This is a genomic window from Streptomyces sp. Y20 (assembly GCF_043195475.1).
Classification (GTDB): domain Bacteria; phylum Actinomycetota; class Actinomycetes; order Streptomycetales; family Streptomycetaceae; genus Streptomyces.
Genome location: NZ_JBIDDP010000001.1, coordinates 1 through 54,941, shown reverse-complemented (window position 1 = coordinate 54,941; position 54,941 = coordinate 1). Strand labels below are relative to the sequence as shown.

The 54,941-nt window shown below is 73.5% G+C and carries 52 protein-coding genes and 3 pseudogenes (1 of these 55 running past the window's edge); 27 read left to right on the top strand and 28 right to left on the bottom strand.

What is annotated here, in order from left to right:
• Positions 1–418, top strand: the end of a protein-coding gene (gene hypD, locus ACGFT1_RS00275) for a hydrogenase formation protein HypD (protein WP_373906764.1). The gene continues 725 nt to the left of window position 1, outside the view; only the last 418 of its 1,143 coding nucleotides appear in the window; its start codon lies off the left edge, out of view; it ends in the stop codon at positions 416–418.
• Between the two features lie 121 nt (positions 419–539).
• Positions 540–1,529 carry a hydrogenase expression/formation protein HypE gene (hypE, locus tag ACGFT1_RS00270; protein WP_373907623.1) on the top strand — a complete coding sequence of 330 codons (990 nt, stop codon included), beginning with the start codon at positions 540–542 and terminating at the stop codon, positions 1,527–1,529.
• A gap of 26 nt (positions 1,530–1,555) precedes the next feature.
• On the opposite strand, the gene hypA is transcribed toward hypE, so the two are convergent.
• The 11 genes from hypA to ACGFT1_RS00215 form a co-directional block, all read right to left on the bottom strand.
• Positions 1,556–1,912: a hydrogenase maturation nickel metallochaperone HypA gene (gene hypA, locus ACGFT1_RS00265; protein ID WP_373906763.1), complete on the bottom strand. Its 357-nt coding sequence runs from the start codon at positions 1,910–1,912 to the stop codon at positions 1,556–1,558.
• A 7-nt stretch (positions 1,913–1,919) separates the two neighbouring features.
• Complete coding sequence (locus ACGFT1_RS00260) at positions 1,920–2,108, bottom strand: hypothetical protein (RefSeq protein ID WP_373906762.1); 189 nt, start codon at positions 2,106–2,108, stop codon at positions 1,920–1,922.
• Between the two features lie 35 nt (positions 2,109–2,143).
• Positions 2,144–2,350, bottom strand: coding sequence for a hypothetical protein (locus ACGFT1_RS00255; RefSeq protein WP_373906761.1), 207 nt, complete (start codon positions 2,348–2,350; stop codon positions 2,144–2,146).
• A gap of 22 nt (positions 2,351–2,372) precedes the next feature.
• Positions 2,373–2,969, bottom strand: coding sequence for a DUF5947 family protein (locus tag ACGFT1_RS00250; protein ID WP_373906760.1), 597 nt, complete (start codon positions 2,967–2,969; stop codon positions 2,373–2,375).
• Positions 2,966–3,538, bottom strand: coding sequence for a NifU family protein (locus ACGFT1_RS00245; protein ID WP_373906759.1), 573 nt, complete (start codon positions 3,536–3,538; stop codon positions 2,966–2,968). The genes ACGFT1_RS00250 and ACGFT1_RS00245 overlap by 4 nt, the downstream gene beginning before the upstream one ends.
• The gene (locus tag ACGFT1_RS00240; RefSeq protein ID WP_373906758.1) at positions 3,531–5,324 is read right to left on the bottom strand and encodes a nickel-dependent hydrogenase large subunit; all 1,794 of its coding nucleotides are present in this window, start codon (positions 5,322–5,324) and stop codon (positions 3,531–3,533) included. The genes ACGFT1_RS00245 and ACGFT1_RS00240 overlap by 8 nt, the downstream gene beginning before the upstream one ends.
• Positions 5,325–5,400: 76 nt before the next feature.
• Entirely contained in the window at positions 5,401–6,489 is a 1,089-nt protein-coding gene (locus tag ACGFT1_RS00235) for a hydrogenase expression protein HypE (protein ID WP_373906757.1), read from the bottom strand.
• 120 nt (positions 6,490–6,609) lie between these two features.
• Positions 6,610–8,106, bottom strand: coding sequence for a hypothetical protein (locus tag ACGFT1_RS00230; protein WP_373906756.1), 1,497 nt, complete (start codon positions 8,104–8,106; stop codon positions 6,610–6,612).
• Positions 8,107–8,336: 230 nt separating this feature from the next.
• Positions 8,337–8,915, bottom strand: a complete 579-nt coding sequence (locus ACGFT1_RS00225) for a hypothetical protein (RefSeq protein ID WP_373906755.1) — start codon at positions 8,913–8,915, stop codon at positions 8,337–8,339.
• 213 nt (positions 8,916–9,128) lie between these two features.
• Positions 9,129–9,542: an SRPBCC family protein gene (locus ACGFT1_RS00220; RefSeq protein WP_373906754.1), complete on the bottom strand. Its 414-nt coding sequence runs from the start codon at positions 9,540–9,542 to the stop codon at positions 9,129–9,131.
• Positions 9,543–9,900: 358 nt separating this feature from the next.
• Positions 9,901–10,704, bottom strand: a complete 804-nt coding sequence (locus ACGFT1_RS00215; RefSeq protein WP_373906753.1) for a serine hydrolase — start codon at positions 10,702–10,704, stop codon at positions 9,901–9,903.
• Between the two features lie 653 nt (positions 10,705–11,357).
• Between ACGFT1_RS00215 and ACGFT1_RS00210 the strand changes: the two genes are divergently transcribed.
• From ACGFT1_RS00210 to ACGFT1_RS00200, 3 genes are all read left to right on the top strand, one after another.
• Positions 11,358–11,960, top strand: coding sequence for a hypothetical protein (locus ACGFT1_RS00210; protein WP_373906752.1), 603 nt, complete (start codon positions 11,358–11,360; stop codon positions 11,958–11,960).
• Positions 11,961–12,057: 97 nt separating this feature from the next.
• Positions 12,058–13,122, top strand: coding sequence for a YihY/virulence factor BrkB family protein (locus ACGFT1_RS00205; RefSeq protein WP_373906751.1), 1,065 nt, complete (start codon positions 12,058–12,060; stop codon positions 13,120–13,122).
• A 63-nt stretch (positions 13,123–13,185) separates the two neighbouring features.
• Positions 13,186–13,569 carry a VOC family protein gene (locus ACGFT1_RS00200; RefSeq protein ID WP_373906750.1) on the top strand — a complete coding sequence of 128 codons (384 nt, stop codon included), beginning with the start codon at positions 13,186–13,188 and terminating at the stop codon, positions 13,567–13,569.
• A gap of 31 nt (positions 13,570–13,600) precedes the next feature.
• On the opposite strand, the gene ACGFT1_RS00195 is transcribed toward ACGFT1_RS00200, so the two are convergent.
• Positions 13,601–14,572 carry an alpha/beta hydrolase gene (locus ACGFT1_RS00195; protein WP_373906749.1) on the bottom strand — a complete coding sequence of 324 codons (972 nt, stop codon included), beginning with the start codon at positions 14,570–14,572 and terminating at the stop codon, positions 13,601–13,603.
• A gap of 426 nt (positions 14,573–14,998) precedes the next feature.
• Between ACGFT1_RS00195 and ACGFT1_RS00190 the strand changes: the two genes are divergently transcribed.
• A complete protein-coding gene (locus tag ACGFT1_RS00190) occupies positions 14,999–15,895 on the top strand; it encodes an NAD(P)-dependent oxidoreductase (RefSeq protein WP_373906748.1) in 897 nt (298 codons plus the stop codon).
• 294 nt (positions 15,896–16,189) lie between these two features.
• On the opposite strand, the pseudogene ACGFT1_RS00185 reads toward ACGFT1_RS00190, so the two are convergent.
• Positions 16,190–16,972, bottom strand: a pseudogene (locus tag ACGFT1_RS00185) (DMT family transporter); the annotation flags it as partial.
• A 1-nt stretch (position 16,973) separates the two neighbouring features.
• Entirely contained in the window at positions 16,974–17,951 is a 978-nt protein-coding gene (locus ACGFT1_RS00180) for a zinc-binding alcohol dehydrogenase family protein (protein ID WP_373907622.1), read from the bottom strand.
• Between the two features lie 136 nt (positions 17,952–18,087).
• On the opposite strand from ACGFT1_RS00180, the gene ACGFT1_RS00175 reads away from it, so the two are divergent.
• On the top strand, positions 18,088–18,435 hold the full coding sequence (locus tag ACGFT1_RS00175; RefSeq protein WP_373906747.1) for an ArsR/SmtB family transcription factor: 348 nt from the start codon (positions 18,088–18,090) through the stop codon (positions 18,433–18,435).
• A gap of 39 nt (positions 18,436–18,474) precedes the next feature.
• Here ACGFT1_RS00175 and ACGFT1_RS00170 read toward each other — a convergent pair whose 3' ends face one another.
• Complete coding sequence (locus ACGFT1_RS00170) at positions 18,475–18,594, bottom strand: FMN-binding negative transcriptional regulator (protein ID WP_373906746.1); 120 nt, start codon at positions 18,592–18,594, stop codon at positions 18,475–18,477.
• Between the two features lie 386 nt (positions 18,595–18,980).
• Here ACGFT1_RS00170 and ACGFT1_RS00165 point away from each other — a divergent pair, with 386 nt between their 5' ends.
• The 4 genes and pseudogenes from ACGFT1_RS00165 to ACGFT1_RS00150 all read left to right on the top strand — a co-directional run bounded on the left by ACGFT1_RS00165 (position 18,981) and on the right by ACGFT1_RS00150 (position 22,739).
• The gene (locus ACGFT1_RS00165; protein WP_373906745.1) at positions 18,981–19,919 is read left to right on the top strand and encodes an AraC family transcriptional regulator; all 939 of its coding nucleotides are present in this window, start codon (positions 18,981–18,983) and stop codon (positions 19,917–19,919) included.
• Between the two features lie 39 nt (positions 19,920–19,958).
• Entirely contained in the window at positions 19,959–20,873 is a 915-nt protein-coding gene (locus ACGFT1_RS00160) for a carbohydrate-binding protein (protein ID WP_373906744.1), read from the top strand.
• Positions 20,874–21,193: 320 nt separating this feature from the next.
• Positions 21,194–21,415, top strand: a pseudogene (locus tag ACGFT1_RS00155) (DUF3291 domain-containing protein); the annotation flags it as partial.
• 547 nt (positions 21,416–21,962) lie between these two features.
• Complete coding sequence (locus ACGFT1_RS00150) at positions 21,963–22,739, top strand: polysaccharide lyase family 7 protein (RefSeq protein ID WP_373906743.1); 777 nt, start codon at positions 21,963–21,965, stop codon at positions 22,737–22,739.
• 90 nt (positions 22,740–22,829) lie between these two features.
• Here the strand turns inward: ACGFT1_RS00150 and ACGFT1_RS00145 are convergent, their stop codons facing one another.
• Both ACGFT1_RS00145 and ACGFT1_RS00140 read right to left on the bottom strand, forming a co-directional pair.
• Entirely contained in the window at positions 22,830–23,627 is a 798-nt protein-coding gene (locus tag ACGFT1_RS00145) for a beta-glucanase (RefSeq protein WP_373906742.1), read from the bottom strand.
• 167 nt (positions 23,628–23,794) lie between these two features.
• Positions 23,795–24,589, bottom strand: coding sequence for an SDR family NAD(P)-dependent oxidoreductase (locus tag ACGFT1_RS00140; protein ID WP_373906740.1), 795 nt, complete (start codon positions 24,587–24,589; stop codon positions 23,795–23,797).
• A 488-nt stretch (positions 24,590–25,077) separates the two neighbouring features.
• Between ACGFT1_RS00140 and ACGFT1_RS00135 the strand changes: the two genes are divergently transcribed.
• The 3 genes from ACGFT1_RS00135 to ACGFT1_RS00125 all read left to right on the top strand — a co-directional run bounded on the left by ACGFT1_RS00135 (position 25,078) and on the right by ACGFT1_RS00125 (position 26,514).
• A complete protein-coding gene (locus ACGFT1_RS00135) occupies positions 25,078–25,587 on the top strand; it encodes an SRPBCC family protein (RefSeq protein WP_373906739.1) in 510 nt (169 codons plus the stop codon).
• 82 nt (positions 25,588–25,669) lie between these two features.
• A complete protein-coding gene (locus ACGFT1_RS00130; protein WP_373906738.1) occupies positions 25,670–25,984 on the top strand; it encodes a phosphodiester glycosidase family protein in 315 nt (104 codons plus the stop codon).
• 146 nt (positions 25,985–26,130) lie between these two features.
• Complete coding sequence (locus ACGFT1_RS00125) at positions 26,131–26,514, top strand: ACT domain-containing protein (protein ID WP_373906737.1); 384 nt, start codon at positions 26,131–26,133, stop codon at positions 26,512–26,514.
• 189 nt (positions 26,515–26,703) lie between these two features.
• Here the strand turns inward: ACGFT1_RS00125 and ACGFT1_RS00120 are convergent, their stop codons facing one another.
• The gene (locus tag ACGFT1_RS00120) at positions 26,704–27,180 is read right to left on the bottom strand and encodes an SRPBCC family protein (RefSeq protein ID WP_373906736.1); all 477 of its coding nucleotides are present in this window, start codon (positions 27,178–27,180) and stop codon (positions 26,704–26,706) included.
• A 212-nt stretch (positions 27,181–27,392) separates the two neighbouring features.
• On the opposite strand from ACGFT1_RS00120, the gene htpG reads away from it, so the two are divergent.
• Positions 27,393–29,303 carry a molecular chaperone HtpG gene (htpG, locus tag ACGFT1_RS00115; protein ID WP_373906735.1) on the top strand — a complete coding sequence of 637 codons (1,911 nt, stop codon included), beginning with the start codon at positions 27,393–27,395 and terminating at the stop codon, positions 29,301–29,303.
• 156 nt (positions 29,304–29,459) lie between these two features.
• Here htpG and ACGFT1_RS00110 read toward each other — a convergent pair whose 3' ends face one another.
• Positions 29,460–30,977, bottom strand: a complete 1,518-nt coding sequence (locus tag ACGFT1_RS00110; protein WP_373906734.1) for an MFS transporter — start codon at positions 30,975–30,977, stop codon at positions 29,460–29,462.
• A gap of 146 nt (positions 30,978–31,123) precedes the next feature.
• Positions 31,124–32,245, bottom strand: a complete 1,122-nt coding sequence (locus tag ACGFT1_RS00105) for a PP2C family protein-serine/threonine phosphatase (RefSeq protein WP_373906733.1) — start codon at positions 32,243–32,245, stop codon at positions 31,124–31,126.
• A gap of 285 nt (positions 32,246–32,530) precedes the next feature.
• Between ACGFT1_RS00105 and ACGFT1_RS00100 the strand changes: the two genes are divergently transcribed.
• A complete protein-coding gene (locus ACGFT1_RS00100) occupies positions 32,531–35,320 on the top strand; it encodes a SpoIIE family protein phosphatase (RefSeq protein WP_373906732.1) in 2,790 nt (929 codons plus the stop codon).
• Positions 35,321–35,400: 80 nt separating this feature from the next.
• Here the strand turns inward: ACGFT1_RS00100 and ACGFT1_RS00095 are convergent, their stop codons facing one another.
• Positions 35,401–35,973 (bottom strand): hypothetical protein, encoded by a 573-nt coding sequence (locus ACGFT1_RS00095; RefSeq protein ID WP_373906731.1) that lies wholly within the window; start codon positions 35,971–35,973, stop codon positions 35,401–35,403.
• A 220-nt stretch (positions 35,974–36,193) separates the two neighbouring features.
• Here ACGFT1_RS00095 and ACGFT1_RS00090 point away from each other — a divergent pair, with 220 nt between their 5' ends.
• A complete protein-coding gene (locus ACGFT1_RS00090; RefSeq protein WP_373906730.1) occupies positions 36,194–36,811 on the top strand; it encodes a hypothetical protein in 618 nt (205 codons plus the stop codon).
• 71 nt (positions 36,812–36,882) lie between these two features.
• Here the strand turns inward: ACGFT1_RS00090 and ACGFT1_RS00085 are convergent, their stop codons facing one another.
• Positions 36,883–37,029 (bottom strand): hypothetical protein, encoded by a 147-nt coding sequence (locus tag ACGFT1_RS00085; protein ID WP_373906729.1) that lies wholly within the window; start codon positions 37,027–37,029, stop codon positions 36,883–36,885.
• Positions 37,030–37,684: 655 nt separating this feature from the next.
• Between ACGFT1_RS00085 and ACGFT1_RS00080 the strand changes: the two genes are divergently transcribed.
• Complete coding sequence (locus tag ACGFT1_RS00080; protein ID WP_373906728.1) at positions 37,685–38,113, top strand: hypothetical protein; 429 nt, start codon at positions 37,685–37,687, stop codon at positions 38,111–38,113.
• A gap of 241 nt (positions 38,114–38,354) precedes the next feature.
• On the opposite strand, the gene snpA is transcribed toward ACGFT1_RS00080, so the two are convergent.
• Positions 38,355–39,041 carry a snapalysin gene (snpA, locus tag ACGFT1_RS00075; RefSeq protein WP_373906727.1) on the bottom strand — a complete coding sequence of 229 codons (687 nt, stop codon included), beginning with the start codon at positions 39,039–39,041 and terminating at the stop codon, positions 38,355–38,357.
• A gap of 181 nt (positions 39,042–39,222) precedes the next feature.
• On the opposite strand from snpA, the gene ACGFT1_RS00070 reads away from it, so the two are divergent.
• Positions 39,223–40,236 carry a LysR family transcriptional regulator gene (locus tag ACGFT1_RS00070; RefSeq protein WP_373906726.1) on the top strand — a complete coding sequence of 338 codons (1,014 nt, stop codon included), beginning with the start codon at positions 39,223–39,225 and terminating at the stop codon, positions 40,234–40,236.
• Positions 40,237–40,329: 93 nt separating this feature from the next.
• Here ACGFT1_RS00070 and ACGFT1_RS00065 read toward each other — a convergent pair whose 3' ends face one another.
• Positions 40,330–41,145: a class I SAM-dependent methyltransferase gene (locus ACGFT1_RS00065; protein WP_373906725.1), complete on the bottom strand. Its 816-nt coding sequence runs from the start codon at positions 41,143–41,145 to the stop codon at positions 40,330–40,332.
• Positions 41,146–41,466: 321 nt separating this feature from the next.
• On the opposite strand from ACGFT1_RS00065, the gene ACGFT1_RS00060 reads away from it, so the two are divergent.
• On the top strand, positions 41,467–42,237 hold the full coding sequence (locus ACGFT1_RS00060) for a DUF4097 family beta strand repeat-containing protein (RefSeq protein WP_373906724.1): 771 nt from the start codon (positions 41,467–41,469) through the stop codon (positions 42,235–42,237).
• A gap of 151 nt (positions 42,238–42,388) precedes the next feature.
• Entirely contained in the window at positions 42,389–42,565 is a 177-nt protein-coding gene (locus tag ACGFT1_RS00055) for a hypothetical protein (protein ID WP_163010864.1), read from the top strand.
• Between the two features lie 38 nt (positions 42,566–42,603).
• On the opposite strand, the gene ACGFT1_RS00050 is transcribed toward ACGFT1_RS00055, so the two are convergent.
• Positions 42,604–42,879 (bottom strand): hypothetical protein, encoded by a 276-nt coding sequence (locus ACGFT1_RS00050; protein WP_373906723.1) that lies wholly within the window; start codon positions 42,877–42,879, stop codon positions 42,604–42,606.
• A 281-nt stretch (positions 42,880–43,160) separates the two neighbouring features.
• On the opposite strand from ACGFT1_RS00050, the gene ACGFT1_RS00045 reads away from it, so the two are divergent.
• Together ACGFT1_RS00045 and ACGFT1_RS00040 are read left to right on the top strand one after the other, a co-directional pair.
• Positions 43,161–43,655 carry a MarR family winged helix-turn-helix transcriptional regulator gene (locus tag ACGFT1_RS00045; RefSeq protein WP_373906722.1) on the top strand — a complete coding sequence of 165 codons (495 nt, stop codon included), beginning with the start codon at positions 43,161–43,163 and terminating at the stop codon, positions 43,653–43,655.
• Complete coding sequence (locus ACGFT1_RS00040; RefSeq protein ID WP_373906721.1) at positions 43,652–44,107, top strand: MarR family transcriptional regulator; 456 nt, start codon at positions 43,652–43,654, stop codon at positions 44,105–44,107. Before ACGFT1_RS00045 ends, ACGFT1_RS00040 begins: the two co-directional genes overlap by 4 nt.
• Before the next feature lie 293 nt (positions 44,108–44,400).
• Here ACGFT1_RS00040 and ACGFT1_RS00035 read toward each other — a convergent pair whose 3' ends face one another.
• Positions 44,401–44,652 carry a hypothetical protein gene (locus tag ACGFT1_RS00035; RefSeq protein ID WP_373906720.1) on the bottom strand — a complete coding sequence of 84 codons (252 nt, stop codon included), beginning with the start codon at positions 44,650–44,652 and terminating at the stop codon, positions 44,401–44,403.
• Between the two features lie 267 nt (positions 44,653–44,919).
• Here ACGFT1_RS00035 and ACGFT1_RS00030 point away from each other — a divergent pair, with 267 nt between their 5' ends.
• Positions 44,920–46,950: an NAD-binding lipoprotein gene (locus tag ACGFT1_RS00030; protein WP_373906719.1), complete on the top strand. Its 2,031-nt coding sequence runs from the start codon at positions 44,920–44,922 to the stop codon at positions 46,948–46,950.
• 214 nt (positions 46,951–47,164) lie between these two features.
• Positions 47,165–47,488 carry an STAS domain-containing protein gene (locus ACGFT1_RS00025; protein ID WP_373906718.1) on the top strand — a complete coding sequence of 108 codons (324 nt, stop codon included), beginning with the start codon at positions 47,165–47,167 and terminating at the stop codon, positions 47,486–47,488.
• 63 nt (positions 47,489–47,551) lie between these two features.
• Here the strand turns inward: ACGFT1_RS00025 and ACGFT1_RS00020 are convergent, their stop codons facing one another.
• Both ACGFT1_RS00020 and ACGFT1_RS00015 read right to left on the bottom strand, forming a co-directional pair.
• Positions 47,552–47,869, bottom strand: coding sequence for an STAS domain-containing protein (locus tag ACGFT1_RS00020; RefSeq protein ID WP_373906717.1), 318 nt, complete (start codon positions 47,867–47,869; stop codon positions 47,552–47,554).
• The gene (locus tag ACGFT1_RS00015; protein WP_373906716.1) at positions 47,869–52,020 is read right to left on the bottom strand and encodes a SpoIIE family protein phosphatase; all 4,152 of its coding nucleotides are present in this window, start codon (positions 52,018–52,020) and stop codon (positions 47,869–47,871) included. Before ACGFT1_RS00015 ends, ACGFT1_RS00020 begins: the two co-directional genes overlap by 1 nt.
• A 475-nt stretch (positions 52,021–52,495) precedes the next feature.
• On the opposite strand from ACGFT1_RS00015, the gene ACGFT1_RS00010 reads away from it, so the two are divergent.
• A complete protein-coding gene (locus ACGFT1_RS00010) occupies positions 52,496–54,712 on the top strand; it encodes a SpoIIE family protein phosphatase (RefSeq protein ID WP_373906715.1) in 2,217 nt (738 codons plus the stop codon).
• A 124-nt stretch (positions 54,713–54,836) separates the two neighbouring features.
• Positions 54,837–54,941, top strand: a pseudogene (locus ACGFT1_RS00005) (hydrophobic protein); the annotation flags it as partial.

The window sequence follows — 54,941 nt, the reverse complement described above, 5'->3', positions numbered from 1 at the left end:
GGTGGACAACGCCTACGCGCGCGCCGTGCGCGACCAGGGCAACCCGGCGGCCATGCGCATGATCGAGGAGGTCTTCGAGGTCACCGACCGCAACTGGCGCGGTATCGGACCCATCCCGGCCAGCGGCTGGCGGCTGACCGACGCCTTCCGCGCCTACGACGCCGAGCACCGCTTCGATGTCACCGGCATCCGCACGGAGGAACCCGCCGTGTGCCGGGCCGGTGAGGTCCTGCAGGGCCTGATCAAGCCGACCCAGTGCGAGGCGTTCGGCACGGCCTGCACCCCGCGCACCCCGCTCGGCGCCACGATGGTCTCCAGCGAGGGCGCCTGCGCCGCCTACTACCTGTACCGCCGGATGAACGCCCCGGCACGGCAGGGATCCCGTATCCCGCAGGAGGAGATGAACTCCGTTGGCTGACCTCGCCACCGAAGCCACCGAAGCCGCCGAAGCCGCCGTAACCGCCGCGGCGGGCGCGTCGGCCGTCGATCCCGCGCACTGGACCTGCCCGGCGCCGCTGCGCGACCAGCCGGTCGTCGTCATGGGCCACGGCGGGGGCGGCACCCTGTCCGCCGAACTGATCGAGCAGATCTTCAGCCCCGCCTACGGCAACCCCGTCCTGGCCGCCCTCACCGACTCGGCGGTCCTCGACCTGGGGGGCGCCCGGCTGGCCTTCTCCACCGACTCCTACGTCGTACGCCCCCTGTTCTTCCCCGGCGGCAGCCTCGGCGACCTGGCCGTCAACGGCACCGTCAACGACCTCGCCATGAGCGGCGCCCGGCCCGCCTACCTGTCCACCGCCTTCATCCTCGAGGAGGGCGTGGAACTGACCGTGGTGCAGCGCGTCGCGAATGCCGTCGGCGCGGCGGCCCGGACGGCGGGCGTGACCGTCGCCACCGGTGACACCAAGGTCGTGGAGTCCGGGCACGGCGACGGCGTCTACGTCACCACCGCCGGCGTCGGTCTGGTGCCCGACGGCGTCGACATCCGCCCGCAGCGTGCCCGGCCGGGTGACGCCGTCATCGTCAGCGGGCCCATCGGCCTGCACGGCGTGGCCATCATGAGCGTGCGCGAAGGCCTGGAGTTCGGGGTCGAGATCGCCTCCGACACCGCGCCGCTGGCCGACCTCGTGGCAGCCATGCTGGCGGTCACTCCGGACATCCACGTCCTGCGCGACCCCACCCGGGGCGGCCTCGGCGCGTCCCTCAACGAGATCGCCCGCGCCTCCGGCACCGGCGTCCGGCTGCGCGAACGGGCCGTCCCGGTCCCCGACGAGGTCGCGAACGCCTGCGGCTTCCTCGGCCTGGACCCCCTGTACGTCGCCAACGAGGGCCGGCTCGTGGCCTTCGTGCCCCCCGAGCACGCCGAAGGGGTGCTGGCGGCCATGCGCGCCCACCCGCAGGGCACCGGCGCGGCGCTCATCGGCGAGTGCGTGGCCGACCACCCGGGCATGGTGGTCGTCGCCACCGGCCTCGGCGGCACCCGCGTGGTGGACCTGCCGCTGGGAGAGCAGCTGCCCCGCATCTGCTGAGCGGCCGGGCGGTGCCGGCCCCGCCGTCAGGGCGGGACCGGCACCGCTTCGACCCCCGTGATCTCCAGCTCGCGCCCGCTGCGCAGCTCCCGCGACGGCCGGTCGCAGCGCGGGCACCAGAAGAACGGCGGCATGCCGACCGCGAACTCCTCGGCGCACTGCCCGCACCAGGCCTGCGCGGGCACCCGCTCGACGACGAGCCGGGCCGCCGCGAGGGCCGTCCCGTCACGGGCCACCTCGAAGGCGAAGTGCAGCGCGTCCGGCACCACCCCCGCCAGTTCACCGACCCGGACGGTCACCGACGAGACACCGCCGGCGCCGTCCGCCCGGGCGATCTCCCCGGCCCGCTCCACGATCGCGGTCGCGATCGACAGCTCGTGCACGCCGCCCTCACGGATAACGGTGGCGGGCGCGCGGGCCCCCGGCCATCCGGTAGATCCGCACCTCGCGCACGAGACCCGGGAACTCCTTGACGACCAGCGCCGCGACCAGGCCGCCGACCAGCGCGGCCTGGACCAGCAGCAGCCGGCGTCCCGACATCTCCGCGCGGGCGGTCCCTCTTCGCCTGCGGACGTCCATGACGGTCCCTTCCCTTCTCTCTCGTCCCCGCCGTGTCATCCCGGCGAGATGTTCGGCATTTCCTTCACCAGGGCGTCGTGCCGCTTCCAGTGGATACCGGTGGAGCGGCGCGCGTCGGAGGTACCGTCCTCGTGGTGTCCGGTCTGACGGTGGTAAGGGCCCCAGTTGCCCTGGTGCAGTCCGCGCACGTGGGTGGGTGTGTCGGGCTTCGCCTGGGGGCGGCCCACTCGGATGCTGCCCATGTCCCATCTCCTTTTCGGGTGCCTACGAGCGCTCGGTCAGCTCCTTGAAGAACTGTTCTACGGCCGGCCACACCCGGCCGCCACCGGACAGGCCCCGCCACTCGCGGCGGATCACGGCCGTCATCCGGAAGCAGTCGTCGACCGGCACGATCCAGTGCTCGTCCAGGCCGCGCACGCTGTTCACCAGCAGCGCCTCGACATCGGGTACCACGGTGGCGAGCTGCGGCACCTCGGCCGCCAGCCGCTGCCAGGCCGCCGCTTCCACCTCCCAGCGCATGGCCCCGGCCGGGCTCGGCCCCTGCGCGGTGACCGTGCCGTCGGAACGCGGCACGAAGAACACCAGCCCCACCGGGACGCCCAGCACCGCCGTGTCGACCGGCGGCAGCCGCAGCCGGCGCCGGGGCACGAGCCGGTAGCGGCCCTCGCCGGCCCCTTCGGCGGCGAACAGCACCGAGCAGGGACGGCACACGCACCGCACCTCGCCGGGGCCGGTCTCGTACAGGTGGGCGTGTTCGGGGCCCACCGGGGCGGCGCACAGCTCGCAGGACTCGGCCCCGGCCCGCTCCACGCGGTCGGCGGCGGAGCGGATCACCCGCGCGAGTGCTCCGTCCACGCTCACGGCGTCCCCTGGGCCACGGACCGGCGTCGGATGCTGGTCAGCGGCACGAACGCGGGGGCCGCGACGCGCTCGGGACCGGCCTCCACCGTCTCCACCGAGGTCAGCTCGGGGGCGACGGCCAGCACCGCCGCCCGGACCGCCTCGGTGACGGCCGAGGAGCCGCCACCGCTGCCGCTGCCGCAGCCGGAGCCGCAGCCACCGCCACCGGACTTCAGCCGCACCCGCGCCACCTGGCCCTCCAGGCCGGCCCACTCCAGCTCACCGCCGCGCTCGCGCACCGCCGGCCGCAGCTTCTCCACCGCGCGGGCGGCCCGGCGCTCGGGCGGCTCGGGGTGGATGCCGTGCAGGACCAGCAGGTGCCCGAGCAGTTCGTCCTCGGCGAACCGGTCCCGCAGCGGCCCCTGCGCGTGATCCAGCACCCGGGCGAGGGCCTCGCCGTAGACCTCGGTCAGCAGCGCCACCGCCTCCAGCGCCGGGCCGGGCATGGTCTCGAGCCCGGCCAGCACCTCGTCCAGGCGGGCGAGCCGCGCCTCCACCGCCGGATCCGCGAGCCGCGCGGTGTCAGCCATGGTCGGCTCCGTACGTCGGTGAGTGCACGGTGGTCAGGGTCTTGCCCTTGCCCATGTACATGTGCACGCCGCACGGCAGACAGGGGTCGAAGCTGCGCACGGTGCGCATGATGTCGACGCCCTTGAAGTCGTCGGGCCCGTTCTCCTCGAAGATCGGCTGGCCCTGCACGGCGTCCTCGTAGGGGCCGGGGGTGCCGTAGATGTCGCGGGGGCTGGCGTTCCACGGGGTCGGCGGGTACGGGTGGTAGTTGGCGATCTTCTTGTCGCGGATCACCAGGTGGTGGGAGAGGACCCCGCGCACCGCCTCGTGGAATCCGCAGCCGATGGCCTCGTCCGGCACCTCGAAGTTCTCGTACACCTTCGTGTCGCCGCTGCGGAGCATCTGCATCGCCTCCTCCAGGAACTGGAGGGCCATGGCGGCGGCGTAGGCGATGAAGTACGGCCGGGCGCGGTCCCGTTCCAGGGTGTTGCTCCACTTCGGGATGCGCCACTCCAGGGTCGTCTCCGGCAGCTTCTCGCCCTTGGGCAGGGTGATGCGGATGCCGCCGCCGGTCGCCTTGACGTACGGGGTGTCGACCAGGCCGCTCAGCGCGGTCGACCAGAGCCGGGCGAGGGGCCCGCCGCCGGTGTCCAGGGCGAGGTGCTCGCCGGTCCGCTGGTGGTACCAGCGCGGGCTCATCACCCAGCTGTAGTTGCCGTCGAACTCCCGCTTCTGCGGCACCGGGACCGTGGTCTGGTTCCACGGATGGCGCATGTCGACGGGGTTGCCGAGCGGGTCGTGGGTGACGAAGGGCTCCTCGTTGACCCAGTCCTCGTAGAACGAGCTGCCCAGCATGATGCGCAGGCCGAGGTTGATGTCGACCAGGTTGTTGGTGACGAGTTCGCCGTCCACGATGATGCCCGGGGTGACGTACATCGCCCGGCCCCACTCGTTCATCGTCGCGTAGCGGTAGTCGACGACGTCCGGGTTCTGGAAGGCACCCCAGCAGCCGAGCATGATGCGGCGTCTGCCGACCTCCTCGTAGCCGGGCAGGGCCTCGTAGAAGAAGTCGAAGACGTCGTCGTTCATCGCCACGGCCTTCTTGATGAAGTCGATGACGTGCATCAGCCGGCTGAGGTAGTCGGTGAAGGTGTTCGGCTGCGGCATCGTGCCGACCCCGCCCGGGTACAGCGTGGAGGGATGCACGTGGCGGCCCTCCATCAGGCAGAACATCTCCCGGGTGATCCGGCTGACCTTCAGCGCCTCCTTGTAGACCTCGCCCTCGAAGGGGTTGAAGGCCTTCATGATGTCGGCGATGGTCCGGTAGCCGTGGATGTCCCCGCGGGGCGCGTCGGTGCGCTCGGCGCGGGCCAGGACACCGGGGTTGGTGGCCTTGACCATAGCCTCGCAGAAGTCCACGAAGACCAGGTTGTCCTGGAAGATCGTGTGGTCGAAGATGTACTCCGCGGCCTCGCCCAGGTTGGTGATGTGCTCGGCCAGCTTGGGCGGCTTCACGCCGTACGCCATCTGCTGGGCGTAGTTGGAGCAGGTGGTGTGGTTGTCGCCGCAGATGCCGCAGATCCGCGAGGTGATGAAGCCGGCGTCACGGGGGTCCTTGCCCTTCATGAACACCGAGTAGCCGCGGAACAGCGACGAGGTGCTGTGGCACTCCACGACTTCCCGGTTGGCGAAGTCGATCTTCGTGTAGATCCCCAGGTTGCCGATGATCCGGGTGATCGGATCCCAGGACATGTCCACGATCTGGGCGGGTTTGCGTCCTGTGGGCCGGGACTCGGTGGTGGTCATCTGCGGTGGTGCCCCTCGCTGTTCGGGTGCGGCGGATAGGTGACGGACTGCGGGACGGATGCGGCGGCCGGCCGGGTCACGCGCGCCAGTACGGGTCGTAACCGCTGGTCAGTTTCTGCTTGTTGTGACGCCACCTGGGCTCGTGGTTCACCATGTCGTTGGTCAGGCCGCGCAGTCGGCGGATGACCGCCCCGTACGGCTTGATGACCATCGACGACAGGGCGCCGCCCGGGGGTTCGTCCATGAACGGCATGAAGGCGTCGGGGAAGCCCGGCATGGTGCAGCCGATGCAGATGCCGCCGACGTTGGGGCAGCCGCCGAGGCCGCCCATCCAGCCGCGCTTGGGCACGTTGCAGTTGACGACCGGGCCCCAGCAGCCGATCTTCACCTGGCACTTGGGGGAGTTGTAGTCCCTGGAGAAGTCGGCCTGCTCGTAGTACGCGGCCCGGTCGCAGCCCTCGTGCACGGTCTTGCCGAACAGCCACTGTGGTCGCAGCATGTGGTCCAGCGGCGGCGGGGGAGCGGCACCGGCCGCGTGCTGGAGCGTCCAGATCAGGGTCTCCATGAAGTTCTCCGGCTGGATCGGACAGCCGGGCACGTTGACGATCGGCAGGCCCGACAGTGCCTTGAAGTCCCAGCCCAGGTAGTCCGCGAGCCCCATGCAGCCGGTCGGGTTGCCGGCCATGGCGTGGATGCCGCCGAACGTCGCACAGGTACCGGCGGCGACCACCGCCCAGGCCTTGGGCGCCAGTTGGTCGATCCACCAGTTCAGCGTCTGCGGCTGACCGGTGTCCGGGTCGTTGCCGAACGACGTCCAGTAGCCCTCGCCCTCGATGATGTTCTGGTTCGGGATGGAGCCCTCGATGACGAGGATGAACGGTGCCAGCTCGCCGCGGGCCGCCGCCCGGTAAGGGGCAAGGAAGTCCTCCCCGCCCAGGCTGGGCGAGAGGACCTTGTTGACGAGGTTCACCTTCGGCAGGCCCGGGATCAGCCCGAGCACCACGTCCTCGATGGACGGCTGCCCCGCCGCGGTCAGCGACACGGTGTCGCCGTCGCAGCTCATCCCCTCCGAGATCCACAGGATGGTGATCTCGTCGAAGCCCTCACGCGCCTCGGCCCTGCTGGGTTCACCACGCACTTCGGTCGTACCGCTCTGTGTGGTCATGTCTGCGGCCTCCGTTGCAGCCGGTTGCGGAATGGGTTCGGGGCCGCGGCCGAGGGGGCCGCGAGGGTCGGTACGGGGGTTTCTGCGGGGGCGGCCGTCCGGGGGCCGCCCGCCGGTGTCTCACGTGCGGGCATCGGACCAGCCCCTGTCCGGCCGGTCGGCGGGCCGCGCGGGCCGTGGGGCCTGCGGCCGGGGCGGCCCGGGAGGGTGCGGTGCGCCGGCGGTGCCGAGCGGCTCCAGCTCCTCGGGCCGGAAGTAGTGGAACCGGCCGTACCAGCCGTGCAGTTCGGCGGCGGGATCGTCGTCCACGGTGACGGCCAGGTGGACGCTGCCGTCCACGTCGTGGAAGACCGCGGCGACCTGCGCGGTCCGCCCCTCGAGGAACATGTCCTGGGCGTCGGCGCCCCGCCCGCGCGGGCGCAGCCGCACCCGGCTGCCGCCGCCCACCAGCACCCCGCCCACCGGCACGGTGTCCGTCGTCGGGGACAGTCCGTCGTCGCCGTGCTCCTGCCACCAGGCGGGCCGCCCGGAGTCCGGTGCCTGCGCGGGGGCCAGGGAGCGGATGGTGCCGTGCAGCCGGGCGAAGACCTCCTGGGGCATGGTCTCCACGCGGTCCACGATCCGGGCGGCGCGTGGGTCGGTGGCCCGCGCCTCGGCCTTCTCCTCGTCGGTCAGCAGCATCGTGCGCAGCGTGAGGATCTCGTCGATCTCCGCCGCGTCGTGCAGGTCGCCCGGGCTCTCGGGCGCCACCTGCGGACGGTCGGGGAGGATGATCGGCGCGGAGAGCAGGAACGCGCCCGTCGCACCGTCGCCGTCCTCGGACGCCGGCGGCGCGCCGCCGAGCACGGGGAACGTGAACGCGTTACGGCAGCCGGCCACGTGCGCCGCGAGCGCGGCGGGCGGATCGATCAGCGACACGAACTCCACCGCCTCCCCGGCGAGGAGCGTGTGGGTGGCGAGCAGCGCCTGCCCCAGCACCGCGCCCCGCAGGGCCTGCGGATCCGTGGCGTCGCCGGTGTTCTCGGTGCGCACCCGCAGCCGGTACAGCCCCGGCCCGAGCGGTTCGGCCGCGACCGTCGTCACGGCCCGCACCTCCCGGCGCCGCCGCACCGTCCGTCCGGCTCCCGACGGCAACGGCTCGTACTCCGCCCCGGCCGGCGCACCCACGGGCACGGTCCGGCCGCCGCGCAGCAGCTCCGCCAGCGGCAGCACCAGCTCCGTCTCGCGGGGCACCGCCTCCTCGAACGACAGACAGGTCACGCCGTCGGCCGTCCGCAGCGACTCGACCGGGCGGTGCCGCCCGTCGCCGTCGGCGGCCTCCACCTGCTTGTGCTGCATCTGGAGGTAGCGCACCCGCACCCGTACGGCCGCGTCGTCGCCGTGGACCCGCAGCAGGCACTCGGTCTGCTGGTACCAGGAGTCGGCGGAGCCGGAGATCCCCGGCGTGACCGGCCCGTCCCGCTCCACCCAGTTGCGGGGCAGCAGCACCCCGAACTGCCAGCGGACCCGGTTCTTCGCCGAGGACCGGCGATAGGGATAGAGCAGATATCCCTCGTAGAGCACGGCGTCCGCCACGGCACTCAGCTGCTCACAGCTCTCGCCGACCCTGTTGGCCATACCCTCTCCTCACCGGAGCGTCCGCGGTTCCCCCCACGGTCACACCCGGCGCGCCCGCCCGCCTCTCAGGCGCACCGCCATTGCGCCGGACAGGGGAGGACATGCATCGTGACCGCCGCACGGCGGCGAGTGAGCGGAACCTCGTCGGCGCGGCAGGGGCGCGGCACGGACAAGCGGCAGGGGCGCGGCACGGACAAGCGGCAGAGGCGCGGCAGGGACGAAGGACTGGTTCAGCGGAGCAGCAGATAGTGGGTGACGAGGGACTGCGCCCGGTCCGCGCCGACGCCCAGAGCCCTGCCGAGGGACTCCCACCCCCGATCGGGATCGTCCTCGATCACGCAGGCCGCCTCCCGGCCGGCGCGCCGGGTCAGCCGGTCCAGCGCTGCGACGGCCCGCAGGGCGGCGGCCGGAGCGTCCTCGGCCAGCGCGAACAGCCTGTCCTCCACGGCGTTCAGCAGCTGGGCCAGCTCCTCCGGCAGCGGCACCGTCTGCCGCTCGACCGCATGGATGTGCTCGCTCCAGTCCCGGCGCGCACGCGAGACGTCCAGGTCCTCCAGACCGTCCTCGGCCAGTTCCTCCCACCGGACCGGCACGCTCGGGCCGCGCCAGCCGCAGCTGCACGAGGCCCGAAACGCCGCCGCCTTCGGCCGGGTCATGGCGCCGTCGTACGCCCACCACTCACTGGTCGCGTACATCTCGGCGCCGCTGCCGATGTCGAAACAGGCGGGCTTCGGTTCGCTGCCGTCGGCCAGGACGGCACCCACGATGCCCTCGTGCGACTCCCCGAACTCCTCGGTCGTCCACCCCACGGCCGTCTCCCTCCCCTCGCCGGGCTGCGTCCTGCCCATCATCGGCGACACGGTGCCCGGCGAAGCCGCGGACGGGAAAAGGGGCCGAAAGGGGGCCGTGCACGGGCCGGACGGCGACCGGCCCACCTGGTCGGCGAGGGCACGGCCCCCGAAGACGTGCTCCTTGACGGGCGTGGTCAGGGGCGGCGGATCCGGTGAACCGGCTTCTCCGTGTCAGCCGGCCGGGTTGTCGACCCGTATCCGGACCTGCTCCTCCAGTCGTCGCAGACTGCCGTCCAGGGCCTCGTACACGGCCTGCTCGCCCGGGTCGTGGCCCCCGGTGAAGAAGGACAGGTGCACGGTGACCTCGCTGGCACCGCTGCCGATGCCCGCCACCTGGAGCCAGCCGGTGTAGCTGCCCTGTCCGCGGGTGCCCCACTCCAGACGCATCTGGTCCGGCTGGGAGCGCAGCAGGGCGGGCGTGTCCTGGCCGGTGCCGTCCTCGTGCACGGTCACGGCGGGCGGGTCCCCGGCATCCACGTGGAGGCGGTCCGGGAGCCAGGCGTCGAGCTGGGCGACGTTCGCGGCCTGGTCGAAGACCTGCTCGGGCTGCGCGGGCATCGTGCGGGAACGCTCGTATTCGGCCATCGTGGTACAGCTCCTCCGGTCCGGAAGTCGTACCCGGACCGCGTGCCCGTTCCACGCCGGCCGAAAAGCGCCGGGCCGCGCCACGGCCCGCGGATCGGCTCGCGCCACGGCGTGCCGTCACCGGCGCATGACGGTCACAGCGCGGTCACCGGCCCGTGACGGTCACAGGCCCATCGCGACGGCCGTGCGGGTCAGCTGGGCCGTGCCGGTGATGCCGAGCTTGACCCGGATGCGGCGCGGGTGGATTGATTCCGGGACTTCATTGGGGGTGGCCACCCCCTGTCACAGGCGTGTCACAGGGCGCGGGGGACCGGTTCGAACCACTCGCGTGGGTGGCCCCCGTCGGCCGCGGGGACCCTCAGGCCACGGCCGCGCGCGCGGTCCGTTCCACCAGGGACACCCCGTCGCTCATGGACGCGCTGCCGTCCGTCAGGACCGCGACGAGATACCGGTGCCCCCCGACGGAGACCTCGCCGACGCTGTTGACGTCCCACCGGCCGGTCGTGTTGCGCTCCAGCCAGCCGTTCTTCAGCATGCGCCCGGCGCCCTCGGCCCCGGCCGCGGAGACGCCCCAGGACTGCTCGGGCAGGACCTGGCTCATCAGGGTGCGGACGTAGGCGCGGGAGTCCGCGTCCAGCGCGGTGGGTGACGGGCCGCCCGCGTCGAACACGTTCCGCAGTAGCCGTACCTGGTCGCTCGCGGTCGTCCGGGTCAGCCCCCACCTGGCTCCGGGGCCGCCCGTCGTGGCGGTGAGCCCCAGCCGCCTGTTGGCCGCCGCCAGCCCGGAGGCCCGGCCGATCTGCCGCCACAGCGTTCCGGCCGCCGCGTTGTCGCTGCGCCGGATCATCGGCTCGGCCAGTGCCCGCTCCCGCGCGGTGAGCTCCCGTCCCGCGTCCTGCGCCTGGAGCAGCAGCGCCGCGAGGATGTCGACCTTGACGATGCTGGCGGTGTCGTACGCCCTGTCCTCGCCGTGGATCACGGGCGTGCGGCCGGTGCCGTCCAGGTCGAGGACGGCGGCCGTGGCGTGCGCCGTGCCCGTGGCGGGGGAGGACGCGGCGGCGGCCGTCGCCGGCTGGAGGAGGCCGGCGGACAGGAGGGCCGCCGCCGAGGCCAGGAGGGCGCCGGTGCGGACACGTGCGGTGGGGGAGAGGAGGGACGGCATGGGTCACGAACGTAGCCATTCCGGGCGTCCGGCGACGTGGTGGCCGTCACTCCGGGGCCCTTTCGCACCGGATTGTGAGAAGAGCCACCGCCGGGCGCACCGCGCCGCCCGGTCATGTCCCGGCGGCGGGTACGCGCGTTCGGGCGGGCCCCGCGCGGCGTGTACGCGCACCTGCGCGGCCGTACGCGCACCTGCGCGGCCCCTGTCGCCTGCCGGCGGCCGGACACCGGCATCCTTCGGCTGACGGGCTTCGTCACCCCGGCCGGCGAGGACGATGGCCGGTGCCCGACCCGCGTCGTCCTCCCGTGCCGCGCGGCCGACTCGCAGACCGTCACGGTGCGCGTGTACGGCACCGGGACGCCCCCGCCGACACCTGGCTCGCGCCACCCGGCATCCGGCACCCGCGGGGCACCCTCACACGAGCACCCCGGAGGGGGCCCCGACGTCACGGACGCCCGCCCCGTCGTCCAGCCCGCGAACGCCTGCACCGACGACCTCCCGCTCACGCCCTCCTGGGGTGCCGGCCGGGTCAGACATCGTCCCGCCCGTGCGGATTCCCCCGCGCGGACGCGCCCCGGCCCCGGCCGGGGTGCACGATGGTGTCGTGAGGTTCGGGCCCGGTCCGCGAGACCGCGCGCCAGGAGGCGGTGACGATGACACAGACACCTCCCACGACGGTCACCCAGGTGCGGCTGTGGCGATGGCGGCGCAATCCGCTCCGGCGGCACAGCGATGTCGTCGAAGCCTGGATCGTCCTCGCCACCTGGGTGCTCGCGCTGGCCGCCGGCGTCCTCGCCGGCCTGGCGGCGGCCCAGACGTCCGAGTCGGTGTTCGCGGCGCGGCAGGCCCGGCTGCACGCCGTGTCCGCGGTGCTCACCGACGACGTGGCCAGGACCCCGGCGGCCGGCACCGGATACGACGACGGACGCGTCTGGTCCTCGGTGCGCTGGACCGATCCGGACGGCTCGGTGCACACCGACCGGACGAAGGTCCTCCCGGGGCGCCCCGCCGGGTCCCCCGTCACGGTGTGGACGAACCAGGCGGACCGGATCGTGTCCGCGCCCGTCACCGGTGCGGCGGCCGACCTCCAGGCGTCCCTCACCGGAGCCCTCGTCGCCCCGTCGGCCGGGGCGGCCGTCTGGGGCGTGGGACGGTTGGTCCGCAACCGTCTCATCCGGCGGCGCATGGCCGAGTGGGACGAGGAGTGGAAGCAGATCGGTCCCCTGTGGGGGAACCTCAGCGGAGGCAGGGGCTGACCGTCCGGGACCCCGCCCGACCACGGCGTGCCGTGTCTCCGGGTGCTGGGGCGAGTCCCGGGTGCTTGAGGCCGCGCGGCGGGGTTACCCGGGGCTCATGGCAAAGCTGCATCTCCCCTGGCGACACGACCGGCATTCCGGCGACCGGACTCCCGAGGCGCGGATTCCGGCGCCCGAGGAGGCCGGTCCCGGCGAGGACGTCGAACGGCGGGCCCCGGACAATCCCGCGAAGCTTCCCCGGGGGGCCTGGGCCGCGGTGTTCAAGGGGGCCGTGCGCGAGTTCCGCGACGACGAGCTGACCGACCGGGCCGCGGCGCTCACCTACTACGCGGTCCTGTCCCTGTTCCCGGCGCTGCTCGTGCTGGTCTCGCTGCTGGCCGTCGCCGGCAGGTCCGTCACGGACAAGGTGCTGGCCAACCTGAGGAATCTCACCCCCGGACCCGCCCGGGACATCATCACCCAGGCGGTGCGGCAGTTGCAGAACGGCTCCGGCACCGGTTCGCTCGTGGCCGTGCTCGGCATCGTGCTGGCCGTGTGGTCGGCGTCCGGCTACGTGGCCGCCTTCATCCGCTCCGCCAACGCCGTCTACGACATGCCCGAGGGCCGTCCGGTCTGGAAGATCCTCCCGGTCCGTGTCGGCGTGACGGTCGTGCTGATGGTGCTCGCCGTGGCGAGCTCCCTCATCGTGGTCTTCACCGGCGGTCTGGCCCGCCGCGCCGGACAGGCGCTCGGGATCGGCGACACGGCCCTGACGGTCTGGACGATCGCGAAATGGCCGGTGCTGGTCCTGCTCGTCACCGTGATGATCGCCATCTTGTACTGGGCGACCCCCAACGCCAAGGTCAAGGGCTTCAAGTGGCTCACCCCGGGCAGTGTCCTCGCCCTGCTGATCTGGATGGTCGTCTCCGTGGGCTTCGCGTTCTACGTCGCCAACTTCGCGTCGTACAACAAGACCTACGGCACCATGGCCGGTGTCATCGTCTTCCTGGTCTGGCTGTGGCTCACCAACCTGGCCATCCTGCTCGGCCTGGAGTTCGACGCGGAGACCGTGCGGCAGCGGGCCATCGCGGGTGGCCTCCCGCCGCAGGCCGAGCCCTACACCCAGCCCCGCGACACCCGGAAGTGGGACGAGGAGGACGTACGCCGCCTCGACGAGACCTGAGACGTATCTCCTGACGGTGACCCCGACCCCGCCGAGTCCGGCCTTCTTCGTACACTGACGGGCATGGCATGCCGCATCAGTGAGCTGGTCATCGAAGCCGCCGACCCGGAGCGGCTCGCCGTCTTCTGGAGCGAGGTGCTCGGCTACGCCGAACTCGGCCGGGAGGACGACGGAAGCATCGAGATCGGGCCGCCCGGCGCCGGTTTCGGCGGCCCGCAGCCCACCCTTGTGCTCAGCCCCAGCAGCGAGCCGCGGGCGGGGAAGCTGCGGCTGCACATCGACGTCAGCGCCACCGACCGCGACCAGGACGCCGAGCTGGAGAGGCTGCTCGCTCTCGGCGCCCGGCCCGCCGACGTGGGCCAGACCGGCGCCGAGAGCTGGCACGTCCTCGCCGACCCGGAGGGCAACGAGTTCTGCCTCCTGCGGACCCGGCTCCAGCCGGTGTGACACGCGCCCGGCGCCGAGCCGCCCGCCTGGCTCAGTCCGTGTGCAGCGCGGTGCGCAGGGTGCGGACGGCCAGGTCGATGGCGGCCGTGGCGGCGTGGGTGCCGCGCAGGGCGTTGAGCATCACGAAGTCGTGGATGATGCCCTGGAAGCGTACGGCGGTGACCGGGACGCCGGCCTCGCGCAGCTTGTTGGCGTACGCCTCGCCCTCGTCGCGCAGGACGTCGGCCTCGCCGGTGATGACGAGGGCCGGGGGAAGTCCGGTGAGCTGCTCGGTGGTGGCGCGCAGCGGGGAGGCGGTGATCTGGGCGCGTTCGGCCTCGTCGGTGGTGTATTGGTCCCAGAACCACTGCATGCCGTCGCGGCGCAGGAAGTAGCCGGTGGCGAACTGGTGGTAGGAGCCGGTGTCGAAGTTCGCGTCGGTGACGGGGTAGAACAGCACCTGCTGGACCAGGGATACGTTTCCGCGTTCCTTGGCCATCAGGGTCAGCGCCGCGGTCATGTTGCCGCCGACCGAGTCGCCGACCACGGCGAGGCGTGCGGCGTCCAGGCCCTTGGTGCCGCCCTCCTCGACGATCCACCGGGCGACGGTGTAGTTCTGCTCGATGGCGACGGGGTAGCGGGCCTCGGGGGAGAGGTCGTACTCGGGGAAGACGACGGCGGCCTGTGCGCCGACGGCGAGTTCGCGTACCAGGCGGTCGTGGGTGTGGGCGTTGCCGAACACCCAGCCGGCGCCGTGGATGTAGAGGATCACCGGCAGGGTGCCCTCGGTGCCGGCCGGCTTGACGATCCGGGTGCGGACACTGCCCGTGGGGCCGCCCGGGACGGTGATCCACTCCTCGTCGACGTCCGGCTTGGCGATGTCGCCGGACTGCACCTCGTCGACCGCCTTGCGGCCCTCGACGGGGCCGAGGTCGAACAGGTAGGGCGGCCGGGCGGTCGCCGCCACGAACTCGGCCGCGGCGGGTTCCAGCACAGGAGTCACCGGCGTTATGGCATCGGACATCGACGTTCTCCTCGGTTCGGGGGTGCCTCGCCACCGTAGGACCGCCGGGCGCGGGACCGTTGCCCGGCAGCGCACCGCCGGTGCAGCCACGATGCACGGATCCGGCCGCCGGCGCATGCGGGAGGCGGCGGGGCGTGGAGGAGCCGCCCGGCGGCCGGGTCCGTATCCTCAGCCGGGAGACAGGGATCGGCCGGGCGGCGCCGGAGCGGGTCCGGCAGACGCCGAAGCCGGTGTTCCACGGCGACCGGACGTGGCCGGTGTTCTACGGCGACCGGACGCGGCCGGGCGGCTCCGTCCGCGCCGCCCGTCCGGACCGAGCGCCTGAACGGTCCGTACCGGGCTCCGGCCGGCCCGGAAGCCGCGCCATCCGGGCGTCCCGCCCGGCCCCCGACACGCCCCGCAAGCAACCATCAGGAAGGTGACGACATGTCCGCCAAGCTCACCGTGAGCGTCCTGGGCACCGGCATCATGGGCGCCGCGATGGCCCGCAACCTCGTCCGGGCCGGGCACACCGTCCGGGCCTGGAACCGAACGCGCGCCAAGGCCGAACCCCTGGCCGCCGACGGCGCGCACGTCGCCGGCACACCGGCCGAGGCCGTCGAGGGCGCCGACGCCGTCCTTACCATGCTGTACGACGGCCGCGCCGTCCTGGACGTGCTGCGCGAGGCCGCCCCCGCACTGCGCCCCGGCACCCTGTGGGCACAGTCCACCACCGCCGGGACCGAGGCCATCGGCGAACTGGCCGCCTTCGCGCACGAACACGGCCTCGTCTTCTTCGACGCGCCCGTACTGGGCACCCGCGAGCCCGCCGAGGCCGGCCGGCTGCTCGTCCTCGCCGCGGGGCCGAGCGAGCACCGCGACGCCGTGACCCCGGTGTTCGACGCGGTGGGTTCCCGCACCGTGTGGACCGGCGAGGACGGTGCGGCAGGCAGTGCGACACGGCTGAAGCTGGTCGCCAACAGCTGGGTCATCGCGGCCACCGCCGCGGCCGGCGAGGCCATGGCCCTGGCACAGGCGCTCGGTGTGAACCCGCAGAGCTTCTTCGACGCCATCGACGGCGGCCCGCTCGACATGGCGTACCTGCGCGTCAAGTCCGGGCTGATCCTCGACGGCCAGCTGTCCCCGGCCCAGTTCGCGGTGGACACCGCCGCCAAGGACGCCCGGCTCATCGTCGAGGCGGGCGCACGCGAGGGCGTGCGCCTGGACGTGGCCGCCGCGAGCGCGGAGCGCCTGGAGCGTGCCGCGGCGCAGGGGCACGGCGCTGAGGACATGGCCGCCGCCTATTTCGCCAGCTTCGGCCCCGACGGCCGGCCGTCCGCCTGAGGGCTGTGCGCCGGGGTTGCCGTCGCGGCTAGGCCGGTGCCGGCGGCAGCGGGAGCGGCTCGTGTGTGCTTCCGGCGCAGGTGACGGCGGTGGGTTGTCCGCCCGGGGAGCCGCCGCGGGGGCCTCAGGGCCCCGGGGCGCGCGCGGCGGCCGCGTGGGCGGCAGGCTCGTCCGCGCGCCGCCCGCCGTGCGCCGGGTGCCGCGGCGGCCTCCCAGGAGCGTGGCGGTGACGGAGGCGCAGGCGACCGCGGTGATCCTGAGCCACTGCGCCCAGGCCAGCCGCTGCCCGAGCATCAGCAGGCCGAACAGGGCACCGGCGGCCGGCTCCAGGCTCGTCAGCACGCCGAAGACGCGCGGCGGGACACGGCGCAGTGCCTCCAGGTTGAGCGAGTACGGCAGCACACTGGAGGCCACCGCCACCACGGCGGCCACCCACAGCACGTGCGGATCCAGCAGGGCGGTGCCGGCCTGCGCGACACCGTACGGCGCGCTCAGCAGCGCGGCGCCCAGCACCGCGAGTGCCAGCCCCTGGCCACCGCGCACGCGCTGAGCCATGCGGGCCGAGACGAGGATGTACCCGGCCCAGCAGCACGCCGCCACCGCGGCCAGAGCCAGCCCGGCCGGCGCCAGGGGCACGCCGCCCCCGCCCAGCAGGAGGACCCCGCCGGCCGCCACGCACGCGGGCAGCAGATCGACCGGTCGGCGGGAGCCGGCGAGCGCGATGGCGAACGGGCCGAGGAACTCGATGGTGGCCACGGCCCCCAGCGGAAGGTGCCGCACCGCTTCGTAGAACGCGAGGTGGTGCCCCGCCAGCAGGGCGCCCGCACCGGCCACGGTCCACCCCGCGCCGCGGACCGCGGCCAGGGTCCGCCACCGGGGACGCCACACCCCGCACAGCAGGGCACCCGCGATCAGCAGCCGGAGGAACACCACGCCCGCGGCGCCGGCCTGGGGGTAGATCCGCGGTGCGAAGGCCGCGCCGAACTGGATGCCGCACACGCCGCCCAGCACCAGCCCGGGCGCGGGCACCCGGCCGAGGATCGCCGCGTACGTGTGCACAGCACCGTGCTGGCGCATGTCAGCCGGCCGTCCGCAGCAGCAGCTTGCCCGTCGAGGTGCGCCCGCCCAGCAGCCGGTGCGCCCCGGCCGCGTCCGACAGCGGGAACTCGGCGGTCACCGGCAGGCGCACGGTGCCGTCGGTGACCGTACGGAAGGCACGCTCGGCGAGCGAGCGGAGGGCGTCGGGTGCCGTCCGGGCGAGATCCAGGACGGAGAAGCCCGCGACGGACCGGCCCTGCGGATACAGCTCGGGCTGCCCGACGCGCCACGGTTCCTCCCCGCTCGCGTTGCCGAAGGACACCAGCCGTCCGAAGACGGCCAGCGCGCCGAGGCCTTGGCGCAGCGTGTCCCCGCCGACCGGGTCGAGCACCAGGTCGACGCCCCTGCCGCCGGTGGCCCGGTGGACGTCGGCGGCGAAGGTGCCGGTGGCGAACACCTCGTCGTAGCCGTGTCCCAGGGCGTGTGCCGCCTTGTCGGGCGAGGAGACCACGCCGTAGACGGCCCCCGCGCCCGCCGCCCGGGCCAGCTGCCCGGCCGCCGTGCCGACACCGCCGGCCGCGCCGTGCACGAGGACGGTCTCGCCCGCCCGCAGCCGCCCCACCTCGTGGAGCAGGGCGTGCGCCGTCGGCAGGACCGTGGGCAGCGCGGCGGCGGTGGGGAGGTCCAGGCCGTCCGGGAGCGGGAAGACGGTGGCGGCGCCTGCGGCCACCACCTCGGCGTAGGCACCGCTGTCGACGAGCGCGACGACGTCCTGCCCCGCACGCAGGTCCGTCACGCCCGCGCCGACGGCCCGGATCCGCCCTGAGACCTCCAGGCCGGGACGGAAGGGGAGCCGGTCCACGCGGTACCCCTGGGCGCGCGCCTTGAGGTCGGCGAAGTTCACCCCTGTGCAGATGGCGTCGATGGTCACCTGCCCCGGTCCCGGCTCGGGCACGTCGGCCTCGACGACCTCCAGCACCTCGGGACCGCCGTACTCGTGGAACTCGACCGCACGCATCAGCAGCACGCGCCCTTCCGAGAGTGTTCAACGGGAAGCGAACACCGCTGACTGTAAGATGACGATCGAACACTCGGCAAGCGCCCGGCACGCGTCGCGGTGTCCCGGCGAGGACGGACAGGGGGAGGCTCAGCCCATGCCGAAGCAGGCCGAGACCGGCGGCCACCGAGCGGCGCCGGTCCACACGGACCCCGCGCGGGTCCCGGTCCTGACCGCTTTGTCCGCCCTCGCCGATCCCGTGCGCATCCAGCTGATCCGGGAACTGGCGTCCTGTGCCGACTGGACGCGCAGCTGCGGCAGTTTCGACGTGCCGGTCGGCAAGGCGGCGCTCAGCCACCACTTCTCCGTCCTGCGCGGTGCCGGACTGGTCGAGCAGCGGGACGAGGGGCCCCGGCGGGTCAACCGGCTGCGCCGCGCGGAGTTCGACGCACGTTTCCCCGGCCTCCTCGACCTGCTCCTGCGCCCCGACGGCGCCACGGACTGACCGCCCGCCTCCGCCAACCACGCGGCGAAGACGGGCGGCTCAGGCGGCCTCGTGCCGGTCGGTGAGCCGGCGCAGCGGCGCGGCCGGCCAGGCGGGGTCGTCGTGCACGACCAGCCGCCCGTACAGGTGGGCGGTGATGTGGTTCCAGGTGGGCGCCATCACCGATGGCGGTGGCCCGCACCCCGTACTGCCCGCGCTCGAACAGCGCGCCGGCCAGGACCCGTTGGATGCGCCTGAGCTGCGCGCTGAGCGCGGGCTGCACGGCCCGAGGGCCGCCCCCGCCCGGGTGGGGCTGCCCGCGTCCGCGACGGCCCGGATGGTCCTGAGGTGCCGCGACTCCCCCTCCATGGAGGGAGCTTGCGGCGCGGGCGACCGGGGGGCAAGAGGCTGGTACGGACCAGGGTGCGGGCCGAACGGTGGCCCGGCACCGTTTTCCGGTCTGCGCGCCCGTGGCACGTCGCACCGGCCCGACTGGTCTGTACCTACCCGGTGCCGATGGGGTACCGATGAGTGACCCACACCGTCCACAGAGGGGACCACGGCCGATGCGCAGCACCACCGTCCTACCGGGAGCCCCCGGCCTGCCGCCCTCGGCCGGGGACGTACCCCTGCACCGGCTGGAGGTGACCGGGCCGGCCGCCGTACCGTTCGCCGCCGGCACCTTCGAGGCGGTCGGCCCGCTGTCCCGCTGGGACCGGCCGCACCGGCACACCTTCTACGAGATCGTCCATGTGAGCGCCGGATCCGGCACTCATGTCGTCGACCTCGTCCGCTGGCCGGTACGGCCCCCGCACCTCGTGGTCGTCCTGCCCGGCCAGGTGCACCACTGGGAGGGCGGCCGGGGGCCGGAGGGGACGCTCGTGCTGTTCACCGACGACTTCCTGGTGGACCATCCCCGCGACCGCCAGATACTGCGGAGACTCGGCCGGCAGTGCTGGTTCGCCCTGGACGCCGAGCACGACCGCTCCGTCGGGCGCCTGATGGCCGAACTCGTCACGGAACACCGGCAGCGGGCCCCCGGACACGAGAGCGTGCTGCGCTCCCTGCTTCACGTGCTCCTCGTGCGCGCCGCACGGCTGCCGGGCCGCGCCGGTGACGGCCGAGAACCGGAGGCCGGGGGACGGCCGGCCGCCGTGGCCGAGGCGTTCACCCGGCTGCTCAGCCGTCCCGAGGCGGCGGGGTGGTCCGTACGGGAGTGTGCCGGCCGGCTGGGCGTGACGCCCGGCTACCTCACGCAGGCGGTGCGGACCGCCACCGGCCGGCCGCCCGGGCGGCTGCTGATCGAGGCGCGCGCATATCAGGCGCAACGGCTGCTGGTTCACACGCAGTTATCGGTACGTCAGGTCGCCGCCCGCACCGGATTCGCCGACCCCGCCTACTTCAGCCGGTTCTTCCGGCGGGAGACCGGCAGCAGCCCCGGCGACTTCCGAAAACACCACAGCCGCCCTCACCAGTCCCTCGAAGCCCCGTCGGCGCGCGCCTAGGTTCGTTGCCGATCCCGGCCCCCCACAGGAGGAGCAGCCATGGACGGAGCGCGCACGGATGCGTCAGGCACGGACGGAGCAGGAACGGACGGAGCGCACCTGGACGACGTGGGTGCGAACGACCCGGGCACGGCGGACGGGACGCCTTCGTCCCGGCTCGTCGGCCGCAAGACGGTGCTGCGCGCGGCGCTCGCGGCCACCGCGGCGATCCCCGTCGCCCTGATGGGCGGCCCGGCCCTCGCCCGTACCCTGAACGCGGGCGGCACGGCACCCGGCCTCACCCCGCCGTGCGACGACGGCGACGACCCCACCCCGGAACAGATAGAGGGCCCCTACTTCAAACCCCGCTCGCCGGAGCGCACCAGCCTCCTGGAACCGGGCATGCCGGGAACGCCCCTCACCGTGACGGGCTACGTCTTCGGCCGGGCCTGCCGCCCCCTGACCGGCGTCCTGCTTGACTTCTGGCAGGCCGACACCAACGGCGCGTACGACAACACCGGGTTCCGGCTGCGGGGGCACCAGTACTCCGATTCCCGGGGCTCGTTCGCGCTCACCACGATCGTGCCGGGGCTCTACCCGGGCCGCACCCGGCACCTCCACGTCAAGGTGCAGGCACCCGGCCGGCCGATCCTGACCACCCAGCTGTACTTCCCTAACGAGCCGCGCAACAGCACCGACACGATCTTCGACGCGCGGCTGCTGATGACCGTGCGGGACGCGGGTGGCGGCCGGGAGGCGGCGTTCGACCTGGTCCTCGACGTCCCGCAGGATCCCGGCCCGGGCCCCACCCCGACGGACCCCCCGCCGTCGGGCGGCACCTGGGCGGTGGGCGCCACCTACCGGGCGGGGGACCAGGTCACCTACGCGGGCCGCGCCTACACCTGCCTCCAGCCGCACACGGCCCAGCCCGGCTGGGAGCCCCCTGCGGTCCCGGCCCTGTGGCGGGCCGCCTGACAGCGCGGGGCGCGGCGGCCCGTGACGGCCGCCGCGCCACACCGCCGGCAGACCGGACGGGACGGGGTGTCAGGGGGCCCGGGGGAGAGGGGACGAGCCGGAGCCCGATGAACCGGTCGACGGCCTATGGCGGTGAACGTGCCGTGGTCGCGGCGTTGTTCGTCGGTCGGGAAGGCCACCGGATCCCGCCCCTCCCCATTGCTCGGGTCAGCGTGGGGCTGGGCTGACGTGTGTCGTGGGCCTGCGTGGCGGGCGGCCTTGCCCAGGCAACGCTCTACCACCTCGCCACCTCGCCACCTCGCCACCTCGCTCCCTCGAGGAGGACGGGACACCCGAATCACGTGTTCTGGTGGGTCGCCGACGGCGCGATACCCGCCTGGCAGGACGGGGTCACCAGGCTGGAACATCTCCACGACCACGGCTACGCACCGCACGCCTTCACCTTCCACCACTCGTTCGATCCAGCCGGAACGCCGACCAGGCTCGAAGGCATCGGATCGAGGAGCAACTCGCCCATACCCGACTCACCCACATGGAGCTGACGAAGTGCGGGGTGGCGTGCGTGTCGCGCTCCCTTGCGCGGAGCCTGTGAGCCGCCTCGTGGAAGTGCTTCAGCTCAGCCCTGCGGCGGGTGGCGGGTCGAGTGAGGCGGCGGTCCCGTAGACCCGTGACGGCCGCCGGCGAGGGTGGCGGCGGCTTCAGCGTGGCCTGCTTCTCGATGGCGGGCCAGGTCCATCGCCTTGACCAACTCGGTCCGACGGCGCCGCCGCCCGCGTCTTCTCGGGAAGCCGGCGCGGCCCGCCTTGTGACGCGGCACAACGCCGGTGCCCCTTTACGGCGCATCAGCGCAACGGGCGCGCCTGCGGATCCGCGGATCCGCGGACTCGCACGGACGTGCGCCGGCCCCCCCCGGCGTCGCAGCGAGTCGCGGCGGACCGACGCAGCGGATTCCTGCATCACCTCTTGACGCGTTTGGTTCAGACCTTTAAGTTCACGCATCCACGAATCATCTAAGTACGCGATCAACGTTCAACCGGCTGAACGACCGTCATGATCCACCCACCGCCGTATCCGGGAGGTTCACCCCACATGACCCGTTCCAGGCTCCTCGCGACGATGACCGTCGCGGGTCTCGTCGGCACACTGGCAGCGCTCGGCAACGGCAGCGCGGACGCCGCGGATCCGCACGTCGCGCCCGGCGGCAACTTCGACCTGTCCGTCTGGCAGCTCCAGGAACCGGTCGGCTCCCCGGGATCGCCGACCACCATCCCCTCCTCCCGGCTCCAGGGGCCCGACGGCTACCAGGACGCGTACTTCTACACGGACACGCGCGACGGTGCGATGACCTTCTGGGCACCGGAGAAGGGGGTAACGACCCCGAACTCCCACTACGCCCGTTCCGAACTGCGCGAGATGAACCACGACGGCAGCGCCGCCGACTGGTCACTGAGCGGCTCCCACCGGATGAGCGCCACACTCCGCGTGGTGTCGGTGACGTCCAACGTCTGCGTGGGCCAGATTCACCTCGGCACCGGAGGCTCGTCCACCAAGCCGCTGGTCGAGCTGTACTACCACGCCGGCGGCGACATCGTCCTCGGCACCGAGGACTCCCCGTCCGGCGGCCAGACACCGCACACCGTGGGGCACGTGGCGACCGGCAAGACCTGGACCTACACGATCGCCGTCTCCGGCGGCAACACCATCGACCTGACCGTCAACGGCAGCACCACCCACTACGCCATCCCGTCGTCCTTCAAGCCGTACAAGCAGTACTTCAAGGCCGGCTCGTACAACCAGTCGTCCTCGGACAGCACCACGAAGGGGGCACGGGTCGCCTTCTACGGGCTGACGGTCTCCCACGGCTGATCCGCCGAGCCCCGACGGCGTCCGCGGGCCACCGGGCCGGCCGCGCGGCAGGAGGACCTGGCGGCGCGGTTCACGGGCCTGCGGCGCGCTTCACGGCCCGGCCGGTCGCTGCTCGCCGCCTCCCGCCGCGGACGCCGTCCCGGGGTGCCCGGCTGCGGCTGCCGCGCCGTGGCCGGTGCCGCCCGCGGAGGGGCGCAGTACGACGAGGTCGGCCACCTCGTACGACATCTCGGTCGTCCCCGGTTCGGGCGGGGGGTGGTAACGCCCCCCGCACACCGAGAGGTTGACGATGAGGTAGGCGTACCAGTGGTGTCCCACGCCCCGTCCGTCCGAGAAGACCCGCGCGCCGTTCAGCCACCAGACCACGGAGCGGGGCCCGAACTCGGTGCGCAGCTCGATCCAGGCGCCGGGGCGGACGGCGTCGTCCCGGAGGTAACGGTTGGCGCCGTGCACGTGGTTGGTGAGTTCCAGCAGGTCCGGGTTGTCCGGGTGGTACTCGAAGACGTCGATCTCCTGGTCTCCGTCCCGCCACGTCCAGATGGCCGGCCAGGCGCCGATCTCCTCCGGCAGCCGTACGCGGGCCTTCAGCACGTCCCCCGGCCGGACGGTGAACCCCTCCTCGCTGCCCTCGGTGGTGAGCAGACCCGTGTTCCATTTCCCGTCCGGCCGACGGGCGGCCCGGAAGACGCCCGAGCGGCTGTAGCCGGCATCGGGCACCAGGTAGTCCAGTTTGTCGTCGCCCGGATTGACCGGGCCTCCGCCCGGATAGGCCCACGAGCGGCCCGCGACCCACTGCGCCGCCGAGGTGAAGTCCGCCCTGAACACTACGTCGTACACGGCCGGGTGGCGCGGCGCCGGAAGCGGGCCGCCCCATGCAGGTTCGTCCATGTCCGATATCTCACCGACGGCGGGCCGGTCATGCGCCCGGGCCCCGAGCCGGCCGCGAGATTGGCCCTCAAGGGTGAACGGCGCGGTCGCGCGCGGTCCGTCGGCGGACGCCGCCGCACGGGAAAAGACAGCCCGTGCGGCGGCCCCTCGGCGGGTGGTGCCCGTGCTCAGGGCAGGATCGAGTCGACGTACCCGCCGTCGACGCGCAACGCTCCGCCGGTCGTGGCCGACGCCTGTTCCGAGCTGAGGTACACCACCATGTGGGCGATCTCCTCCGGCTCGATCAACCGCTGGATCAGGGACTGCGGGCGGTGTTCGCGCATGAACGCACGCTGCGCCTCCTCCCAGGGCACGTCCCGGTCGACGAGTTGGTACACGAAATCCTCGACGCCCCCGGTGTGCGTGGGCCCGGCGATGACCGAGTTGACCGTCACCCCCGTGCCCGCCGCCTTCTTGGCGTACCCACGGCTCACCGCCAGCAGCGCGGTCTTCGACATCCCGTAATGGATCATCTCCGCGGGGATCGCGACCGCCGAGTCACTGGCGACGTACTGGACGCGCCCCCACCCGCGCTCCGTCATACCCGGCAGGTACTGCCGGGTCAGCCGTACGGCGGCCAGTACGTTCACCTCGAAGTAGCGCCGCCACTCCGCGTCGCTGATCTCCAGCGGGTCGGCCGCGCCGAAGACCCCCAGGTTGTTGACGAGGATGTCCACCTGCGGCAGCACCTCCGCCACCCGGGCCGCGCCCTCCTCGCCGGACACGTCGGCGGCCACCGGCACCAGTTGTGCGCCGGGCGCCTGGGCGGTCAGCGACTCGACGCTGTCGGCCACCCGCCGCTCGTCGCGGCCGTTGACGCCCACGCGGGCGCCGGCCCGGGCGAGAGCGAGGGCGATGGCCGCGCCGATGCCCTGTGTGGAGCCGGTGACCAGGGCGGTGCGTCCTGTCAGGTCGATGTGCATGGGCGGGCGGGTTCCCTTCGTGCGCGCGTGCATGCCACCGTCCGTCGAATGTGGCGGTGTGGCGGTCGCGCGCGCCGGAGAGCGGCCGGGCACGAGCGTGATCGGCCGTCCGGCTCCGGCCGCGTGCGGGAGTACCCGTTCCGGCTCCGGCCGCGTGCCGGGACATACGGCTGACCCGGCTTCCCGCGGCACCCGCCCGACTTCGGCCCGCTCCGGCCGACCCCACCTCGGCCGACCTGAAGGCCGGCTCGATGCCGGCCCCGCCCCGCCGGCCCCGGCCCAGGGCCGGCATCGAGCCGACCGTGCCGCCGGCCAGCTGGTTCGCGAACACCGATCCGACCGAAAGGATCCGGCCGCGCCCGCGGGCCGGTTTCGCGGCGGCCGGCACCACGGCGCCTCCTTCCCGGGCACCGGACCCCGCGGTCCGCCCCTGACATGACACGATCGCCACTCGCAAGTACCGAACGTGTCCCCGGGAGGGCCTCGCCGTGACCCGCGTATTCACCGTGTCCCGCAGCATCTTCATCGACGTCCCGCCGGAGACGGTCTACGAGGCGGTGTGCCGCCCCGCTGACATGGGCCGGTGGAGCCCGGAGAACCAGGGCACGGTGGGCGGCGTGCCGGGCGAACGGGCGACTGTCGGAACGACGTTCGAGGGACGCAACAAGCGGGGGACGTTCCGCTGGGTCACCCGGTGCACGGTGACGGTGGCCGATCCCGGCCGCCGCTTCGCCTTCCGCGTCCACGCGATCGGGGTCACGCGGCCCCGTCTGCGGGGCTCCATCGCCACCTGGGAGTACACCTTCGCGCCGGAGCGCACCGGCTGCCGGGTGACGGAGACCTGGACGGACGACCGGCGCGCGTGGCCCGCCCCCGTCGCCCGGCTCTTCGACCGGATCGCCACCGGGGGGAAGACGTTCGCCGACTTCCAGACGGGCAACATCGACAGAACGCTGCGCAACCTCAAGCGCGACATGGAGGCGGCCCACCGGGCCTGAGGGCCGCGCTCACGTCCGGGCGGATGCGCCGTCGAGTTCACTCGCCCGTCTTCACACGCCCGTCGCGCCGAAGCCGGCTCACGTGGTGACGGCCGTCACGCACGACCGCGGTGGAGTGGGCCACCGCTTCCGCCCCCGTGTGCCGGGCGGCGTCGACAGGCGGGGCCGGCTGCTGCTCGTGACGGCCGACGGGCGGCTGGAGAACGGCAGCGAGGGGTTCACCCTCCACGAGGCCGCCGCGTTCATGAAGTCGCTCGGTGCCGTGCAGGCCATGAACCTCGACGGCGGCGGCTCCACCGCCATGGCCGTGAACGGCACGCCGGTCGACCAGCCGTCCGACGCCACCGGCGAGCGCGCCGTCGGAGACACCGTCCAGGTCCTGCCCGCACCGCACTGACGTCCACGTACCACCGACCAGTCATGCCCGGAGCATGAAGGCCAAGCCGCGCAGCGCCCTGGAGGGGCCGCCGCCTCCCGCGAAGCGGTGGGAGCCGGCCCGAACCGGCTCGCCGGCGGGTGCGACGGCACGGCTACGCTCGCCGCATGACTCCTCCCCGGCGGAAACTCCTGAGACTGCCCGCCCTCTTCCGGATCGAGCACGTCTCCGGGGGTGCGCGGCTCCCCGATGACGGCTGGTACGCGGCCGTACGCGCTCCCGAGGGCCTGACCGTCCTGCGGGAGGTCACTGCCGACGCCGTCGCCTTCGGCCAGGAGGAGTACTGGACCGGCCTGTACGGCGACGACCCCCACGGCCTCGACCTGCCGGGCATGCTGGCCGCCGTGGTCGGGCCGCTGGGCGCGGCGGGCATCCCGGTGTTCGTGACCTCCACCTACCACTCCGACCTCGTCCTCGTCCCCACCGACAGGTACGACGACGCGGCCGGCGCCCTGCGATCCGCGGGTCACGAGATCGCCCCGGCGCCCTGACACGCCGGAGCCCTGACACCCCGACGACCTGCACCTCACGGATTCGACCGGTTCCGCCGGTGGCGGCGGAGCCTTCCGTCGAGCCGGGCGCTCACCGGGCCCGGCCGCGCTCTCCGGCGACGCGGCGCGGGTGCGGGGAGGCGCCGGCGGTGGCCCGGGGCGTGTCGGCGCCTGTCTCGCGTCGGGTGGTCAGAGGGCGGGACCGGGGTCGCCGGGGCGGACACGGCCGCGCCAGGCGCCGGATTCCGTGCCGCGTTCCTCGATGTACTGCTTGAACCGCTGCATGTCGCCCTTGACGCGCCGGTCGATCATGCCGACCATGTCCGCGACCTTCTCCGCGGCTCCACTGGGCTCGACCTCCATCACCAGCTCGACCTTGGTGTGGGAGTCGTCGAGGCGCTCGAAGCGGACCGTGCCCTTCTGCCGGGTGTCACCGGTGGTGGTGCGCCAGGTGATGCGCTCGTCGGCCAGCTGGTCGACGATCTCGGTGTCGAACTCCCGGCGCACTCCGGCGACCTTCGTGGTCCAGTGACTGTGCCGGGCGTCCAGCTGGGTGACCTCCTCGACGCCTTCCATGAAGTGCGGGAATTCCTCGAACTGCGTCCACTGGTTGTAGGCGGTGTGGACGGGGACGTCGACTTCCACCGCTTCCTTGACCGTGCTCATCTGCGCGCCTCCGTGGTCTCGTTCGACTGCCGGACGGCCCGTCGGCCCGCGCGGCGGACCCGGGCCGGGGCCGGTCGGGTACCCGGGGCGGCGGCGGTCATGAGCGATAAGGAACCAGCCACCGCCCCCGTATTCCGGCCACTGCTGTGACGTGGTGTTTTACAGTGTCTGGCACCAGTTCCGGCAACAGGACCTGCGAGGTACACGCGAACATGCCGACCGAGACATTCGAGTTCCAGGTAGAGGCCCGTCAGCTGCTCCAGCTGATGATCCACTCGGTCTACTCGAACAAAGACGTCTTCCTGCGCGAACTCGTCTCCAACGCCTCAGACGCGCTGGACAAGCTGCGTCTGGAGAAGCTGAGGGACGACTCCCTGGACGCCGACGTGTCCGACCCGCACATCGAGATCGACGTCGACAAGGACGCCCGCACCCTCACCGTGCGGGACAACGGCATCGGGATGTCCTACGAGGAGGTCGGGCAGCTCATCGGCACGATCGCCAACTCGGGCACCGCCGAGTTCCTGAAGGAGCTGCGGGAGGCGCAGGACGGGGGCGGCACCGAGGGGCTCATTGGCCAGTTCGGCGTCGGGTTCTACTCCGGCTTCATGGTGGCGGACGAGGTCACCCTGGTGACCCGGCGCGCCGGCGAGGACCGGGGCACCCGCTGGACGTCACGCGGCGAGGGCACGTACACCCTGGAGGCGGTCGACGACGCGCCGCAGGGCACCTCGGTCACGCTCCACCTCAAGCCGGCCGACCCGGAGAACCAGCTCCACGACTACACCTCCCCGTGGAAGATCAAGGAGATCATCCAGCGCTACTCGGACTTCATCACCTGGCCGATCAGGATGGTGCCCGAGGCGCCCGCCACGGCCGACGCGAGCGCAGAGACACCCGAACCCGAGACGCTCAACAGCATGAAGGCGCTGTGGGCCCGCTCGCGCGAGGAGGTGTCCGAGGACGAGTACCACGAGCTGTACAAGCACATCGCCCACGACTGGCGCGACCCGCTGGAGACGATCCGGCTCCAGGCCGAGGGCACCTTCGAGTACCAGGCGCTGCTGTTCCTTCCCGCGCACGCCCCCCACGACCTGTTCACGCGGGACGCCAAGCGGGGCGTGCAGCTGTACGTCAAGCGCGTGTTCATCATGGACGACTGCGAGGCGCTGCTGCCGCCGTACCTGCGCTTCGTCAAGGGCGTCGTGGACGCGGCGGACCTGTCACTCAACGTGTCCCGCGAGATCCTCCAGCAGGACCGCCACATCGAGATGATGCGGCGGCGGCTGACCAAGAAGGTGCTGTCCACGGTCAAGGACATGATGGCCAAGGACCAGGACCGCTACGCCACGTTCTGGCGGGAGTTCGGCACGGCGCTCAAGGAGGGCCTGGTCACCGACACGGAGAACCGCGACGCCCTCCTCGCCGTCGCGTCGTTCGCGACCACGCACCACGACACCGAGCCGACCACCCTCAAGCAGTACGTGGAGCGGATGCGCGACGGCCAGGAGGACATCTACTACCTGACCGGCGAGTCCCGGCAGAGCATCGAGAACTCCCCGCACATGGAGGCGTTCCGGGAGCGTGGCATCGAGGTGCTGCTGCTCACCGACGCCGTCGACGAGGTGTGGGCCGACGCCGTCGGCGAGTTCGAGGGCAAGAAGCTGCGCTCCGTCGCCAAGGGCCGCATCGACCTCGACGCCGAGGACGACGACACCGCCGACGGCGAGCGGGAGAAGCAGAGCGAGGAGTACGCCGGGCTGCTCGGCTGGATGAAGGAGCAGCTGGACGAGGACATCAAGGAGGTGCGCCTGTCCTCCCGGCTGACCGTGTCCCCGGCCTGCGTGGTCTCCGACGCGCACGACCTGACCCCGGCCCTGGAGAACATGTACCGCGCGATGGGCCAGGAGGTGCCCCGCGCCAAGCGCATCCTGGAGCTCAACCCGGACCACCAGCTGGTCAAGGGCCTCAACCAGGCCTACAAGGAGCGCGAGGACCGCGCGGAACTGGGCGAGACCGCCGAGCTCCTGCACGGCCTCGCGGTCCTCGCCGAGGGGGGCCAGCCGAAGGAACCGGCCCGCTTCGTCAAGCTGATGGCGGACCGGCTGGAACGCGCGCTGTAATCCGGCGCGCCGGGCGTCGGCGGGGCGTGTTCCTCCGGACGGGAGGTGCGGACCGCCGACGCCCGGGTCCCCGCCGGTCCGGGATGGCCCGTGGGCCGGGCAGCGGGTCCGGTGAAGCACGGGTCGGGTGCGGGCTGCGGTCAGGCGGCGGGACGGTCAGGTGTGCCGGGCGTGCAGCGGGTCGTCGGCGGTCTCGTCCGGACGTGGCCGGTGCGGCCGGTCCGCTCGCCGGTCGCGCTGCCAGTCGAACAGCGCGAGTGCCAGCGCGGCCGTCATGCCGGCGAGGGCGCAGCACAGCGCGGTGACGACCGCGCCGCGGTAGTCGCCGCCGCCGCCGAGCACCAGGTAGAACAGCCCGGGCAGTGCGGCGGTCCCCAGCGCGGCGCCCAGCCGCTGCCCCGTCTGCAGGGCGCCGCCCGCCGCGCCCGCCATGCGCACGGGCACGTCCCGCAGGGTCATGGTGATGTTGGGGGAGACCACGAATCCGCTGCCGATGCCGCCGAGGAACAGGACCGGGGCGGCGAGCCACGGCGCGCTGTGCAGGGGCGCGAGTCGCAGCAGCAGCGCGGTGCCGACGAAGCCGGCGATCACACCCGCGAGGCCGCACACGGTGAGCAGGCGGCCGAACCGCTCCACCAGCCGGCCGGCGACCACGGCGGCGCTGGCCGAGCCGACGGCGAAGGGGGTGACGGCGAGGCCGGACAGGAGCGGGGAGAAACCGAGGCCCCGCTGGTAGAACAGGGCGAACACCAGCCAGACGCCGCTGAAGCCGACGAAGTACAGGGTGCCGATGCCGGCGCCCACCGCGTAGCCGCGCACGGTGCTGAACAGGCGCGGGTCGAGCAGCGGCTGGGTGCCCCGGGCGACGAGGCGGTGCTGCCACCGGGCGAAGCCGACGAGGACCGCGGCGCCCACGGGGAACAGCCACCACAGGCGGTGGATGCCTCCGGAGTCCGCCTGGACCAGCGGGTACATCAGCGCGAGGACACCCGAGCCGAGCAGCAGGACGCCGGGCACGTCCAGGTGCCCCCGTCCCGAGCGCCGGGTGCGGGGCAGCAGGCGGCGGCCGAGGAGGACGGCCAGTACGCCGATGGGGACGTTGACGTAGAAGATCCACCGCCAGCCCTGCTCGCCGGAGGCGAGGGCGAGGATGGCGCCGCCGGTTATCGGGCCGGCGGCGGACGATATGCCGACGGTGGCGCCGAAGAAACCGAAGGCCCGGCCGCGTTCGGCGCCGCGGAACATCTGCTGGATGAGCGCGGAGTTCTGCGGGGCCATGAACCCGGCGGCCAGGCCCTGGGCGAGGCGGGCGGCCACGAGCAGCGTGATGTCGGGGGCTGCTCCGCAGCCCGCGCTGAAGAGGACGAAGCCGCCGAGGGCCAGCAGGAAGATACGGCGCCGGTCCAGCGCGTCGCCGAGCCGGCCGGCGGTGACCAGGGCGAGGGCGAAGGTCAGGGCGTACCCGGACACCACCCACTGCACCTGCGCGGGCGAGGCGTGCAGATCGCGCTGGATGGTGGGCAGGGCGACCGCCACGATCGTCACGTCGAGCAGGCTCATGAAGCCGGCCACCAAAGTGACCCACAGGGCACGCCACCGCCGCGGGTCCGGCTCGTGCCCGCTCTCCTGAGCGTCCGGGCCGCGACCGCCTGCCGCTGACGTCGACGCTGTCACCGGACTCCTCCCGCCGGCTCGACACCCCGGCCAACCAGGTTCCCGTCCACCCGCCGCCCAACCGGCGGCACCGTCACCCGACTCGACGGCGGGAGACACGCGCGGGAGCCGACCGTGACGACCCGCCGGCCGGCCGGGGCCGGTGGTCACCGGGCCGGGGACGGGGGCCCCTGGGGTGGTTCCTCGGCGGGGACGCGGACGGCGAGTGCCGCGATGTCGTCCTGGAGACGGTTGCCGCTGTGGACCAGCAGGTCGCGGTGGAGCCGATCCAGGAGTTCCCGTGGCGGCAGGGCGGCCCAGGAACGCAGGCGCGGCAGCAGGGGATAGAACGCCCCGGCCGCGTCCCGTGTCTCCGTGATGCCGTCCGTGTACAGCAGCAGCCGGTCGTCGGGCCGCAGGGCGTACGCGTCGACGTGGTACGGCTCGCCGACCAGCACGCCGAGGTTCAGCGGCGGCGCCGACCGGCCCCGGTCCAGCTCCTCCACGTCGCCGGAGCGGATGAGCACCGGCGGCGGATGGCCGCAGTTGACGACGCGGACCACGGGGGAGTCGGCGGGGATCTCGGCGAAGACGGCGGTGACGAACCGTTCACCCGCCTCACCGCCGCCCAGCTGCGCCGCCCTGCGGTCCATGCTCGTCTCCACCCGGTCGGCCAGGGCGGGGAGGGCGGGTTCGTCGTGCGCCGCCTCGCGGAACGCGCCCAGCAGGGCCGCGGCGGTCTCGACCGCGAGCAGCCCCTTGCCGCGCACGTCACCGATGAGCAGCCGGACTCCGTACCGGGTGCGGACCGCCTCGTACAGGTCACCGCCGATGCGGGCCTCCGCGGCGGCGGACACGTAGAGACTCTCCAGTACGAGACCGTCGATCCGCTGCGGAACCGGTCGGAGCAGGACGCGCTGGGCGATCTCGGCCACGGACCGTACGTCGGCCAGCGTGCGTTCACGGCGGATGCGGTGCGCGGCCAGGATCGTGCCGAGGACGCCCACCACGGTGGTGCAGACGTAGTCGGCCACGTAGTGGCGGTCCCAGAGGTAGCCGACGGGCCGGCCGGCACAGCACGGGGTACCGGCCAGGACGCCTTCCAGGACGACGGCGAACACCGTCATGACGCCGACGACGACGGGACCGTGGGCGAAAGCGGCCACCAAAGACACACCGACCAGCAGGAAACTCACCGGCCAGTCCACCGGGGTGACGGGCTCCAGCAGCAGGACGACCGCGACGTACAGGGCCGGAAGCCACCGTAGCCACGCCGGCGGTGACGGCACCCCCGTCCGCGTGCCGGCGCCGCCCTCCGATGCAGGACCGGTAGGTCCAGGTCTCGGGATACGTGGTCCTCGCACACGGACTCCTGTCACGGAAACTCGACAAGAGTTCCACCCTGGTGCGCCGGACTACGGCACACCGGTGATTGCTCCACCTCACGGCATGTTTCGCGGGCCCCCGCGCCGGTACCGGCAAGGGACCCGCGTGCGCGCCGCACGCCGGCGTCCCCGGCCCCTCGGCCGGCGCACCGGTCGCCGATCACGGAGAGGGGGTGTTAGAACGGGGAGATGAGCGGACGTCCCCGCTGGCCATGGGCGAGAGCGGCGCCGCCGCCCGGCACCCGGTGGTCATCCGATCCGTCCCGCAGGAGAAGGCAGCCCTGGCCGCCACGCGGGCGCCGCCTGTCCTCATCGCTGAGCGTCCGCACCCTCGCCGCGCAGGTCTTCCTGCTCCAGGCGCTGATCATGCTGGTCCTGGTGGCGGTGGCCGCATCCGCCCTGGTCGTACAGGGCCGCTACGACGCCGAACGCAACGCCAGGGACCGGTCCCTGGCCGCCGCGGAGTCGTTCGCCCACGCGCCCGGCACGGCACTCGCGCTGCGGTCACCGGATCCCACGGCCCGGTTGCAGGCGGCGGCGGAACAGGCGTGGAAGGGCTCCGGCGTCGACTTCGTCACCGTCCTGGACGCGCACGGGGTCCGGCTCACCGATCCCGACCCCGCACTGATCGGCACCAAGGCCCAGGGCGTCGGCCGGGCCGCCACGGGGGAGACGTTCACCGAGACGTTCCACGGCCGGCCGGCCGACGCCGTGCGCGCGGTGGTACCGGTGACGGACGCGAGCAGACGCGTGGTCGGCATGGTCACCGCCGGCATCGAGTACGCCAACGTGGGCGACGTCCTGAACCAGCAGCTGCCGATGCTGCTCGGCGCGGCGGCAGGGGCGCTCGTCCTCGCCACCAGCGGCGCCGCCCTGATCAGCCGCCGGCTGCTGCGGCAGACCCACGGACTCGGGCCGGCCGAGATGACCCAGATGTACGAACACCACGACGCCGTGCTGCACGCGGTGCGCGAGGGCGTACTGATCGTCGGCGGCGACGGGCGGACCCTGCTCGCCAACGACGAGGCGAGCCGCCTGCTGGACCTCCCCGACGACGCCGACCAGCGGCACGTGCGGGAACTGGGCCTGGGGCCGGGCCTGACCCGGCTCCTGGTGGCGGGTGAGGCCGTGTCCGACGAGATCATCCCGACCGGGGACCGGTTGCTGGCGGTCAACATCCGGCCCACCGCCCCCTTCGGCGGCGATCAGGGGTTCGTCGCCACCTTCCGTGACACCACCGACCTCAGGGCCCTCACCGGGCAGGCCGAGCTGGCGCGGGGCCGGCTGTCGTTCCTGTACGAGGCGGGGATGCGGATCGGCACCACCCTCGACGTACGGCGCACTGCCGAGGAACTGACCGAGGTGGCCGTCCCGCGCATGGCCGACATCGTCACGGTGGAGATCCTCGACTCCGTGCTGCGCGGCGAGGAGCCCTCGAGCGCGGTGCACGAGATGCGCCGCACCGCGCTGCGCGCCTCACAGCCCGGACACCCCCTCCAGCCGGTCGGCGACGTGATCCGCTTCGTGATGGCCGACACCCCGATGGTGGCGGCGCTGGGCCGGGGCAGAGCCGTCCTCGTGCCGGACCTGGACGCCGCCCGGGACTGGCGGGCACAGGACCCCGAGGGGGCACGGCGGGCGCTGCACCACGGCATCCACTCACTGATCACGGTGCCGCTCCGGGCGCGCGGGGTGGTCCTCGGCATGGTCAGCTTCTGGCGCGGCGCGGACGCCCCACGGTTCGACGAGGAGGACGTCGCCGTGGCCGAGGAACTGGTGGCCCGGGCCGCCGTCGCCATCGACAACGCACGCCGGTACTCCCGCGAACACGCCATGGCCATGACCCTCCAGCGCAACCTGCTGCCGCTGGGCCTGCCGGAGCAGGACGCGCTGGAGATCGCCTCCCGCTACCTGCCGGCGCAGTCCGGCGTGGGCGGCGACTGGTTCGACGTCATCCCGCTGCCCGGCTTCCGGGTGGCGCTCGTCGTCGGTGACATCGTGGGCCACGGGCTGCAGGCCGCGGTGACCATGGGGCGGCTGCGCACCGCCGTGCTGAACTTCTCCTCCCTGGACCTGGCCCCCGACGAACTGCTCGGCCACCTGGACGAGATGGTGACCCGGCTGGACTCGCAGACCGCGACCGCAGACCACGACCGCGACCCCCTCACCGGCGCCACCTGCCTCTACGCCATCTACGATCCGGTCGGCGGGCGCTGCACCTTCTCCCGCGCAGGCCACCTCGCACCCGCCGTCGCCGATCCCCAGGGCCGGGTGACCTTCCCCGACCTGCCCCTGTCACCGCCCCTGGGCGTCGGCGGGCACCCCTTCGAGGCCGGCGAGCTGGACCTGCCCGAGGGCAGCCGGCTCGTCCTGTTCACCGACGGCCTGGTCGAGCACCGCGGACGGGACATCGACGAGGGCCTGGAGACGCTCTCCGCGACCATCGCCCGTGCCGATCCCGTACCGGAGGAGACCTGTCGCGCCCTCGTGGAGACGATGCTGCCCGAACACCCCAGTGACGACGTGGCGCTGCTGGTGGCCAGGACCCGGCGCCTCGCCCCCTCGTGCGCCGCGACCTGGGACGTCCCTTTCGACGTCATGGCGGTGCCCCGGGTACGCAACGAGGTGAGCCGGAAGCTCGCCGAGTGGCACCTGGAGGAGTCGGCGTTCACCACGGAACTGATCCTCAGTGAGCTCCTCACCAACGCGCTCCGCTACGGCGCCCCGCCCATCTGCGTCAGGCTGCTGCTGGGCCGGACCCTGGTCTGCGAGGTGTCGGACGGCAGCAACACCTCACCCCGGCTGCGGCACGCGGCCACCACCGACGAGGGCGGCCGCGGCCTCTTCCTCGTCTCCCAGTTCGCGGACATCTGGGGCACCCGCTACGCGGCGCGCGGAAAGGTCATCTGGGCCGAACAGAACCTGGACCGCGCCGCGGCGCCGGACGCCTCGGCGATGTTCGACGTCCTCGACCTCTGACACCGGCATAGCGTGCGCCCGTACGGCACTCCACGCGGGCGGCGCCGCGGACCGCGGCGTTCCCCGACGGCCCGCCGCCCTCAGGAGCCGTCCGCACCGCGGCCCCCGTCCGGCCCGCGCCGGGCCGCGGCCGCCGCCCGGCCGGCGCGGTCCAGCAGCCGGGCGCGCCTGCCGGGCCACCCCATCAGATCGGCGGCGAACAGCACGACCACCAGCCACGAGGCGACGGTCTCGCCGGTGGAGCTCCTCAGGGTGTCGTACACGGCCAGCCCGACCGCGAGCACGGCGCCGAGGACGACGATCCAGCGGCGCGGCCGGTCCTCCTCGGCGGCCCGGCGCAGGGCGCCGGCGTATGCGGCGACCGAGGGCGCCAGCCGGGGATCGTCCGCGGCCCGCCCCCGCCGGGTGGCGCGCACCACGGCCGCACGGTCGGCGCCGCTCAGCCGTCCGGCCTCGGGCCAGAGCCTGCCCATCCGGCGCGCCACCCGGATGCCGTAGAACAGGCTGAGCACCACGAGGACCACCGCGGCCCCCGGCCATGATCCCGCCTCGACGAGCACGAAAGCCGCGCAGCAGACACCCACGCCGAGACCGGCGCCCACACCCCGGCCCACCGGCCCCCGCTGCCACAACCAGCCCGGAACGAGAATCACCCCGCCCACGGTGGCCCCCGCCCGTCACCGGCGCAACGACCGCCCCGGCAGGTCGGGGCCGGCACCCGCACACGGCGCACGAACACCGGCGGTCCGGGCGCGGCACGACGTGCGGCCGCCCCGGACGCGGGAGAGGGTGGGAGTCACCAGGTCACTGCCCTTGGCGCGTCCGGGACCGGGTCCGGACCCCCGGGTGTCGTGGAACTCCCAGGAGGACGCAATGACGACGACTTCGGCTCGCCGCCCCCGTTTCGCCCCGCGATGGAAGACGTCACGTGACTGGCCTCTGGCCGCGGCCGCGGTCTGCGCGCTGCTGAGTCTCGGCATGCTCTTCCTGCCCTGGCTGACCACCAGCGGGGGCGCCAGCGAGAACGCCTTCGGGGTGGACCTCCCGACCGCGGGACCGGCGTTGATCGTCGCCATGGTGGTCGCCACGGTCGCCCTGCTGGTCATGGCAGCGGTGACGGCCGGCAGACGGTACCTGGAGGCGTCACTCGTCCCGTCGTCCGTCCTCCTGGCCGTCTACATCCTGAAGGCGGCGGACGTGTCCGACCTGGCCCACCTGTACAGCCGGCTGGCGGCATCGTTCACCGGTGCCACCATCGGCACCGGTGCGGGCCTGTGGCTGGGCCTGGCGTTCGCCGCCCTGACCCCGCTGTTCATCCTCGCGGCCGTGCTGCTCGGGTGGGGGAGGGGGGACACCCTCACCTACCCGGCGTTCGGTACGGCACGCGAACCCCGTCACGAGACACCGGCGGACGACGACACCAGCCACCGCCCGCCCCGGCCCGCCGACCCGCCCGGCCCCGGCCCGGAACCGCGGGACCGGGGCGAGTGACGGCGGCGACATCTCCGGCACGGTCCCGGGCCGGGCCACGCGGCGGATGACCGGCCGGCCTCCGTACCGGGTCAGGCGTGGGTCGTCAGGATCATGGACGGCGAGATCCGGCCAGGGCAGGGCACGGCGGCATCGACGCTGTCGCCGGCGAGGCCGCGGTAGGCGTCGGCCGCGGCGGAGGTGTCCCAGCCGAGAGGGGCTTCGTCGGCCGTCGTCATCGCTGCCTCCCGCACCGGGCCGGCGCCGGGCCGCTGAGTGGTGGGTTCGCCGGCAGCCCGCCACACGGCACCGCGTGAGCGTCCTTGGCGCGGAGGGATTCCCCCGACGGTGCCGGCGTCGCCCTCCGGTCGACGGCGGGGCAGGCGCCTCCCACTGCCGACGGAGGGCAGCGCGTGCGTGTGCCGCGCGGGGCCGGACCGCACCGGCCGGCCGAGACCCGGCAGGTGTGCGACGGCACCGAGCTGTACTTCGCCGTGGCCCGGCAACAGCCTCCGCCCGCACCAGGACGCCGCGCTCGGCCCGGAGTTCCTGATCGACGCGGCGCTCGGCGAGATGCCGCCGGGCGAGCCCGGCCGGCCCCCGCAGACCGTGCCGCGCCATCTCCGGCTCACCGGCACCGAGGCGCACGCGCGTGAGGTCGGTCGCGCGCGATGGCCGCCGAAGCGCATCCCGGGGACCCCGGGCGTGGCGAGGCATGCGGGTTGCCGCTCAGCCTCTTCCGTGCCGGCGTGCCCGGCCTGCCGCCGGACGACGGGAACTGACGGACGGTTCGCTCGGCCCGCAGTCGTCCCTGCCGCCATCTCCTTTCGCCGGCGCGGCTCCTGGGTGCGCATCGGCACGTTTGCCGGTGCCGCGGCGGGCAACGCGAAGCCCATGACTGAATCGAGCAGCGGGACGAGTAGAAAGTCCGAACAGGAGCAGCGGACCGCCGCGAAGGCCCGGCGGACGGCGGACAAGGCGACGGCGCCGGCCGGTCGCGCGGCGAAGAAGGCCGTGGCGGCCTCCGACGGCGCGGCGTCGGCCGTGAAGGCCGGCACCGAGCGGACGGCGGAGGTGACGAGCGGGGCCGTCCGCACGGCGGCCCGGGGCGTCGAGACCGGGCGTCAGGCCCTGGTCACCGCGTCGGGCCAGGTGGCGGCCACCGCCAAGACGGCCTGGACGGTGGTCGCCCACCGCAAGCTGGTCGCCGCGGGCGTCAGCGCGGGCCTGACCGCGATGACCGTGGCGTCGTACGCGATGGGCCGCCGGGCCGAGCGGCACACGCACGGTCCGCTCACGCGCCTCACCCAGGGCCGTCTCTGACCCGTGGCCGGCACACGCGGGCGGACGCCACGCGGAACGCCGTGCCGTGGACGTGAGGGCGGGTCGCCGGGCCTGCCGGTCACGTCACACACTTCCCGACGCGGGGGCCCGGCCTTCATCGAACGAAGGCCGGGCCCCCGCCGTCTTGCACGGGGACGGTACGGACCGCGGGTCGGCGCCGCGGTCCGTACCGCCGTGAGGGGCCGGCCCGTGGGGGAGGCCGGCCCGCTCGCGCACCGGGTCAGCCGGTCTTCGCCACCTGCGCGAGGGCCTTGGTGAGGCCGTTGGCCCACAGCTGGTTGACGCGGGCGCGCTCGGTGCTGTTCGGGTAGCGGTTGGTGCAGGACGTGCCGGGGCCGCCGCCCGACATCAGCTCGCTGCACGGGCCGCTGTAGTGGTCCGGCAGGCCCAGCACATGGCCGGTCTCGTGGGCGGTGACCCGGATCGAGTCGTACTGCCGGTTCTGCGTGTAGTCCAGGAAGATGTAACCGCTGCCGTGGCCGTCGGTGGAGGCGTACGATCCGCTCGAGTCATTGCCCTCGTAGTAGGAGAAGTCGGCGCTGCCCGTCGTCGCCTGGAGCTTGACGTTGGACACGGAGCTGTTCCAGATGGAGGCGGCGCTCGATATCTGGGAGCGGAAGCTCGGCGCCTGGGCGGCGTTGTAGTAGACGGTCACCGACTGGAGGGTGGGGTGGGCGGCCTGCCTCTTGGCGACCGACTTCAGTACGGCGTCGAAGAACGCCTTGTTGCCACTCTTCGCGCCCGAGCCGACGTAGCCGGCGGTGGCGGAGTGGGCCGGTGTCGTGGCGGTGTTCTGGGCGCTCGCCGGGCTCGCGGTGCCGAGCGCGGCGGAGGCCAGACCGACACCGAGCGCGAGGGCCAGCAGTCGTCTGTTCTTCGGCCCGGTGCTGGTGCGGAACGACGTCATGGGGGGCTCCTACTCGTTCTGTGGGGTGGAACGATCGGTTGCCAGTGAGTCTCGGGCAGGCCAACGGGACGGCGGATGATGGCAATCGGGGATTGCACGAGGCTATCGGCGGCCGACTCGTCCACTTTCGTTGGAACTTGAACATCTGGTGCGCTGCCGCAGGCCCCCTTACGCTCCCCCCATGGAGCTAGAGGTGAGGCATCTGCGCGTCCTCTGCGCCATCGCCGACACCGGCAGTCTGCACAAAGCGGCTCGGCAACTCGGCCTGGCGCAGCCGTCGTTGAGCACGCAGCTGGCGCGCATCGAGCGCGCGCTCGGCGCGCAGCTCTTCGTGCGGGCCCGGACCGGCTGCCGGCCGACCCCGCTGGGGCTGGCCGTGCTGAGCCGGGCCAGGCCGCTGGTGGCGGAGTTCGCGGCACTCGTCACGGAGACAAGGACCGCCGCCGCCCGAGCCGCCGGGGGGTTCCAGCTGCGCATCGGGGCCACGGCGAGCCGGGCCATCCCGGGCTGGCTGCGCCTGCTGCGCGCACGGGTTCCGCGCGTGGAGCCGGCGCTGGAGATGAACGTCTCCGCCAACGCCCTGCTCGGCATGGTCGCCGCCGGCCGCCTCGACATGGCGTTCGTGCACGAGGTCGAGGGCAGTCCGCTGCGCGTTCCGTCCGGCCTGTGCCTGCGCGTGCTCGTCGAACGCGAACCGCAGTTCGTCACGCTCGCCGCGGACCATCCCGCGGCGGTGCGGACGGAGGTGAGCCTGGCCGACCTGTCCGGCGACCGCTGGATGATCGACTCCACGGTCGACGGCGAGTGGGACGCCGTGTGCCGGGTGCTGCGGGCCGCGGGTCTCGACTCCGAGATCCTGCACGGCGACTACCTCACCGCCTACTCGCTGGCCGCCATCGGCGAGGTGGTCACGGTCAGTCAGCCGACCGCCCCTGCCCGCACCGATCTCGCGATCCGCCCCCTGGAGGGCGACCCGATAGGGGTACGTCTGCTCCTGGCGGCCCGTACGGAGGATGAACTGGACAACGCCTACCCGGAGTTGGAGACGGCCTACTGGGCGGTGGCCCTTGAGGCGCCGGCCTACCGGAAGTGGTTGCATCGTGCGCACCCGCCCGGCCCGGACGCCTGCGGGAAGCCGTACGGGCCACCGGTGCCGGCGCGGTTGCCGGTGGCGGTCCGTCCGCGCACGCCGTGAGGGCACGGCCCGCGCCGCCCGGCGCCCGGTCGCGCGGGTCCGCCGCGCCCGGGCAGCGTGGCCCGGCCGGCGGCTGACGGCCGTGCCGCCGTGTCAGGGCCGCTGCCCCCAAGCCATGACCATGCCGGGACCCAGCTCGGCCAGCCGGGGCGAGGCCAGGTAGGCGAGTGCTTCGTCGATGACCGCGGCGTCCACCAGGCCGGTCTCCTCCAGGGCGGGACGCATCCGGCTCCATGTCTCGGACCAGAACCGGGCCAGGGGACCGCCCGTGACCAGCGGAGGGACGAAGAGTTCCGCGGCGACGTGCTGGAGGCCCTCCTCCCTGAGGAAATGCGGGTACGCCGGGACGGAGGAGGTGTCGGTGCCGATCGTCGACCGCAGCGCCTGCCACAGGGCGTCCATGGTGCGCCGGTAGGCGGAGGCCGTGTCCAGGGCGTTCGCCACCTCCAGGGCGTCGCCCAGCAGCAGCCGGCCTCCGGGAGCCAGCCAGCGCACGAGCCGCGTGATGAGCCCGCGGCGCTGGGGCAGGTGCATCAGGACGAACCTGGCATGGATGAGGTCGAAGCCGCCGAGGCGCAGGCTGTCGTCGGTCAGGTCACCGGTGACCACCCGCAGCCGGGGGCTCGCGGCGGTCTCCAGCCGGCTGGTGTCCCGGTCCAGGGCGACCACCTCCTCGACCCCCGCCTCCTCCAGCAGCCAGCGCGCCACGGTCCCCGTGCCGGCGCCCACTTCGAGGCAGCGGCTGCCCGGCCCGGCGCCCAGGGCCCGCAGGCGGCGCGTGGTCACGGGGTCGTAGACCAGCGCGGCGGCGTCGATCCGCGCGGCCTCCCCGGGGCGGTCCGGTTCGAAGAGGTCCTCGCCGTAGCGGCCGCCACCGGCGTTCCCTCCCGGGGGCGGTGGCGCGCTCATGAGGGAACCTTCCGCCCCGGTGGCCGTGACGTTCCTGAGTGCTGGCAAGGGAACATCGTCCCACCATGGACGCTGACGTCCGGGGTTCACGGGGATCGCGGCCACCGGCACACGAGTCCCCTCCGTATGGCCGAGCCGGCGGCCGGGCGGTGGGGGCCGCCCCACGGCCCGGTGGATCCGGCGGTGCCACCGGCCGGAGCCCGTCCGACCCGGGGCGCCCGGTCCACGACGACCGAGGCGCACGACCGGAGGAACGAGGACCAGGACGCGGGCCGGCACCGCACGGTCATGGCGGGACCGCCCCGGGGCACCCGAAGGCACATGAAGGTGACCACGACAAGACGCCTGCCCCGCCTGACCGTCGCCCTGGCGCTGCTGCCCCTGGCCGTGTCCTGCGGCGGCGGACACCGAGCGAGCGGCGGCGGGTCGCCGGCGGCAGGACCGTCGCCCGGCGCGCTGGGCGGCACCCTTGTCGTCACCAGCGGCAACGGACTGAGGCTGCGTCCGGCCGACGGCCACCGGGTCATCGTGGACGACCACGTCGACCGCGCCGACCGCCACTGGTCCCACCACGACGGCACCTGGGTCCTCGACCTGACCTGCGAAGACCGGAGCCCGGACGACACGCCCTGCCCCCGCATGCCCGAGGTGCGCGTCCCCGACGGCGTCGGCGTCACGGTGACCGCCCGCAACGCCGGCATCGACGCCGCGGGAGTCGCGGCCGGCCTGGACCTGACGACGGTCAACGGCGATGTCACGGTGACCCGTTCCGGCCGGAGCGGGGCCGTGACGCGGCTGGCCACCCGCAACGGCTCGGTGCGCGCCGTCGCCCTCGACGCGCGCCGGCTGACGGCCGCGACCACCAACGGGGACGTGATCCTCTCCTGCGGCTCCGCGCCGACGGCCGTCACGGCGACGACCACCAACGGCTCGGTCGGCGTGACCGTTCCGCACGACAGCCCCGCCTACCGGGTCACCGCGACCACGGCCAACGGCCGTACCACCGTGGACGTTCCCGGCCGGCGCGCCGGCCGCGGGCCCACGATGAAGCTGACCACGGTCAACGGCGACGTCTCCGCGCGCCGCGGCTGAACCGCCCTCGGATTCCCCCGTCCCCCCTGCCGGTGCGGCGGACGAACGACGTCCGCCGCCCCGCACCGGCCGTCAGGGTGTGGCCGGTCCCGTCAGGGGCATCCGCAGTGCACTGAGCACGTCACCATCCGGCATCGGAGGGATCAGCATCATGTTGGCCATCGTCTCGGCGGTCCTGTTCTTCATCGCTTTTCTGATCAATGCGGCTGACATCTCGACCAACGACACCTTCACCTCGACGAACATCATGCTCCTCGGGCTGACCGTGCTCGCCCTGCACCTCGCGGGGGTGGGCAGCGGCTGGACGGCCCGGGGCCGCAGACACTGAGCGGCACGAGGAGGCGCTCGGCACCCCGGCCGTGTCCGCTACCGGGGTGCCCTGGCCGGCTCACCGGCGCCCAGCGCGGCGCCCATCGTGCGCAGGCCCCGGTGCCGGCGGTCGCCGTGGTGGACGGTCCGGCCGATGAAGACGACGGTGGACACCGCGAACCCGACCGCCTGCCGGACCGTGCCGGTGAAGCCGCGCACGTTCGTGCTGCCGGCGGAAGTTGAAACTCCGTACGCGCGCCGGTCGGACGAGGCGCCCTCCTCGGTGCCGGCCCTGCCGACCATCCGGCGATCCGACGCGTCGACGCGGCTCATCTCCCTCACCATCACCATCGTCCCGGACAGTGGACGGCCGGCGGCGGGGCCGTGACCGCCGTACCCCTCGTGGGCCGGTCCGGCCGGCCCGCTCGCACGGAATCGGCCGGTCAACTCCTCGGGAGGGTGCTCTACGGCCTGCCTTCAGTCCTGATCATGTGACGGACGGAAGCGGTCTCGCCGGAGGTTCCCTCAGCCCGTCGCGGTGCCGAGCCGGGTGCGCCGTCACAGCCGCAAGAAAATAGTAGCCATGGAGATAGTAGCCATGTACTCTATTTGGCATGAGCAAGGTTTCACCGGGCCCCACGCCCGGCTTCCTGGTGTGGCGGCTCGCCAACAAGTGGCGCGTCGCCGTCGATCGGGCGGTGGCTCCGCTGGGGCTCACGCATGCGCAGTACTCGCTGGTGGCGTCGCTGTACGGCATGCAGCGGGCCGGTGAGCGGCCCAGTCAGCGGCAACTCGCTGACCATACCGGCCTGGAGGCGCTGTACGTCTCGAAGCTGGCGCGCGCCCTGGAGTCGGCCGAGCTGATCGAGCGCACCCGCGACCCCCGCGATCCGCGCGCCGTACAGCTCGCCCTCACCGGGCAGGGGCAGGCCGTCACGCGGCAGGCCATCGACGTGGTGCAGGAACTGCACCAGCAGTTGCTGGAGCCGCTCGGCGGGCTCGACGCCCCCCGGACGCGCGCCTTCACCGACGAGCTGACGGCCCTGCTCGACACACCCCTCACTCCATCTCTACCGAACAACGAGAGCACTCAGGGGACAACATCATGACCACCACCGCCTCCACCACCGCACCCGTCGCGGACGCCCGCGCCCTGGGTCTGGCCCACTACGCCGCCCGCGGCCTCCTGGAGCACGTCCTGGCCCGGCACGGCGTCACGTTCCAGCAGCAGGTCACCCTGCGCGCGGCCGTCACCGCCGACGCCCCGCGGACGCCGGACGACCTCGTCGCCCAGGTCCGGTCCTCCCTCAAGGCGGACCCGGCCGACATCCGCACCACCCTCGACGAGCTGCTGGCCGACCGACTGCTCGCCGTGGACGGCGCTCACCTTCGTGCCACGGAGTCGGGGCGCGAGCTGATCGCCGCCGTCGGCGCGTCGACCGCCCCCGTCACCGCCCGCGTCTGGGGCGGGATATCCGCCGAGGACCTGGCCGCCGCCGGTCGCGTCCTCGCCCTGGTCACCGAGCGTGCCAACGCGGAGCTCGCGGCGCTGGCCGACTGACCGAGCCGATGGGGCCTTCGTCCGGTTGTGGCCAATCTCTGATGCCGTCCACCCTCTGATCACCACCAGATACAGGCCCTAGGCCCAGTGCCCGGCCGTCAGCGGCCGGACCTCGTTGTCGCATGAACGCCCGCTGCGGAGGAGGAAGGCGCGTTCCTCCTCCGTCAGAGCGGTCTCTCGAAGTCGTGGAAGTCGGCGGCGTTCTGCTGTTTCCGTGAGTGGAGTCATGGGGCCCTTCCTCCACGGTTGCGCCGGGCGATTCCCGGGCCGGCGGGAGCGCCGTCCGCGCGCCGTCAGACCTGGTCGGCCCGCGTGGTCACCAGGGCATTGGCCCGGCTCCCGGGGCGGCGCGGCACGGCCTCCCACAGACGCCAGGTCGACCACAGCAGCGCGACGAGGAAGACGGCGAGCAGCCCCAGCAGCACCACCGTCTGCCGCGCCGACCCGTCGTCCCCGACCATCTCCCACAGCAGACAGAAGGACCAGGCCGCCACACCGCCTGCGTACACGGCCCTCAACTGCCGTAGCTGACTTACCGAACCCATCGTCACCCCTCCGGGAAGCCGCGTCGCGTCGTCCTGCCGGTACCCACGTGGGACGACTTCACCCCATGCGGAACCGGCCTTTGAAGTCCGTACCGCGCCAAGTCGGCGGACGGAACGGGACTTTCCCGTCGTCGCGGGCGCGCGGCCCGCCGGCCGCCGAGCCGCGAGGCCGCTCCCGAAAGGATGAACAGACCGCCGGCGCGGCGTGTCGCGAGCGCCGCCCCAGCACGCTGGGACTCCGAGGACCGTGGACGTCAGGGGGCGAAGGTGAGGCGGCAGCACGCTTCGTTACGGGACCGGGCGCGCTATCTCTTCGACACGAGGCTGGCCCGCAGCATGGGGACGCTGCTCGGCTGGCTGGCCTTGGGCTGCCTCATGGTCGTCGTGCCCGTCAGCACCCTGCTGGTGTGGATGGACCCGAGCGCGCCGCGTTCCCTGTCCGGCCGGCTCACGGCCGTGTGGCGCACCAGTGCGGAGACCCTGCGCCTCGGAGTGGCGACCGGCGCGCCGCTGCGGATGCTGCTCTCCGTGCTCCTGGGGTTGATCACCTTGCTGTGTGTGTCGACGCTGACAGGGGTGATCACCACCGGGCTCGGTGACCGGCTGGCCGAGCTGCGGCGGGGGCGCTCGACCGTGCTGGAGCGCGATCACGTGGTGGTGCTCGGCTGGTCGGAGCACGTGTTCACGGTGGTCGCCGAGCTGACGGCGGCGCGTGGCGGCCGGCGGCGCGGCATCGTGGCGGTGCTCGCCGACCGGGACACGGCCGAGATGGACAAGGCGCTCGCCGCCGCGCCGGCAGCGGGCGGAGCGCGGCTGGTCTGCCGCACCGGAGCACTGACGGAGCCCGGGGCGCTGGCCCTGGTGGCCCCGGCCGCGGCCGAATCCGTGCTGGTACTGCCCGCCGAGGACACCGACGCCGACCTGGAGGTGGTGCGGGTCCTGCTGGCGCTGCGGTCACTGACCGGTACGGAGGCCGGGCCGGCGGTCGTCGCCGCCGTGCGGGACGGCCGCTATCTGGCGGCCGCGCGGCTGGCGGCCGGAGCACGGGGCGTCGTACTGGAGACGGACTCGACGACGGCGCGGCTGCTGGTGCAGTCGGCGCGGCGCCCGGGTCTGCCGGCCGTGCTGCGCGACCTCCTGGACGTGGCCGGTGCCGAGTTCCGGGTGTTCGAGGCGCCCGGGCCGGCGGGACCGGCCTTCGCGGAGGTCGCGCTGCGCTTCGAGTCCGCCTGCGTGGTCGGGATCCTGCGGGCCGACGGCCGCCCCCTGCTCGCCCCGGGGCCGGAAACCGTCCTCGGGACCGGGGACCGGCTGGTCGTCGTCGCCGACGACGACACGGCAGCCGTGCCGGCCGACCGCCGTGCGCACATCGACCCGGCCGCCATGGCTCCGCCGGCACCGGGGTCCGAGATCCCGTCACGAATCCTGCTGCTCGGCTGGAACCGCCGGGCACCCCTCGTCGTGGACGTCCTGCGCCGGACCACCCGGCCGGGATCCGTCCTCGACGTGGTCACCGGCCCGGACGACGGGCTCGTACGAGGGCACGTCGAAGGACTTACGGACACCGGGTGGCCGGGCGTCACCCATCATGTCGGCGACCTCGGCCGCCCCGAGACGCTGCGCACCCTGGACGTGTTCGGCTACGACAGCGTCATCGTGCTGGGGCCGGACCGCGACGCCCGTGCCGGCTCCGGACGCCCCGACGACCGGACCCTGCTGACCCTGCTGATGCTGCGCTCACGGGAGGAGGAGACGGGGCGCGCGCTGCCGGTGGTGGCCGAACTGTGCGATCACCGCAGCCGGGCCCTGGCCCAGCTGGGCCCGGAGTCCGACGCGGTGGTCCGGGGGGAGCTGACCGCTCTGCTGATGGCCCAGATCTCGCTGAACCCCACACTGGCCCCGGTGTTCGAGGAGGTGTTCGCCGCCCGGGGCGGCGGGCTCGTCCTGCGCCCGGCCGGGCTGTACGTACGGCCCGGCCATGACGCCTCCTTCGCGACGGTGGTGGCGGCGGCGCTGCGGCGCGGCGAGTGCGCGATCGGGTACCGCGCGCACCTTCCGCGCACCGCGCACCGCGACGACGGCATCCGGCTCGCACCCGGCAAGTCCGAGCGGCGGGTGTGGGCGGCCGAGGACGAGGTCGTCGTACTCTCCGCCGCACCCCGCGCGCGGGGCGCCGGTGACGACGATTCCGACGCCCTGCCCCACATGCGACGCCCCCCGGAAGCGGACGCCCCGTCCTCGGACCGCGGCCTGGAGGCCGGGGGCCCGCCCACGGGCCGTCCCCCGGAACGGCCGTGACGCGCCGGGAACGCAGCGGAACGCCTCCGTACGGCTCCGCGGGCGTCCCGCCGCGGATCGGTCGGCGCGCGGCGAGGCGGCGGGTTCCGGTCGCCGGGGAGGCCGACGCCCGCCGCGGGCCGTCCGGGGCGCGCGGTGCGGAAGTCGGCCGGATGTCCGCCGGGTAGCCTGGGTACCCGACAGCGGGCACCGCACGGGATGGGGAGGTGGGACGTTGCTGCACATCACCGGCAGTCAGGGCGACCGGACGAGGGCGGAACTGCCCGAAGACGTGGATCTGTACACGACGTCCTCGCTCCGGACGGCGGTCGACGGCCTGATCGACGCCGGGTGCCGCCACCTGGTTCTCGACGCCTCGCGCACGCAGCACATGGACTCCACCGGTGTCAGCGCCCTGGTGGGCTGGTACCAGCGGCTGGACACCCTCGGTGGGTCCCTCAGCGTCACCGGACTCGATGACGGCCTGCTGCGTATGTTCACCATCCTCGGGCTCGACTCCGTCATGACCCTCGCGCCCGGCAAGACCCCGTCGCTCTGACATCCGCGCCGTCCCTCTGACGCGCGCCTCGCCGTGATCACCGCGCCCGCACACCGGCCGTGGTCACGGCGGGGGAGCGCCCGGCGCGCAGCCCCTCGCCGCGTGCACCGGGACCAGCTCGGTCAGGCCCGAGATGCTGAGCAGCGGGGCCAGCAGGGGCGGCGCGATCAGTTCCAGCCGGGTGCTGTGGGCGAACAGCACGTTCAGGCCCGCGCTGTCGAGGTATTCCACCCCGGCCAGATCCACGACGACGGGCCCGGCGATCCCGTCGAGGGCCGCGGCCAGCGTGCCGGCGTTGCTCTGGTCGATCTCGCCGACCACCGTCAGCACGGACGTGCCGTCGGCGCGTCGCGCCCGGGTCACGGTGAGCGGGATGGTCATCAGGTGATCCTCGTCTGCATCTCTACGACGGTGCCGTTCGGGCCGGGTGTGACGGTGACCTGCTGCATCAGCGCCCGCATCAGTTTCAGTCCGCGTCCGCGGTGCCGGTTCAGCTCGGGCTGCGGAACCTTCCACCGGCCGGTGTCGGTGACGGTGACCAGCAGGTCGTGCGTGTGGGCCAGCCCGCTCAGCCGGATGGTCCCCCCGGGGCCGTCCCGGTGCCCGTGTTCGATCGCGTTGGCGCACGCCTCACCCGCCGCGACCATGATGTTCTGGACGGTGTGCCGGGGCAGTGCGCACTGGTCGAGCCAGTCGCGCAGGGCCTGGCGGACCGAGGCGAGCCGCGCCGACTCGGCGGGGAACGTCACCTGGAGCGGCGCGGGATGACGGTAGAGCAGCAGCGCCACGTCGTCCTCGTATCCGCCGTCCGGTTCGAGGCGCTTCATGAGCTGGGTGGCCAGTTCCTCCACCGTCGTGTCCCTGCCCTCCTGGACGGCCCGGCCGGCCTGCTCGATGCCCGCGACCAGGGAACGGCGGCGCCGTTCCACGAGTCCGTCCGTGTACAGCAGCAGGGTGGAACGGCCCGGCATCGTCCGGACCCCCTCCGGACGCGTCCGGCCGGGGCGGACCGCCAGCGGCAGGGCACGGCCCTCCTCCAGCAGCTGGACGGTGCCGTCCGGGAGGGCGAGGACCCCGGGGGGATGTCCCGCGCTCGAGTAGACCAGCCGTCCGGTCGCCGGCTCCAGGACACCGCAGAAGACGGTGGTGCACAGGGCGCCCGGGACACCGGCGGCGAACTGGTCCAGCGCCATCAGCGTCCGCGCGGGACTCGGCTCCTGGAGCAGCAGGGCACGGCACGCGCTGCGCATCTGCCCCATGACGCTGGCCGCCGTCAGACCGTGACCGACGCAGTCGCCGACGACGATGCCGATGCGGCCGTCGGGCAGGGGCACCGTGTCGTACCAGTCACCGCCGACCTCGAGCGGCCGGGTCGCGGGTTCGTAGCGCACGGCGAAGCCGTCGGGGAGCAGCGCCGGCCCGAGGATGGCGCGCTGGAGGGCGATAGCCGTCTCGCGCTGCTGGTCGATCTGGTGGACACGGACCAGCCCCTGGGCGAGATGCCCGGCCAGCAGGGTCAGCAGCAGCTGGTCCTCGCCGGTGAAGGGCCGGCGTTCGCCCAGGTCCACCCAGAGCGTCAGCGGGCCGTGCGGGTGCTCGAGGAGGATCCCGGCCCCGCCCGGGGCGGTGACCGGGGTGAGTGTGGGCTGCTGCCGCAGCCGCTCCAGGAAGCTTCTGCGATCGGCGGACAGGGACGGCCAGGACAGGGACGGGTCGGTGCCGGTCACGGCCGGTTCGCCGTGCCGGCCGAAGATGCCGGCCAGGACGGTCCGGGCCCGCCACAGCTGCTTCAGCTCGTGCAGCGCGCCCGTGAGCGCGTCGGCCAGGCTGGTGGCCTGCGAGAGCCGCGTGCTCAGGGCCGCCAGGGCGGTCTCCCGCTGGATGGCGTAGTGCTCCGCGGTCACGTCCCGGAACGTGCCCACGGTCATCCGGCGCCCGGTGTCGGGGTCCTCGGCCTGGTTGAACGTCGCGCTCACCCACAGCTGGTGCCCGTCACGGTGCCGCACGGGCAGGGCGTTCGTCCTGCGCGCGCTGCTGCCCGTCAGCCGCCCGAAAGCGGTCTCGGCCTGCCGGTACCCGTCGGGGTCCGTGTCGGGGTCGGGCCACCAGGGATGCACGGGTCTGTAGGGCAGGCCCTCGGGAGGGTAGCCGAGCATGTCGGTGAACGCGGCGTTGGTCTCGATGACGGTGCCCTCCTCGTCACAGACGAAGAAGGCCTCCTGGAGGGAGTCGATCAGGGCGTTGCGCCACCGCAGGTGATGCGTGCGCAACCGCGCCAGTTCCACGTTCGCGCGGACCCGGGCCAGCAGTTCGGCGGCGGCGAACGGCTTGACGAGATAGTCGTCGGCACCCGCTTGCAGGCCCTCGATGGAGGCCTCCTGCCCGGCGCGAGCCGACAGCAGCAGCACCGGCACCGAAGCGGTCCGCGGGTCGGACCGCAGCGCCGCCACCAGGGCCAACCCGTCCAGGCCCGGCATCATCACGTCGCTGACCACGAGGTCGGGCGGATCGGCCCGCACGGCGTCCAGCGCGCTCATCCCGTCGGTGACGGCCGTGATCCCGTACCCGGCGCCCGACAGCAGGCGTGCCAGATACTCCCGCATGTCGGCGTTGTCGTCGGCGACCACGACGCGTCCGGCCGCGCGGTGGCCCGGGGCGCTCTCCGCCGCCTCCGTCACGGCCTGGGCCGCCCCGGACAAGGGGGTGCCCGGCAGCCAGCGCAGCGCCTCCTGCACGTAGGGGTCGGCGGCCGCCGACACCGTCGTCCCGCCGTCCGCCGGGGCCACGCTGTCGGCGGGCAGGTGCGCCGTACCGAACGGCAGCCGGACGGTGAAGGCGGTGCCCCGCCCCTCCGTGCTGTCCGCGATGATCGTCCCGCCGTTCAGGCCGACCAGTTCCCTCACGAGGGCCAGGCCGATACCGCTGCCCTCGTGGGACCGGGCGCGCGCGGTCTCGATCCGGTGGAACCGCTCGAACAGCCTGGGCATCTCCTCGGCGGACACCCCTATACCGGTGTCGGAGACGGTGACCCGGGCCCCGCCGTCCTCCGTGCGCACGGTGACCCGGATGGTGCCCTCGAAGGTGAACTTCAGTGCGTTGCTCAGCAGGTTCAGTATCACCTTCTCCCACATGCCGCGGTCGACGTACACCGGCTGGTCCATGGGCGGGCAGTCCACCTCGAAGGCCAGCCCCGCCTTGTCGATGGCGGAGCGGAAGACGCTGGCCAGCTCCGCCGTGGCGGCGGCCAGGTCCACCGGCTCGTACGTCGCCTGCATCCGGCCGGCCTCGATGCGGGAGAAGTCGAGCAGCGCGTTGACGAGCTTGCCCAGGCGCAGCCCGTTGCGGCGGACGACCTCCAGCCGCTCGCGCAGCCCCGGGTCGTCGTTCCGCCCGGTGAGCAGTTCGTCGACCGGCCCCATGATCAGGGTCAGAGGGGTGCGGAACTCGTGGCTGATGTTGGAGAAGAACGCCGTCTTCGCCCGGTCCAGCTCGGCCAGCTCCTCGGCCCGGCGCTGCTGCGCCTCGTACCCGCGCGCACTGCCGATACCGGCCGCGACGTGACCCGCGACCAGCTCGACGAAGCCCTGGTAGGTGTCGTCCAGCGGCCGGAACCGGTTGAGCCCCGCCACCAGGAAGCCGTACGGCGTTTCGCCCTGCCTCAGCAGGGGCACCACCAGGGCGTGCGCCGGCGGCTGGGGCCAGGCGCCGGGGGGCAGGCGGTCGTACGGCGGGCCGCTCAGCGGCACCCGCACGAACTGCCCGTCGGCGGCCCGCCCCGCCGGCCAGACGGCCTTGGGGTCACCGGCCGGCAGGACCACGGGTGCGGCCGGATGGCCCGCCTCGATCCCCGTGGCGGCCGCCAGCCGTGCCGAACCGTCGTCCTGGAAGAGATAGGTGCAGGTGAACGGCAGATCCCGCGGATTGCGGGCGAGCTGGCGGGCGACGAACTCCAGCATCTCCTGCTCGGTGCGCACCACGCTCGGATCGGAGCCCAGGTCACGCAGGGTGGCCATGCGCCGCTCACCGATGACCCGCGTGGTCTCCTCGCTGACCACGCACAGCATGCCCACCACGGCGCCGCAGTCGTCCCGCAGCGGGCTGTAGGAGAACGTGTGATACGTCTCCTCGGGATATCCCGACCGCTCGAGAATCAGCATCAGGGCCTCGTCCCAGGTGGCCTTGCCCGTGGTCGTCACGGAGCGGACACGCGGGTCGAGGTCGTCCCAGACCTCGGCCCACACCTCGGGGGCCGGGCGGCCCAGCGCCCAGGGGTACTTGTGGCCGAGCGTGGCGCGGCGGTAGGCGTCGTTGCAGAAGAACGTCAGTTCCGGCCCCCACGCCATCCACATCGAGAAGCGGGACGACAGCAGGATGCTCACGGCCGTCCGCAGGCTCTGCGGCCATTCCTCCGGGGGCCCCAGCGGCGTGGCGGCCCAGTCCACGGCGGCCAGATCCGCGCCGATGACCTCGTCGGCGGAGAAGACGCCGGCACGGGCCGAGGGTCCCCGCTCCGTGTCGTCCCGTCCAGCCATCCGCCGCTCCCTCACTCCCGGTACCCGCCACATCCTGGTGCGGTCATTCGTACTTCGTACACGAGCGGGCCCGCCACCCCCTCGTGCCCCGATCGGCCCCCGGTGCACCTGCCCGGAGGGCCGGTTCCCGGCGGCCGCGCTCCCGACTCCCCCACGTTCCGGGACGCCGCTCGGCCGGTCCGCGTGAGCGGGTCGCCGGGGCCGTCGGCGCAGGTCACGGCGGCGGCCGGGCGCGTCCGCCTCACGTACGGTACTCCTTGGCATCGGCTCCTCGACCGGTCGGTGCCGGCCCGCCGCGGTGGCGGCGGGGCGAGCGGCCGAACCCGGCACCGGTGGGGCCGCGCACGAGCCGGTGCCGCTCCCGGCAGGCGTGGATCGGGGCATCGGGCGCATATGACACTGGGTGAGGCATCGACCGATGCCGCGCGCGAGACGGCCGTCCGGGATCCGGGGCCGACGCTGACGAGGGGGCGGGATGACGGCTGACCGTGATCGGCGGGCGGCATTCGAAGCGCACGACCTCGGCGCGCTGGGCGGCAGGGAAGAGGACCTTTCGCTGCTGTTCGGCACGTCGACCGCGCTGTTCGCGTCCATGGCCGGCCCCGCCCACGTGCTGGAGGCGGCGAACCCGGCCTTCTTCGCGGCGATCGGCGGCGGGCAGCGGGAACGCACCGGCGTGGCCCTGGCGGAACTCATGCCCGAGCTGACCGCCCAGGGGTTCATCGAGCTGCTGGACCGGGTCTACCGGTCGGGGGAACGTCATGTCGGCCGCGGCGCCCGCGTCGTCATCGGCGTCGGCCCGGACGCCCGCGAGGCCTACTTCGACTTCACCTACGAGGCGCGCCGCGACGCCGCCGGCAACGTCATCGGCGTGCGGATGATCGGCGTGGAGACCACCCAGGTCAGACAGGCCCGCAGACTCGCCGCCGAGCAGCGCGCGCTGCTCGAGCAGATCGCCCGCCAGGCACCGCTGCCCGAGGTCCTGGACGGCATGTGCCGCACGATCGAGGAACTGTCCACCGAGGTGCTCGTCTCGGTCCTGCTGGCCGACGCGGACGGCCGTCACCTGCGCCACGGCGCGGCCCCGAGCCTGCCCGGGTTCTACAACCGGGCCATCGACGGCATCGCCACCGGTGAGGGAGTCGGTTCCTGCGGCACCGCCGCCCACCGGCGCCGGCACGTGATAGTCAGCGACATAGCCACCGACCCCCTGTGGGACGACTTCCGCGAGCTGGCCCGCCGGGCGGGGCTGGCCGCCTGCTGGTCGACGCCGATCCTCGCCCGTGACGGCCGGCTGCTGGGCACCTTCGCCATGTACCTGCGCACCCCGAGAGCCCCGCAGGACACCGACCTCGCCCTGGCCCGTGTCTTCGCCCATACCGCCGCCCTGGCCATCGAGCGGCACCAGGCCGAACAGGCCCGGCGGGCGGCGGACGCGCGGGAGAAGGCCGCCCGCGACGACCTCGCCTTCCTGCTGGCCGCGGGCACCGCCCTGGCGGGCCGGCTGGACGAGACGCAGACCCTGCAACGGCTGGCCTCCCTGTCCACCCCGGCCCTCGCACCCCTGGCCGTGGTCGACGTGGTCGAGGCCGGGCGCGTACGGCGGGTCGCGGCCGCGGCCGCCGACGCGGGCGCACGCGATCTGCTCCTCTCCCACCCACCGGTCCACGACGCGGAGGACGACGCCGTCGCCCGCGTACTCGCCTCCGGCGTGGCCGAGGTGTCACGCCGGGCCCCCGGTGGCCCCGGCCCCTGGAGCGCCCTCGGTGTCACCGGCTACGTCTGCGTGCCCCTTCTGGACCGCGGGCGTCCCTTCGGCGCCTTCACCCTGCTGTTCACCCGGGGGCACTCCTTCGACGGGCACCGGGTCACCCTGGCGGAGGAACTCGCCCGCCGGGCCGCCTCCGCCGCCCGCAACGCCCGCCAGTACGCGCAACGTGCCGCTCTCGTCCGCGACCTCCAGTCCGGTCTGCTGCTGCCCGACCTGCCGGACATCCCGGGCGCCCAGCTCGCCGCCTTCTACCACCCGGCCGGCGAGGGACTGGACATCGGCGGCGACTTCTACGACGTCTTCCCCCGCGGCGACGGCAGCTGGGCGTTCATCCTGGGCGACGTCTGCGGTCGCGGGGCCCTCGCCGCCACCACGACCGCCCTGGTGCGCCACACCGCCCGCGCCGTCGCCGGGCTGCTCGAGGACCCCGTCGACGTCGTCAAGGCCGTCGACAAGGCCCTCAACGACCGCCTCGCCCACCAGAACAACGGCTTCGTGACCCTCGTCCACGGGCATCTGAGACCGGACGCCGACGGCCTCGGCATCCAGCTCGTCCGCGCCGGGCACACCCCTCCACTGCTGCTGGACGCCGAGAACGCGGTGGCCGGTGTCGAGGCGCCGGGCGGGCTCCTCGGCATCGGCATCCCGCCCGGGCTCACGGCCCGCCGTCTCACCCTCCGGCCCGGCGAGAGTCTGCTGCTCTACACCGACGGCATCACCGAATGCCGGGCCGCGGGTGCCGAGCAGTACGGCGAGACCCGCCTGGCCAAGACCCTGGCCGCCGTCCCGCGCCGGCCGGCCGCGGCCGACATCGTCCGGATCCTCGCCGAGGACGTGCGCGCGTTCGTGGGCGGCAGAGAGGTGGAGGACGACCAGGCGGCGCTCGTCATCACCGCCGTGGGGCCGGCGCCGGGCGGCTGAGATCGAGGGCGGTCACGGGAGGCGCGAACCTCCGCTTGTGCCCCGTGCCGGGGGAAAGAAACGCGGGGTTCGAGGGCTTGTAGGGGTGAAGTAAGGGCACTAGGTGGCCAGGAGGTTGATAACAATGGTTCCCCTGCTTCTGGTTCTTCTTCTGGCTCTGATCCTCTTCGGCGCGGGCTTCGCACTGAAGGCGCTGTGGTGGATCGCGGTGATCGTCCTGATCGTGTGG

Coding starts and splice junctions, on each gene's coding strand:
- ACGFT1_RS00020 (WP_373906717.1), bottom strand. CDS start 47,869: ATGACCATCCCGCTCACCGTGACCCGGGCGCGACGCGCCGACGGCACG.
- ACGFT1_RS00245 (WP_373906759.1), bottom strand. CDS start 3,538: ATGGCTGACACCGCGCGGCTCGCGGATCCGGCGGTGGAGGCGCGGCTC.
- ACGFT1_RS00145 (WP_373906742.1), bottom strand. CDS start 23,627: ATGGACGAACCTGCATGGGGCGGCCCGCTTCCGGCGCCGCGCCACCCG.
- ACGFT1_RS00240 (WP_373906758.1), bottom strand. CDS start 5,324: ATGACCACCACCGAGTCCCGGCCCACAGGACGCAAACCCGCCCAGATC.
- ACGFT1_RS00210 (WP_373906752.1), top strand. CDS start 11,358: ATGACACAGACACCTCCCACGACGGTCACCCAGGTGCGGCTGTGGCGA.
- ACGFT1_RS00205 (WP_373906751.1), top strand. CDS start 12,058: ATGGCAAAGCTGCATCTCCCCTGGCGACACGACCGGCATTCCGGCGAC.
- ACGFT1_RS00160 (WP_373906744.1), top strand. CDS start 19,959: ATGGACGGAGCGCGCACGGATGCGTCAGGCACGGACGGAGCAGGAACG.
- ACGFT1_RS00230 (WP_373906756.1), bottom strand. CDS start 8,106: ATGGCCAACAGGGTCGGCGAGAGCTGTGAGCAGCTGAGTGCCGTGGCG.
- ACGFT1_RS00065 (WP_373906725.1), bottom strand. CDS start 41,145: ATGAGCGCGCCACCGCCCCCGGGAGGGAACGCCGGTGGCGGCCGCTAC.
- htpG (WP_373906735.1), top strand. CDS start 27,393: ATGCCGACCGAGACATTCGAGTTCCAGGTAGAGGCCCGTCAGCTGCTC.
- ACGFT1_RS00010 (WP_373906715.1), top strand. CDS start 52,496: ATGACGGCTGACCGTGATCGGCGGGCGGCATTCGAAGCGCACGACCTC.
- ACGFT1_RS00100 (WP_373906732.1), top strand. CDS start 32,531: ATGAGCGGACGTCCCCGCTGGCCATGGGCGAGAGCGGCGCCGCCGCCC.
- ACGFT1_RS00190 (WP_373906748.1), top strand. CDS start 14,999: ATGTCCGCCAAGCTCACCGTGAGCGTCCTGGGCACCGGCATCATGGGC.
- ACGFT1_RS00040 (WP_373906721.1), top strand. CDS start 43,652: ATGACCACCACCGCCTCCACCACCGCACCCGTCGCGGACGCCCGCGCC.
- ACGFT1_RS00125 (WP_373906737.1), top strand. CDS start 26,131: ATGACTCCTCCCCGGCGGAAACTCCTGAGACTGCCCGCCCTCTTCCGG.
- ACGFT1_RS00085 (WP_373906729.1), bottom strand. CDS start 37,029: ATGACGACGGCCGACGAAGCCCCTCTCGGCTGGGACACCTCCGCCGCG.
- ACGFT1_RS00015 (WP_373906716.1), bottom strand. CDS start 52,020: ATGGCTGGACGGGACGACACGGAGCGGGGACCCTCGGCCCGTGCCGGC.
- hypE (WP_373907623.1), top strand. CDS start 540: ATGGGCCACGGCGGGGGCGGCACCCTGTCCGCCGAACTGATCGAGCAG.
- ACGFT1_RS00050 (WP_373906723.1), bottom strand. CDS start 42,879: ATGAGCCGCGTCGACGCGTCGGATCGCCGGATGGTCGGCAGGGCCGGC.
- ACGFT1_RS00235 (WP_373906757.1), bottom strand. CDS start 6,489: ATGACCACACAGAGCGGTACGACCGAAGTGCGTGGTGAACCCAGCAGG.
- ACGFT1_RS00070 (WP_373906726.1), top strand. CDS start 39,223: ATGGAGCTAGAGGTGAGGCATCTGCGCGTCCTCTGCGCCATCGCCGAC.
- ACGFT1_RS00260 (WP_373906762.1), bottom strand. CDS start 2,108: ATGGACGTCCGCAGGCGAAGAGGGACCGCCCGCGCGGAGATGTCGGGA.
- ACGFT1_RS00055 (WP_163010864.1), top strand. CDS start 42,389: ATGTTGGCCATCGTCTCGGCGGTCCTGTTCTTCATCGCTTTTCTGATC.
- ACGFT1_RS00080 (WP_373906728.1), top strand. CDS start 37,685: ATGACTGAATCGAGCAGCGGGACGAGTAGAAAGTCCGAACAGGAGCAG.
- ACGFT1_RS00045 (WP_373906722.1), top strand. CDS start 43,161: ATGAGCAAGGTTTCACCGGGCCCCACGCCCGGCTTCCTGGTGTGGCGG.
- ACGFT1_RS00060 (WP_373906724.1), top strand. CDS start 41,467: ATGAAGGTGACCACGACAAGACGCCTGCCCCGCCTGACCGTCGCCCTG.
- ACGFT1_RS00220 (WP_373906754.1), bottom strand. CDS start 9,542: ATGGCCGAATACGAGCGTTCCCGCACGATGCCCGCGCAGCCCGAGCAG.
- ACGFT1_RS00170 (WP_373906746.1), bottom strand. CDS start 18,594: ATGGCGCCCACCTGGAACCACATCACCGCCCACCTGTACGGGCGGCTG.
- ACGFT1_RS00140 (WP_373906740.1), bottom strand. CDS start 24,589: ATGCACATCGACCTGACAGGACGCACCGCCCTGGTCACCGGCTCCACA.
- ACGFT1_RS00035 (WP_373906720.1), bottom strand. CDS start 44,652: ATGGGTTCGGTAAGTCAGCTACGGCAGTTGAGGGCCGTGTACGCAGGC.
- snpA (WP_373906727.1), bottom strand. CDS start 39,041: ATGACGTCGTTCCGCACCAGCACCGGGCCGAAGAACAGACGACTGCTG.
- ACGFT1_RS00175 (WP_373906747.1), top strand. CDS start 18,088: ATGCCGAAGCAGGCCGAGACCGGCGGCCACCGAGCGGCGCCGGTCCAC.
- ACGFT1_RS00180 (WP_373907622.1), bottom strand. CDS start 17,951: ATGCGTGCGGTCGAGTTCCACGAGTACGGCGGTCCCGAGGTGCTGGAG.
- ACGFT1_RS00165 (WP_373906745.1), top strand. CDS start 18,981: ATGCGCAGCACCACCGTCCTACCGGGAGCCCCCGGCCTGCCGCCCTCG.
- ACGFT1_RS00200 (WP_373906750.1), top strand. CDS start 13,186: ATGGCATGCCGCATCAGTGAGCTGGTCATCGAAGCCGCCGACCCGGAG.
- ACGFT1_RS00195 (WP_373906749.1), bottom strand. CDS start 14,572: ATGTCCGATGCCATAACGCCGGTGACTCCTGTGCTGGAACCCGCCGCG.
- ACGFT1_RS00120 (WP_373906736.1), bottom strand. CDS start 27,180: ATGAGCACGGTCAAGGAAGCGGTGGAAGTCGACGTCCCCGTCCACACC.
- ACGFT1_RS00150 (WP_373906743.1), top strand. CDS start 21,963: ATGACCCGTTCCAGGCTCCTCGCGACGATGACCGTCGCGGGTCTCGTC.
- ACGFT1_RS00090 (WP_373906730.1), top strand. CDS start 36,194: ATGACGACGACTTCGGCTCGCCGCCCCCGTTTCGCCCCGCGATGGAAG.
- ACGFT1_RS00215 (WP_373906753.1), bottom strand. CDS start 10,704: ATGCCGTCCCTCCTCTCCCCCACCGCACGTGTCCGCACCGGCGCCCTC.
- ACGFT1_RS00255 (WP_373906761.1), bottom strand. CDS start 2,350: ATGGGCAGCATCCGAGTGGGCCGCCCCCAGGCGAAGCCCGACACACCC.